49 protein-coding genes and 7 pseudogenes (1 of these 56 only partly in view) are annotated in these 56,610 nt (G+C 67.1%); 37 read left to right on the top strand and 19 right to left on the bottom strand.

Annotated features, from left to right (window positions below; all coding sequences use genetic code 11):
• Positions 1-443: the 5' portion of a haloacid dehalogenase type II gene (locus tag JHL17_RS25080; RefSeq protein ID WP_200197390.1), read on the bottom strand. It extends 226 nt beyond the left edge of the window; the window shows 443 of its 669 coding nt (coding positions 1-443); it begins with the start codon at positions 441-443; its stop codon lies off the left edge, out of view.
• A 358-nt stretch (positions 444-801) separates the two neighbouring features.
• Between JHL17_RS25080 and JHL17_RS25075 the strand changes: the two genes are divergently transcribed.
• From JHL17_RS25075 to JHL17_RS37280, 8 genes and pseudogenes are all read left to right on the top strand, one after another.
• On the top strand, positions 802-1,671 hold the full coding sequence (locus tag JHL17_RS25075) for a GNAT family N-acetyltransferase (RefSeq protein ID WP_200197388.1): 870 nt from the start codon (positions 802-804) through the stop codon (positions 1,669-1,671).
• A 13-nt stretch (positions 1,672-1,684) separates the two neighbouring features.
• A complete protein-coding gene (locus JHL17_RS25070) occupies positions 1,685-3,061 on the top strand; it encodes an aspartate aminotransferase family protein (protein ID WP_200197386.1) in 1,377 nt (458 codons plus the stop codon).
• Positions 3,062-3,312: 251 nt separating this feature from the next.
• Entirely contained in the window at positions 3,313-4,047 is a 735-nt protein-coding gene (locus JHL17_RS25065) for an HAD-IA family hydrolase (protein ID WP_200197384.1), read from the top strand.
• Between the two features lie 66 nt (positions 4,048-4,113).
• Positions 4,114-5,721, top strand: coding sequence for an ABC transporter substrate-binding protein (locus JHL17_RS25060; protein WP_200197382.1), 1,608 nt, complete (start codon positions 4,114-4,116; stop codon positions 5,719-5,721).
• A 106-nt stretch (positions 5,722-5,827) separates the two neighbouring features.
• Positions 5,828-6,778, top strand: a complete 951-nt coding sequence (locus JHL17_RS25055; protein ID WP_200197380.1) for an ABC transporter permease — start codon at positions 5,828-5,830, stop codon at positions 6,776-6,778.
• Positions 6,775-7,665, top strand: coding sequence for an ABC transporter permease (locus JHL17_RS25050; protein WP_200197378.1), 891 nt, complete (start codon positions 6,775-6,777; stop codon positions 7,663-7,665). The genes JHL17_RS25055 and JHL17_RS25050 overlap by 4 nt, the downstream gene beginning before the upstream one ends.
• The gene (locus JHL17_RS25045) at positions 7,665-9,314 is read left to right on the top strand and encodes an ABC transporter ATP-binding protein (RefSeq protein ID WP_200197376.1); all 1,650 of its coding nucleotides are present in this window, start codon (positions 7,665-7,667) and stop codon (positions 9,312-9,314) included. The genes JHL17_RS25050 and JHL17_RS25045 overlap by 1 nt, the downstream gene beginning before the upstream one ends.
• 161 nt (positions 9,315-9,475) lie before the next feature.
• Positions 9,476-9,628, top strand: a pseudogene (locus JHL17_RS37280) (IS110 family transposase); the annotation flags it as partial.
• Here JHL17_RS37280 and JHL17_RS25040 read toward each other — a convergent pair.
• Both JHL17_RS25040 and JHL17_RS25035 read right to left on the bottom strand, forming a co-directional pair.
• Positions 9,561-9,915: pseudogene (locus JHL17_RS25040) on the bottom strand (winged helix-turn-helix domain-containing protein); the annotation flags it as partial. The pseudogenes JHL17_RS37280 and JHL17_RS25040 overlap by 68 nt on opposite strands.
• Positions 9,916-9,959: 44 nt before the next feature.
• On the bottom strand, positions 9,960-10,880 hold the full coding sequence (locus JHL17_RS25035) for a LysR substrate-binding domain-containing protein (protein WP_200197374.1): 921 nt from the start codon (positions 10,878-10,880) through the stop codon (positions 9,960-9,962).
• Between the two features lie 108 nt (positions 10,881-10,988).
• On the opposite strand from JHL17_RS25035, the gene JHL17_RS25030 reads away from it, so the two are divergent.
• The 5 genes from JHL17_RS25030 (at position 10,989) to JHL17_RS25010 (ending at position 18,240) form a co-directional block, all read left to right on the top strand.
• A complete protein-coding gene (locus JHL17_RS25030) occupies positions 10,989-13,052 on the top strand; it encodes an oxidoreductase (RefSeq protein ID WP_200197371.1) in 2,064 nt (687 codons plus the stop codon).
• Between the two features lie 26 nt (positions 13,053-13,078).
• On the top strand, positions 13,079-14,683 hold the full coding sequence (locus JHL17_RS25025; RefSeq protein ID WP_200197369.1) for an ABC transporter substrate-binding protein: 1,605 nt from the start codon (positions 13,079-13,081) through the stop codon (positions 14,681-14,683).
• A gap of 106 nt (positions 14,684-14,789) precedes the next feature.
• Positions 14,790-15,740 (top strand): ABC transporter permease, encoded by a 951-nt coding sequence (locus tag JHL17_RS25020; protein ID WP_200197367.1) that lies wholly within the window; start codon positions 14,790-14,792, stop codon positions 15,738-15,740.
• Positions 15,737-16,591 carry an ABC transporter permease gene (locus tag JHL17_RS25015; RefSeq protein WP_200197365.1) on the top strand — a complete coding sequence of 285 codons (855 nt, stop codon included), beginning with the start codon at positions 15,737-15,739 and terminating at the stop codon, positions 16,589-16,591. Before JHL17_RS25020 ends, JHL17_RS25015 begins: the two co-directional genes overlap by 4 nt.
• Positions 16,591-18,240 (top strand): ABC transporter ATP-binding protein, encoded by a 1,650-nt coding sequence (locus JHL17_RS25010; protein ID WP_200197363.1) that lies wholly within the window; start codon positions 16,591-16,593, stop codon positions 18,238-18,240. Before JHL17_RS25015 ends, JHL17_RS25010 begins: the two co-directional genes overlap by 1 nt.
• Before the next feature lie 58 nt (positions 18,241-18,298).
• On the opposite strand, the gene JHL17_RS25005 is transcribed toward JHL17_RS25010, so the two are convergent.
• Positions 18,299-18,775, bottom strand: coding sequence for an Lrp/AsnC family transcriptional regulator (locus tag JHL17_RS25005; protein WP_200197361.1), 477 nt, complete (start codon positions 18,773-18,775; stop codon positions 18,299-18,301).
• Positions 18,776-19,020: 245 nt separating this feature from the next.
• On the opposite strand from JHL17_RS25005, the gene JHL17_RS25000 reads away from it, so the two are divergent.
• Positions 19,021-20,346 carry an NAD(P)/FAD-dependent oxidoreductase gene (locus JHL17_RS25000; RefSeq protein WP_200197359.1) on the top strand — a complete coding sequence of 442 codons (1,326 nt, stop codon included), beginning with the start codon at positions 19,021-19,023 and terminating at the stop codon, positions 20,344-20,346.
• Between the two features lie 29 nt (positions 20,347-20,375).
• Here the strand turns inward: JHL17_RS25000 and JHL17_RS24995 are convergent, their stop codons facing one another.
• The 4 genes and pseudogenes from JHL17_RS24995 to JHL17_RS24975 form a co-directional block, all read right to left on the bottom strand.
• Positions 20,376-21,272, bottom strand: a complete 897-nt coding sequence (locus tag JHL17_RS24995) for a LysR family transcriptional regulator (protein ID WP_200197357.1) — start codon at positions 21,270-21,272, stop codon at positions 20,376-20,378.
• Positions 21,273-21,698: 426 nt separating this feature from the next.
• Positions 21,699-23,076, bottom strand: a pseudogene (locus JHL17_RS24990) (NAD-dependent succinate-semialdehyde dehydrogenase).
• A gap of 56 nt (positions 23,077-23,132) precedes the next feature.
• Entirely contained in the window at positions 23,133-23,951 is an 819-nt protein-coding gene (locus tag JHL17_RS24980) for an enoyl-CoA hydratase-related protein (protein ID WP_345773874.1), read from the bottom strand.
• Complete coding sequence (locus JHL17_RS24975) at positions 23,948-25,150, bottom strand: CaiB/BaiF CoA transferase family protein (RefSeq protein WP_200197352.1); 1,203 nt, start codon at positions 25,148-25,150, stop codon at positions 23,948-23,950. The genes JHL17_RS24980 and JHL17_RS24975 overlap by 4 nt, the downstream gene beginning before the upstream one ends.
• A 125-nt stretch (positions 25,151-25,275) precedes the next feature.
• Between JHL17_RS24975 and JHL17_RS24970 the strand changes: the two genes are divergently transcribed.
• From JHL17_RS24970 to JHL17_RS24940, 7 genes are all read left to right on the top strand, one after another.
• Positions 25,276-26,154: a LysR substrate-binding domain-containing protein gene (locus tag JHL17_RS24970; RefSeq protein WP_200197350.1), complete on the top strand. Its 879-nt coding sequence runs from the start codon at positions 25,276-25,278 to the stop codon at positions 26,152-26,154.
• A 76-nt stretch (positions 26,155-26,230) separates the two neighbouring features.
• Complete coding sequence (locus JHL17_RS24965) at positions 26,231-27,880, top strand: MFS transporter (protein ID WP_200197348.1); 1,650 nt, start codon at positions 26,231-26,233, stop codon at positions 27,878-27,880.
• A gap of 480 nt (positions 27,881-28,360) precedes the next feature.
• Positions 28,361-29,353 carry a lysozyme inhibitor LprI family protein gene (locus tag JHL17_RS24960; RefSeq protein ID WP_247893810.1) on the top strand — a complete coding sequence of 331 codons (993 nt, stop codon included), beginning with the start codon at positions 28,361-28,363 and terminating at the stop codon, positions 29,351-29,353.
• A 40-nt stretch (positions 29,354-29,393) separates the two neighbouring features.
• Positions 29,394-30,299, top strand: coding sequence for a lysozyme inhibitor LprI family protein (locus tag JHL17_RS24955; protein WP_200197344.1), 906 nt, complete (start codon positions 29,394-29,396; stop codon positions 30,297-30,299).
• A 17-nt stretch (positions 30,300-30,316) separates the two neighbouring features.
• Positions 30,317-30,841 (top strand): hypothetical protein, encoded by a 525-nt coding sequence (locus JHL17_RS24950; RefSeq protein ID WP_200197342.1) that lies wholly within the window; start codon positions 30,317-30,319, stop codon positions 30,839-30,841.
• Positions 30,842-30,897: 56 nt separating this feature from the next.
• Positions 30,898-31,716, top strand: a complete 819-nt coding sequence (locus JHL17_RS24945) for a PASTA domain-containing protein (protein ID WP_200197340.1) — start codon at positions 30,898-30,900, stop codon at positions 31,714-31,716.
• A 49-nt stretch (positions 31,717-31,765) separates the two neighbouring features.
• Positions 31,766-32,467, top strand: coding sequence for a lysozyme inhibitor LprI family protein (locus tag JHL17_RS24940; protein WP_200197338.1), 702 nt, complete (start codon positions 31,766-31,768; stop codon positions 32,465-32,467).
• A 34-nt stretch (positions 32,468-32,501) separates the two neighbouring features.
• Here JHL17_RS24940 and JHL17_RS24935 read toward each other — a convergent pair whose 3' ends face one another.
• Positions 32,502-32,921: a hypothetical protein gene (locus JHL17_RS24935; RefSeq protein ID WP_200197336.1), complete on the bottom strand. Its 420-nt coding sequence runs from the start codon at positions 32,919-32,921 to the stop codon at positions 32,502-32,504.
• 28 nt (positions 32,922-32,949) lie between these two features.
• On the bottom strand, positions 32,950-33,318 hold the full coding sequence (locus JHL17_RS24930; RefSeq protein WP_200197334.1) for a lysozyme inhibitor LprI family protein: 369 nt from the start codon (positions 33,316-33,318) through the stop codon (positions 32,950-32,952).
• Positions 33,319-33,418: 100 nt separating this feature from the next.
• Here JHL17_RS24930 and JHL17_RS24925 point away from each other — a divergent pair, with 100 nt between their 5' ends.
• Positions 33,419-33,790 (top strand): hypothetical protein, encoded by a 372-nt coding sequence (locus JHL17_RS24925; protein WP_200197332.1) that lies wholly within the window; start codon positions 33,419-33,421, stop codon positions 33,788-33,790.
• A 39-nt stretch (positions 33,791-33,829) separates the two neighbouring features.
• Here the strand turns inward: JHL17_RS24925 and JHL17_RS24920 are convergent, their stop codons facing one another.
• The 3 genes and pseudogenes from JHL17_RS24920 to JHL17_RS36820 form a co-directional block, all read right to left on the bottom strand.
• A complete protein-coding gene (locus JHL17_RS24920; protein ID WP_200197330.1) occupies positions 33,830-34,729 on the bottom strand; it encodes an alpha/beta fold hydrolase in 900 nt (299 codons plus the stop codon).
• A gap of 17 nt (positions 34,730-34,746) precedes the next feature.
• Positions 34,747-35,301, bottom strand: a complete 555-nt coding sequence (locus JHL17_RS24915; protein ID WP_247893808.1) for a TetR/AcrR family transcriptional regulator — start codon at positions 35,299-35,301, stop codon at positions 34,747-34,749.
• A 188-nt stretch (positions 35,302-35,489) separates the two neighbouring features.
• A pseudogene (locus JHL17_RS36820) lies at positions 35,490-35,639 on the bottom strand (IS3 family transposase); the annotation flags it as partial.
• A 44-nt stretch (positions 35,640-35,683) separates the two neighbouring features.
• Between JHL17_RS36820 and JHL17_RS24910 the strand changes: the two are divergent.
• The 7 genes and pseudogenes from JHL17_RS24910 to JHL17_RS24885 form a co-directional block, all read left to right on the top strand.
• Positions 35,684-36,058: pseudogene (locus JHL17_RS24910) on the top strand (transposase); the annotation flags it as partial.
• Between the two features lie 267 nt (positions 36,059-36,325).
• Positions 36,326-37,312 carry a sialic acid TRAP transporter substrate-binding protein SiaP gene (locus JHL17_RS24905; RefSeq protein ID WP_247893807.1) on the top strand — a complete coding sequence of 329 codons (987 nt, stop codon included), beginning with the start codon at positions 36,326-36,328 and terminating at the stop codon, positions 37,310-37,312.
• A 44-nt stretch (positions 37,313-37,356) separates the two neighbouring features.
• The gene (locus JHL17_RS24900; RefSeq protein ID WP_200197326.1) at positions 37,357-37,983 is read left to right on the top strand and encodes a TRAP transporter small permease; all 627 of its coding nucleotides are present in this window, start codon (positions 37,357-37,359) and stop codon (positions 37,981-37,983) included.
• A 4-nt stretch (positions 37,984-37,987) separates the two neighbouring features.
• Positions 37,988-39,394 carry a TRAP transporter large permease gene (locus JHL17_RS24895; RefSeq protein WP_200197324.1) on the top strand — a complete coding sequence of 469 codons (1,407 nt, stop codon included), beginning with the start codon at positions 37,988-37,990 and terminating at the stop codon, positions 39,392-39,394.
• Positions 39,395-39,406: 12 nt separating this feature from the next.
• Positions 39,407-39,622: pseudogene (locus tag JHL17_RS37275) on the top strand (IS5/IS1182 family transposase); the annotation flags it as partial.
• A gap of 247 nt (positions 39,623-39,869) precedes the next feature.
• On the top strand, positions 39,870-40,883 hold the full coding sequence (locus tag JHL17_RS24890; protein WP_200197322.1) for an AAA family ATPase: 1,014 nt from the start codon (positions 39,870-39,872) through the stop codon (positions 40,881-40,883).
• Positions 40,873-41,757, top strand: coding sequence for a ParB/RepB/Spo0J family partition protein (locus tag JHL17_RS24885; RefSeq protein ID WP_345773873.1), 885 nt, complete (start codon positions 40,873-40,875; stop codon positions 41,755-41,757). Before JHL17_RS24890 ends, JHL17_RS24885 begins: the two co-directional genes overlap by 11 nt.
• Positions 41,758-41,983: 226 nt before the next feature.
• Here the strand turns inward: JHL17_RS24885 and JHL17_RS24880 are convergent, their stop codons facing one another.
• The 6 genes from JHL17_RS24880 to napE are packed head-to-tail and all read right to left on the bottom strand — an operon-like array spanning position 41,984 to position 46,782.
• Complete coding sequence (locus JHL17_RS24880; RefSeq protein WP_200197320.1) at positions 41,984-42,655, bottom strand: NapC/NirT family cytochrome c; 672 nt, start codon at positions 42,653-42,655, stop codon at positions 41,984-41,986.
• Positions 42,652-43,137: a nitrate reductase cytochrome c-type subunit gene (locus JHL17_RS24875; protein ID WP_200197318.1), complete on the bottom strand. Its 486-nt coding sequence runs from the start codon at positions 43,135-43,137 to the stop codon at positions 42,652-42,654. Before JHL17_RS24875 ends, JHL17_RS24880 begins: the two co-directional genes overlap by 4 nt.
• Positions 43,138-43,152: 15 nt before the next feature.
• The gene (gene napA, locus JHL17_RS24870) at positions 43,153-45,645 is read right to left on the bottom strand and encodes a nitrate reductase catalytic subunit NapA (protein WP_200197317.1); all 2,493 of its coding nucleotides are present in this window, start codon (positions 45,643-45,645) and stop codon (positions 43,153-43,155) included.
• A 59-nt stretch (positions 45,646-45,704) separates the two neighbouring features.
• Positions 45,705-46,007: a chaperone NapD gene (locus tag JHL17_RS24865; RefSeq protein ID WP_200197316.1), complete on the bottom strand. Its 303-nt coding sequence runs from the start codon at positions 46,005-46,007 to the stop codon at positions 45,705-45,707.
• Entirely contained in the window at positions 45,997-46,539 is a 543-nt protein-coding gene (napF, locus tag JHL17_RS24860) for a ferredoxin-type protein NapF (RefSeq protein ID WP_200197315.1), read from the bottom strand. The genes JHL17_RS24865 and napF overlap by 11 nt, the downstream gene beginning before the upstream one ends.
• A 15-nt stretch (positions 46,540-46,554) precedes the next feature.
• Entirely contained in the window at positions 46,555-46,782 is a 228-nt protein-coding gene (gene napE, locus JHL17_RS24855; protein ID WP_247893806.1) for a periplasmic nitrate reductase, NapE protein, read from the bottom strand.
• 267 nt (positions 46,783-47,049) lie between these two features.
• On the opposite strand from napE, the gene JHL17_RS24850 reads away from it, so the two are divergent.
• From JHL17_RS24850 to JHL17_RS24815, 8 genes and pseudogenes are all read left to right on the top strand, one after another.
• Positions 47,050-49,371 carry a NosR/NirI family protein gene (locus JHL17_RS24850; protein ID WP_200197314.1) on the top strand — a complete coding sequence of 774 codons (2,322 nt, stop codon included), beginning with the start codon at positions 47,050-47,052 and terminating at the stop codon, positions 49,369-49,371.
• A gap of 85 nt (positions 49,372-49,456) precedes the next feature.
• Positions 49,457-51,406: a TAT-dependent nitrous-oxide reductase gene (gene nosZ / locus JHL17_RS24845; protein ID WP_200197313.1), complete on the top strand. Its 1,950-nt coding sequence runs from the start codon at positions 49,457-49,459 to the stop codon at positions 51,404-51,406.
• 190 nt (positions 51,407-51,596) lie between these two features.
• On the top strand, positions 51,597-52,955 hold the full coding sequence (locus JHL17_RS24840; protein WP_200197312.1) for a nitrous oxide reductase family maturation protein NosD: 1,359 nt from the start codon (positions 51,597-51,599) through the stop codon (positions 52,953-52,955).
• Positions 52,952-53,878: an ABC transporter ATP-binding protein gene (locus JHL17_RS24835; RefSeq protein WP_200197310.1), complete on the top strand. Its 927-nt coding sequence runs from the start codon at positions 52,952-52,954 to the stop codon at positions 53,876-53,878. The genes JHL17_RS24840 and JHL17_RS24835 overlap by 4 nt, the downstream gene beginning before the upstream one ends.
• Positions 53,875-54,699, top strand: a complete 825-nt coding sequence (locus JHL17_RS24830) for an ABC transporter permease (protein ID WP_200197308.1) — start codon at positions 53,875-53,877, stop codon at positions 54,697-54,699. Before JHL17_RS24835 ends, JHL17_RS24830 begins: the two co-directional genes overlap by 4 nt.
• Positions 54,699-55,241 carry a nitrous oxide reductase accessory protein NosL gene (locus tag JHL17_RS24825; RefSeq protein WP_200197306.1) on the top strand — a complete coding sequence of 181 codons (543 nt, stop codon included), beginning with the start codon at positions 54,699-54,701 and terminating at the stop codon, positions 55,239-55,241. Before JHL17_RS24830 ends, JHL17_RS24825 begins: the two co-directional genes overlap by 1 nt.
• Positions 55,241-56,263, top strand: a complete 1,023-nt coding sequence (locus JHL17_RS24820) for an FAD:protein FMN transferase (RefSeq protein WP_200197304.1) — start codon at positions 55,241-55,243, stop codon at positions 56,261-56,263. The genes JHL17_RS24825 and JHL17_RS24820 overlap by 1 nt, the downstream gene beginning before the upstream one ends.
• A 125-nt stretch (positions 56,264-56,388) precedes the next feature.
• A pseudogene (locus tag JHL17_RS24815) lies at positions 56,389-56,610 on the top strand (IS4-like element ISSysp3 family transposase); the annotation flags it as partial.

Below are 56,610 nucleotides of genomic sequence, written 5' to 3'. Positions count from 1 at the left end.
TAGGCCTGGGCCTGCTCGGCCGTGTAGACGGCGTGGAAAGGCGCGCCGAGCTTCGCCACGTTCGACGGGATCTGGTCGTTCATCGCGTTGGACAGGATGACCAGCGGGATCTCCTTGGCGACCTTGGCCAGCCCGGCCGGCACGTCGGCGTGCGGCCCCCAGGTGGGAACCCGCTCATAGACCATGCGCGCGTCCTCGTCGCGGAAGACGACGTTGTTGCGCTTGCAGCTGCGCTCCAGCGAATTGTGCACGACCTCCGCATAGGGCTTCCAGTCGCCCATGATCTCGTCGAGGCGGTAGGCGGCGAAGTTCTTGATGAACTCCGTCATCCGCGCCTCGTCGAGGATCGACCCGTACAGATCGCGCGCAGCCTCCGCCATCTGAAAGTTGATCAGCGTGCCGTGGCAATCGAAGGTGACGTATTTCGGCCGGAACTGGCTCATGGCTGCTTCCTTGAGATGGAACGACGTGGAGTGGGGCGAATTGGGAATGGGGCGCTGCCGGCCCTGCCCTACGATCCTAGCGTCGCCGCGAAGCCGGGCCTGACCGAAATGCCCGGCGCGAAAGCACAAAGTTCCGTTTCCGTCTCGGCACTCAGCATTTGGTTGGGAGGGAAGCGGCGCCAGGACGCCCGGAACGGGGGCGGAAGCCCCATCCGCGGGTTCGGTCGCCATCGCCGCGGCATAAGATGCGGCGGGCTGCCGGAGCAAAGGTGAAAGATGTCGCGGCGGGTGCCGCCTTCAGACAAACGTCCGGGGGCACTGCGCACACTCTTGGAGGCAGAGGGTGAAAGGACTGCCCATGAATAAGAATACGGTTCCCAAGAGAGCGATCGACTGGGCGGCTTTCGAGCCGAAGCATCTCGACGATGCGCTCGCCCTGTCGCGGCAGGCGCAATGGCCGCACCGGCTGGAAGACTGGTCGCTGATCCTTTCGCTGAGCCGGGGGCTGGTCGCCGTGGATGCCGGATCGGGCCGGCTGGTCGGCACCGTGATGACGACGCCCTATGGCGAGGATGCCGCCACCATCAACATGGTCATCGTCGACGAGGGCTGGCGCGGGCAGGGCCTCGGCCGCCGCCTGATGGACGAGGCGATGGCGCTGGCGGACGGCCGCCCCCTGCGCCTCGTCGCCACCAGCGACGGGCTGCCGCTCTACGAAAAGCTGGGCTTCCGCGAGGTCGGCACCGTCCTGCAGCACCAGGGGGAAGCCGGTCCGGTTCCGCCGGTGGAGGCGGAGGAGGTCGCCGCGGCCGGCACAGGTGAGCTTGCGGCCATCGTCGCGCTGGACCGGGAGGCCTTCGGCGCCGACCGCCGTCTGCTGCTGGAGCGCATCGCCGGGCCGGGGTCCTTCACGCTGCTGCGCCGGAACGGCGCCCCCGTCGGCTTCGCCGCCCTGCGCGACTTCGGTCGCGGGCAGGTCGTCGGCCCGGTGGTCGCCCCCGACGCGGACGGAGCCAAGGCCCTGATCGGCCCGCTCGTCGCCGCGCATCCGGGAAAATTCCTGCGGGTGGACACCACCGCCGACACCGGCCTCGCTCCGTGGCTGGCCGATTGCGGTCTGCGTCCTGTCGGCGGCGGCATCGCCATGCGCCGCTCCGCGCCGGCGGCGGCAGCCGCTTCGCCCGTTCCCGTATCGACTTTCGCGCTCGCCAGCCAGGCACTCGGCTGATCCGGAGAGGACCATGCTCAGCAATTCCCTGATCGAACTCGACCGTGCCCATCTGGTCCATCCCGTCGCGTCATATCGCGGCCATGAGAAGGCCGGGGTGCGGGTGATCGCCTCCGGCGCCGGGGCGACGGTCACCGACGCCGCCGGCCGCCAGCTGGTCGACGGCTTCGCCGGCCTGTGGTGCGTCAACGCCGGCTATGGACAGCAGAGCCTCGTCGACGCCGCCACCCGCCAGATGCAGGAACTGCCCTACGCCACCGGCTATTTCGGGCTTGGCAGCGAACCGGCAATCCGGCTGGCCGCGGCACTCGCCGAACGGGCGCCCGGCGACCTGAACCATGTCTATTTCACGCTGGGCGGGTCGGATGCGGTGGACAGCACCATCCGCTTCATCCGTTACTACTGGCTGGCCAAGGGCCAGCCGCAGCGCGACCAGTTCATCTCCATCGAGCAGGGCTATCACGGCTCCTCCACCGTCGGGTCGGGGCTGACCGCGCTGCCCGCCTTCCATGCCGGCTTCGGTGTGCCCTTCGACTGGCAGCACAAGATTCCGTCGCACTACGCCTACCGCAACCCGGTGGGCGACGATGCCGATGCGATCATCGCCGCCTCGCTCGCCGCCCTCGACGCGAAGATCGCCGAAATCGGCGGACCGGAACGAGTCGCCGCCTTCTATGCCGAACCGATCCAGGGGTCGGGCGGCGTGCTGGTGCCGCCCGACGGCTGGATGAAGGCGATGTGCGACCGCTGCCGCAGCCTGGGCATCCTGTTCGTCGCCGACGAGGTCATCACCGGCTTCGGCCGCACCGGCCCGCTGTTCGCCTGCACCGACGACGGCGTGGTCCCCGACATGATGACCACGGCGAAGGGCCTGACCTCCGGCTATGTGCCGATGGGCGCGGTTTTCCTGTCGGACGCGGTGTACGATACCATCGCGGACGCCGCCGGCAGCAGCGCGGTCGGCCATGGCTATACCTACTCCGCCCACCCCGTCAGCGCCGCGGTGGGGCTGGCTGCCTTGCGCCTGTACGAGGACAGCCTGCTCGCCAACGGCGCCAGGGCCGGGGCGCGGCTGATGGCCGGGCTGCACGCTCTGCGCGACCACCCGCTGGTCGGCGACGTGCGCGGGCGCGGCATGCTGGCCGCCATCGAACTGGTGGTGGCCAAGGAGCGCAAAACCCCCCTGCCCGCCGCCGCCGAACCGTCGCGCCGGATTTTCGACCGGGCCTGGTCCAACGGTCTGGTGATCCGCGCCTTCGCCAACGGCGTGCTTGGCTATGCCCCGCCGCTCTGCTGCACCGACGACGACATCGACGCGATCCTGGAGCGGACGGCACAGACGCTCGACCAGACCCTGGACGATCCCGACGTCCGCCGGGCGATGCGCTAGACGAAAAAGGAGGTGTCCGTGGAAAAAACCGCGGATACCTCCGTATCCAGCATTTTCTGCCGTCCAGCACCGAAGATTCGGAGACCCTCACCCACCCCTTGGACCACACTGGAGGGGAAGAAGACCGAATCTCCAGGCCAGTTCAAGAGGGACCAGCTCCAAAGACATCCCGGCGGAGGTTGCCGCCGGACCTGAAACGCCCCGCCGGACCGGAACGGTTCCCCTGCGGTCCTTGATGAGGAGATGGTGCGTTGACCAAGAGCCTGCTGAACTTCAAGTATCTGACCTTCGACGTCGTCGGCACCCTGATCGACTTCGAATCCGGCATCAAAGACTGCCTCGCCGCAATCGCGGCGGAGGCCGGCACCACGGTGGACGGCGAGGCGGCGCTGACCCTCTACCGCGAGGCGCGCTATGCCGACGATGCCGACCTGTTCCCCGACGATCTGGCGCGCGTCTATTCGGTGATCGCGCCCAGGCTGGGGCTGCCCGCCGGCACGCAGTACGGCGAACGCCTGCGGGATTCCGCGGCGGCCTGGGCCGGCTTCCCCGACAGCCGGGAGGCCATGGCGCGTCTGGCCAAGCGCTACAAGCTGATCGCGATGACCAACGCGCGGCGCTGGGCCTTCACCCATTTCTCCCGCGAGCTGGGCGATCCGTTCTTCGCCGGCTTCACCACCGACGACACCGGCGTCGAAAAGCCCAACCCCGCCTTCTTCCAACAGGTGTTCGAATTCGTCGAGCGCGACGGCGGCAGCAAGGACGACATCCTGCACGTCGCGCAGAGCCAGTATCACGACATCGGCGTGTCCCGCCGCCTCGGCATGACCAACTGCTGGATCCAGCGGCGGCACGCCCAGAAGGGCTATGGCGGCACCATCGAGCCCGCCGAGTTCACCGAACCGGATTTCCATTTCCGCTCGATGGCGGAACTAGCCGATGCCGTCGAAGCAGCGGCCGCAGAGCCGAAGACGGCTTCCGCGTAACCGGGCCAAACCGGAGCGCGCTGAATAAAGAAACGAACGAACAATCCTGAACAGAGTGAGGCAGACATGACCAAGACGCCTGAAAGCTGGACCCGGACTGACGACAGCATGGTCGAAAGCGCCATCCGGCGCGGGGCCACGCGCCGCGACCTGATGAAGATGCTGCTGGCCGGCGGGGTGTCGCTGGCCGCCGCCGACCTCGTTCTGGGCCGCGCCGGCATGGCGCTGGCCGCCACGCCGGTGAAGGGCGGCGCGCTGAAGGCTGCCGGCTGGTCGTCCTCGACCGCCGACACGCTGGATCCCGCCAAGGCGTCGCTGTCCACCGACTATGTCCGGTGCTCTGCCTTCTACAACCGCCTGACCACGCTGGACCAGAACGGCGTTCCGCAGATGGAGCTGGCGGAGAGCGTGGAATCGGGCGATGCCAAGACCTGGACGGTCAAGCTGCGCAAGGGCGTCACCTTCCACGACGGCAAGTCGCTGACCGCCGACGACGTGGTGTATTCGCTGAAGCGCCACCTCGATCCCGCCGTCGGTTCCAAGGTCGCGAAGATCGCCGCGCAGATGACGGAGTTCAAGGCGGTCGACAAGACCACCGTCGAGATCACGCTGGCCAGCGCCAACGCCGATCTGCCGACGATCCTGGCCACCCACCATTTCATGATCGTGGCCGACGGCACCACCGACTTCTCCAAGGGCAACGGCACCGGCGCCTTCACCTGCAAGAGCTTCGAGCCCGGCGTGCGCTCCATCGGCCTGCGCAACCAGAATTACTGGAAGGGCGGGCCGAACGTCGACTCCTTCGAGTTCTTCGCGATCAGCGACGACAATGCCCGCGTCAACGCGCTGCTGTCCGGCGACATCCATCTCGCCGCGTCGATCAACCCGCGCTCCACCCGTCTGGTGGACGGACAGAAGGGCTTCGCCCTGTCGAAGACGACGTCCGGCAATTACACCGACCTGAACATCCGCCTGGATATGGAGCCCGGCAGCCGCAAGGACTTCGTCGATGGGATGAAGTACATCGTCAACCGCGAGCAGATCGTCAAATCGGCCCTGCGCGGCTTCGGCGAGGTGGGCAACGACCAGCCGGTCTCGCCCGTGAACGCCTACCACAACGCCGCCCTGAAGCCGAAGGCGTTCGACCCGGAAAAGGCGAAGGCGCTGTTCAAGAAGGCCGGCGTCCTGGGTCAGTCGATCCCGGTGATCACGTCGGATGCCGCATCGTCGGCCATCGACATGGCGATGGTGATCCAGGCCTCCGCCGCCGAGATCGGCATGAAGCTCGACGTCCAGCGCGTGCCGTCCGACGGCTATTGGAGCAACTACTGGCTGAAGTCGCCGATCCATTTCGGCAACATCAACCCGCGCCCGACGCCGGACATCCTGTTCTCCCTGCTCTACGCCTCCGAAGCGCCGTGGAACGAGAGCAAGTACAAATCCGAGAAATTCGACAAGATGATGATCGAAGCGCGCGGCCTGCTCGACCAGGCCAAACGCAAGGAGATCTACAACGAGATGCAGGTGATGATCGCCGAAGAGGCCGGCACCATCATCCCCGCCTACATCTCCAACATCGACGCCATCAACGACAAGCTGAAGGGCCTCGCCCCCAGCCCGCTGGGCGGCATGATGGGCTACGCTTTCGCCGAGTATGTCTGGCTGGCCGCCTGATACAGTGGGCGGGCGGAACGGGACGGCCGCGGGGCCGGCCGTTCCGGCCCGTCGCGGCCCATTCGGGCAACCCCTCCGGGGGCGCCTCGCCTTGCGGAGGCCAAGCATGACATCACGCGTTCCGTCCCTCATCCTTGGTCGGCTGCTCATCGCACTGGTCACGCTGACGATCGTGTCCTTCGCCGTGTTCTTCGCCACCACCCTGCTGCCCGGCGACACGGCGACCATCCTGCTGGGGCAGGCGGCGACGCCGGAAGCCATCGCCGGGCTGCGCACGGCCATGCATCTGGACGACCCGGCCCTGCTGCGCTTCGTCTACTGGATCGGCGGCCTGTTCCGGGGCGATCTCGGCACCTCCTACGCCAACCATATGCCGGTGGCCACGCTGATCTCCGGCCGGCTCGCCAACACCCTGAAGCTGGCCGGGCTGACCACCCTGGTGTCGGTTCCGCTGGCGCTGACGCTGGGCATCACCGCCGCCATGTGGCGGCGCACGCTCTATGACCGCATCGTCACCATCGCCACCATCGGCGTCATCTCGGTGCCGGAATTCGTGCTGGCGACCCTGGCCGTTCTGGTGTTCGCCGTCTACCTGAAATGGCTGCCGGCCCTGTCCTTCACCTACAATGTCGACAGTTTCTCCGGCCTGCTGCGGGCCTACGCCATGCCGGTCATCACCCTGACCTTCGGGGTGTCGGCGCAGATGATCCGCATGACCAGAGCCGCCGTGATCGAAACGCTGAACACCCCCTATGTCGAGATGGCGCTGCTGAAAGGGGCGTCGCGCCCCCGCATGGTCCTGCGCCACGCCCTGCCCAACGCGCTGGGGCCCATCTCCAACGCGGTGGCGCTGTCGCTCTCCTACCTGCTGGGCGGCGTGATCATCGTCGAGACGATCTTCAACTATCCGGGGATCGCCAAGCTGATGGTCGATGCGGTGTCCACCCGTGATTTGCCGCTGATCCAGTCCTGCGCGATGATCTTCTGCTTCGGGTATCTGATCCTGATCACCACCGCCGACATCGTCGCCATCCTGTCGAACCCGAGGCTCCGATGAAGACACATTCTTCCACTGAACCGAGGGCCTCAACCGGCTCCAGGGCTTCCACCGGCTCGCTGACGGCATGGTCGGGCTACCGGATCAACCTGGTCGGCCTCGCCGCCTTCTCCGTCGTCCTGTTCTGGGCGCTGGTCGCCCTGTTCGCCCCCTACATCACGCCCCATTCGGTGGGCGAGATGATCGACCTCGACTATTTCGGCCCGATGCGGCCCGGCCTGTGGCTGGGGTCGGATTATCTCGGCCGCGACATGCTGTCCCGCATCATCTACGGCGCCCGCTACACCGTCGGCATCTCCCTGGCCGCGGTGTCCATCGCCTGCTTCACCGGCGTGGTGCTGGGCATGACCTCGGCGGTGCTGCGCGGGCCGGTGGACATGGTGGTCAGCCGCATCCTCGACGCCATGAACTCCATCCCCAGCAAGCTGTTCGGCCTGATGGTGGTCGCGGCGGTGGGCTCGTCCATCCCCGTGCTGATCCTGACCCTGTCGGTCATCTATGTCCCCGGCGCCTACCGCTTCAGCCGGGCGCTGGCGATCAACATCGACACGATGGATTTCATCATGGTCGCCCGCATCCGGGGCGAAAGGCTGCCCTACCTGATCGCATCGGAGATCCTGCCCAACATCATCGGCCCGGTGCTGGCCGACCTCGGCCTGCGCTTCGTCTTCATCGTCCTGCTGCTGTCGGGCCTGTCCTTCCTGGGGCTGGGCGTCCAGCCGCCCTATGCCGACTGGGGTGCGCTGGTGCGCGAGAACATCGGCGGCCTGCCCTTCGCGGCACCGGCGGTGATCGTGCCGTCGCTGGCCATCGCCACCCTGACCATCAGCGTCAATCTGCTGATCGACAATCTTCCGCAGAAGATCCGGGACCGGAGTGCTTCCTGATGACGAACCTTGTCGAAATCCGCGCTCTGACGGTCGAAGCCACCACCGATTCGGGCCGCAAAATCCAGATCCTGAAAGGCATCGACCTGGATATCGCCGCCGGCGAGACCGTCGCCTTCATCGGCGAAAGCGGGTCCGGCAAGACCACCGCGGCCATGACCCTGCTGGGCCACGCCCGTCCGGGATGCCGGATTTCCGGCGGCACGGTGAAGGTCGACGGCCATGACATGGCGACGCTGCCGGAGAAGGAGCGGGCCGCCCTGCGCGGCACCACCGTGGCCTATGTGCCGCAGAGCGCGGCCGCCGCCTTCAACCCGGCCTCGACCATCATGGATCAAGTCATCGAGGTGACGCGGATCCACCGCCTGATGCCGCCGGACGAGGCCCGCCGCCGGGCGGTCGCCCTGTTCCGTGCCCTGTCCCTGCCCGATCCCGACGGTATCGGCGACCGCTATCCGCACCAGGTGTCGGGCGGCCAGCTGCAACGGCTGGCGGCGGCGATGGCGCTGATCGGCGATCCCAAGGTGGTGATCTTCGACGAGCCGACGACGGCGCTGGACGTCACCACCCAGGTCGAGGTCCTGCGTGCCTTCAAGGCGGTGACCGCCCAGCACCGGATCGCCTGCGTCTATGTCTCCCACGATCTGGCGGTGGTCGCGCAGATCGCCGACCGCATCATGGTGCTGCGCAACGGCGCGGTGCAGGAAACCGGCAGCGTCCACGACATCCTGACGCGCCCGGCCCACCCCTACACACAGGAATTGCTGCACGCCTTCCACCCCGACACCGGCGGGCGCGAGGCGCTGCCAGTCGCCGACAGCGCCGCTCCCCTGCTGGAGATCAACACGCTGAGCGCCGGCTACGGCCCGCCGCAGTCGAACGGGCAGCCGCTGGTCCTCGCCGTCAAGGGGGTGAGCCTGCAGGTGAAGCGGGGCACCAACCTCGGCATCATCGGGGAGTCCGGCTGCGGGAAATCGACCTTGGCGCGCGCCATCGCCGGGATCCTGCCGGCCTGCAAGGGCGACATCCAGTTCAACGGCAAGGAGCTGTGGCACAGCGCCCGCCAGCGCAGCCACGACCAGCTCCGCGACCTCCAGATCGTCTTCCAGCACGCCGACACCGCGCTCAACCCGGCCAAGTCCATCGAGGACATCCTCGGCCGTCCGCTGACCTTCTATCACGGCCTGCGCGGCAAGGCCCGCGATGCGCGGGTCGATGCGCTGCTGGACATGGTCCGCCTGCCCCGCGCCCTGCGCCACCGCCGCCCGGCCGAATTGTCGGGCGGCCAGAAGCAGCGGGTGAACTTCGCCCGTGCGCTCGCCGCCGAGCCGAAGCTGATCCTGTGCGACGAGATCACCTCGGCCCTCGACACCGTGGTTGCGGCGGCGGTCATCGACCTGCTGAAGGAACTGCAACGCGAACTTGGCCTGTCCTATGTCTTCATCAGCCACGACCTGTCGGTGATCGAGGCGATCTGCGACGAGATCGTCGTGATGTATCGCGGGCAGACTGTGGAGACCATCATCCCCGCCGACCGGCAGCCGCCGCAGCACCCCTATTCGCAGCTGCTGTTCTCATCGGTGCCGAAGCTGGATCCGACCTGGCTCGACACCCTGAACATCGACGCCGACCGGATGCGAGTGGCGTGAACCGTCGGCCCTCCACTCCACCCTCCAGCCTGCCAATGAACTGCCCGAGGTTTCCAGGAGCCTGATTTGGTGGATGGTATGGACGACCGCTACCCACCGGCCTGAACTGGCCAGGAAGTGGTCTGTGTCGAACGCCACGTCGGGGACGGTCGTCCACGAGCATTGTCAGCGTCGGTCTGGATCTTGCCAAGCAGGTCTTTCAGGTTCATGGGGTTGATGAGACCGGTCGAGTGGTTGTCCGCCGTCAACTCCGGCGCGATGCCGTGGACAGCTTTTTCCGAGAGCTACCGCCCTGCCTGATCGGCATTGGCGCGCGACGCCCACAGCCCGGGTCAGGGTCCCCTTCTGGCCGACCCAGGCCTCATCCTGGAACCAGACCTCCAGCCGCTTGCCGGGGTGGCGCTTGGCGATGCCGGCGAGTTGGTCGGGGAAGTTTTTTAAATGCCTCCCGGGCGGCGGGATCGGTCTTGGGGTGGATCGGGCGCGGGGTCCGCCAGGACAGCCCCCTCTGCTGGAGCAGGTTGTTCATGCCGCAGCGGCTGTAGTCGGCACCGAAGTGGCGCCTGGCCAAGTCTTGGATGTGGGACAGCCGATACTCGACGGAGAGAGAGCGGCGGCGGTGCGCATCGTCTCATCACTCGACGGTTACACGGGCCGGACACCGTCGAGGCGCTCCAGATCGTCGCGCATCACCGCGATCAGCCAGTCGCAGATCGCCGGCACAACGGGCTGCAGCGGACGGGCTTTCGGCGAGATGAGCGAATGCCAGCGCCCGGTGCGTATTTCGCCTGCGCCGGCGCGAACCAGATGCCCTTCGCAAAGCGCGCGCGATACGACGCTGACCCAGCCGAGCGCGATCCCTTCGCCATTCTGCGCCGCCTGCAATGCGACCGAATAGTCTGAGAACACATCCCAGGTTCCGATGCCCTCCAGGCGCCCGCTTGGGTTCAGAAGCCGGTTCCAATGCGCCTTGTGCTCGTCGTTCAGGTTCAGGAAGACATGGCGTTGCGGATCGGCATCCAAGGGGCCGCGCTCCGCCAGATAGGCGGGGCTGCAAACCGGCATGATGATCTCCGGCGCAAAGGGCCAGACGTGATAACGCGGGTCGTCGGCCTCGACGACGCGGGTGGCGATGTCCACGTCGGACGGGGGCTGGCCCAGCATTCCCTGCACCAAATCCAGACGCAGTTCGACGGTCGGGAATGCCCCCTTGAAGGCACGTAGCCGAGGCACCAGCCAATGTGTGGCGAAGGAACTGGAGAAGGACAGGATGACCCGTGTTCTTGCCGCGCGTTGACGCACGGTATCGACCGTGCGGTCGATCGCCGCGAGACTGTCGCGCAGGGTGCGGAAAATCTCATCGCCCTCGGCGGTCAGGACAATGCCGGTGGGGGTGCGCTGGAACAGCCGCAAGCCCAGCCGATCCTCGAGCTGCGCGATGCTGCGGCTGACGGACGGTTGGGTGACGTTGAATTCCCGCGCTGCCGCCGAAAAGCTGCCCGTCCGGGCAGCCGCCTCGAAGATGAACAGGGTTCGGGCAAGGGGGGCGATGCTGCGCAGGGCCATACGCTCAGGGTATACCCCTTGCACGTTTTATCAAGCTTCCTGGCCTGCGCTCCACAGGCACATCCTTGACCCATGTCCGCCTGGGCACATCAAGGAGACCTTCCAGCCATGCAGATCGCGGCGCATATCGCAGCCCAGCCCAATTCCCAGACCAGCTCGCAGTCCTCCGATCCGCTGCTTTCACCGTTCCGGCTGGGCGGGCTTCTGCTGCGCAACCGCATCGTCAGCACCAGCCATGCCTCGATGCTGGACGAAGGCGGCATGCCGACCGAGCGTTACCAGCGCTACCATGAAGAAAAAGCGAAGGGCGGCATCGCCCTGACGATGATCGGCGGCTCCGCCATGACCTCGCGCGATTCGAGCTGGGGCGGCGGGCAGCTCAACCTGTCGGGCGACGCCATCCTGCCGCATCTGGAGGCGATGGCACGCCGCATCCACGACCATGGCACCGCCATCATGTGCCAGGTGTCGCATCTGGGGCGGCGGGCGACCGCGCTGGGCAGCGGCTGGCTGCCGGCAATCGCGCCGTCGCGGGTGCGCGAAACGCGGACCCGCAGCTTTCCCAAGGAAATGGACCGCGCCGACATCGACCGTGTCGTCGCCGACTACGCCGCCGCCGCAAGGCGTTGCCGGCAGGCGGGACTCGACGGGGTGGAAACGCTGACCGGCGGGCATCTGCTGGGCCAGTTCCTGTCGCCCCGCACCAACCTGCGCACCGACGGCTTCGGCGGCTCAACCGCGAACCGGGCTCGCTTCGTGCTGATGGTGCATGAGGCGATGCGCGAGGCCGTCGGCCCGGACTTCGTCATCGGCATCCGCTACGTCATCGACGAGGGGGGCGAGGACGGGCTGCATATGGATGAAAGCCTTGAAATCGCCCACATGCTGCAGCGGGAAGGCCATATCGATTTCTTCAACTGCATCTATGGCCGGATGGACAGCGATCTGCTGCTGACGGAACACAACATGCCCGGCATGTTCCAGCGCAGCGCTCCGTTCCTCAGCGAGGTGCGGCGCTTCCGGGCCGAGGTCGGGCTGCCGGTCATGCATGCCACCGGCATCCGGGACGTCGCGACGGCGCGGCATGTCCTGCGCGAAGGCATCGCCGATCTGGTCGGCATGACGCGGGCGCACATCGCCGACCCGCATCTGGTCGCCAAGATCCAACGCGGCGAGGAAGATCGCATCCGCCCCTGCGTCGGGGCGTCCTATTGCCTGTATCGCAAGGCGCATTGCATCCATAACCCTGCCACCACCCGCGAAACCATGCTGAGCCACGAGATCACGCCCGCCGATACGCCGCGCCGCGCGGTGGTGGTCGGCGGCGGTCCTGCCGGGATGGAGGCCGCCCGCGTGCTGGCCGAGCGCGGCCATCGCGTCACCCTGTTCGAGGCGGGAAGCCGGCTGGGCGGGCAGGTTCTCATCGCCGCCGGCGCCGAGGGGCGGCAGGATCTTCTGGGCATCACCGAATGGCGCCGGGGCGAGCTCGAGCGGCTGGCGGTGGACATTCGCCTGAACATGTATGCCGAAGCCGCCGACATCGCCGCCGAAAACCCGGACATCGTCATCGTCGCCACCGGTGGCGTGCCCGACCTCGACTGGCTGGACGGCGGCGAACAGTGCACCAGTGTCTGGGACATGCTGTCCGGCCACGTGCCGGCACAGGATGACGTGCTGGTCTATGACGGTACCGGCCGGCAGGCGGCGCCGTCCTGTGCGCTCAAGCTGGCGGCCGCGGGAAAGACGGTCACCTTCGTCACGCCCGATGCCGCGGCGGCGGTCGAGATGCCGTACCAGGACACCTCCAGCTTCCGCAAAAGGCTGTACCAGCAGGGTGTTACGCCCCTGGTCGATCACCGCCTGATCCGGGTGCGCCGCGAGGGAAACCGCTTGGCCGCCATCCTGCGCAACGAAATGACGGACGAGGAGCGCGTGATCGTCACCGCCCAGGTCGTCGTCGAACACGGGACGCTGCCGATGGACGGGGTGTTCAACGACTTGCGCGCCTTGTCCCTGAACAATGGGATCACCGACATCGACCGGCTTCTGGCCGGCCGGCCCCAGGATTTGCAGCCGGGCCGTTTCGCCCTGCACCGCATCGGCGATGCGGTGGCCAGCCGCGATCTGCATGCCTCGATCTTCGATGCCTACCGCCTGTGCAGCCAGCTTTAACCACGACAGAACAGGGAGCCGTGAGAATGACGACGACCACGAACTGGACCCCTCGCGACGATCGACAGGTCGAAGACGCCATGCGCCGCGGCGCGAACCGTCGCGAGCTGTTGCAGATGGTCATGGCGGGCGGAATCGGACTTGCCGCGGGCGGCGCCATTCTTGGCCGGGCGGCCGCCGCGCTGGCCGATACCCCGGTCAAGGGCGGTCACCTAGTAGCGGCGGGCTGGTCGGCGTCGACCGCCGACACGCTGGACCCGGCCAAAGCGTCGCTTTCGACCGATTACGTCCGCTGCTGTTCGCTCTATAGCCGCCTGACGGTGCTGGACCAGGCGGGTGCCGTGCAGATGGAACTGGCCGACGGCATCGAGACCCCCGACGCCAAGGTCTGGACAATCAAGCTCAAGCGGGGCGTGACCTTCCACAACGGCAAGACGCTGACCGCCAACGATGTGACGTTCTCCCTGCGGCGGCATCTCGATCCGCAGGTGGCCTCGAAGGTCGCGGCAATCGCCAAGCAGATGACGGATATCAGGGCGCTCGATCCCGCGACCGTCCAGATCACGCTGACCGCGCCCAATGCCGATCTGCCGACGATCCTTGCCATGCATCACTTCATGATCGTGGCCGAGGGCACCACCGACTTCTCCAAAGGCGTCGGCACCGGCGCGTTCCGGCTGGACCGCTTCGAGCCGGGCGCCCGGTCGGTCATGTCGCGCAACGAGGATTACTTCAAGACGCCGGCGCCACTGAACAGCTTCGAGTTCTTCGCGGTCGCGGATGACAGCGCCCGCGCCAATGCGCTTCTGAGCGGCGACGTTCATATCGCCGCGAACATGAAGCCCGCGCAGCTCCGCCTGCTGGAGAGCCAGCCGGGTGTGGTCCTGGAACGCAGCATCGCCGGGAACTACACAAACCTGAACATGCGGCTGGATATGGCGCCGGGTGACCGTGCCGACTTCGTCGCCGGCATGCGCCATCTGGTCAATCGCACGCAGATCCAGAAAACCGTCCTGCGGGGCATCTGCGAGCCGGGGAACGATCAGCCCGTTCCACCGTCCAGCCCCTATTTCAACGCGGAACTGGCCGCTCCCGCCTATGATCCCGAAAAGGCCAAGGCGCTGTTCAACAAAGCAGGAATGTTGGGGCAGGCAATCCCAATCGTCGCGTCGGATGCCGCAGTCGGATCGATCGACATGGCGACGATCGTGCAGCAGGCCGGCGCCGGGATCGGCATGAATTTCCAGATCAACCGCGTGCCCTCAGACGGCTATTGGGCAAATTACTGGCTGAAGGCACCAGTGCATTTCGGCAATATCAATCCTCGTCCGACGCCGGACATCCTGTTCTCGCTGCTCTACGCCTCGGACGCGCCCTGGAACGAAAGCCATTACCGGTCGGAGCGCTTCGACCGGCTGCTGGTCGAGGCACGCGGCAGCCTGGACAACGCGCGCCGAAAGCAGATCTATGCCGAGATGCAGGGCATGATCGCAACCGAGGCCGGAACGATCATCCCCGCCTATATCTCCAACGTCGACGCCCTTTCTCAGAAGGTGAAGGGCATGCGGAAAAGTCCACTTGGCAATCTGGAAGGCTATGCATTCGCCGAGCATGTCTGGCTGGCCGCCTGATACGGTGGATGGGCGGGACGGGACGGCCGCGCGGCCGGCCGTTCCGGCCCGCCGCGGCCCATTCGGGCGGCCCCTCCGGGGGCGCCTCACCTTGCGGAGGCCAAGCATGACATCACGCGTTCCGTCCCTCATTCTTGGTCGGCTGCTCATCGCACTGGTCACGCTGACGATCGTGTCCTTCGCCGTGTTCTTCGCCACCACCCTGCTGCCCGGCGACACGGCGACCATCCTGCTGGGGCAGGCGGCGACGCCGGAAGCCGTCGCCGGCCTGCGCACGGCCATGCATCTCGACGACCCGGCCCTGCTGCGCTTCGTCTACTGGATCGGCGGCCTGTTCCGGGGCGATCTCGGCACCTCCTACGCCAACCATGTGCCGGTGGCCACCCTGATCTCCGGCCGGCTCGCCAACACCCTGAAGCTGGCAGGTCTGACCACACTGGTGTCGGTCCCCTTGGCGCTGACGCTGGGCATCACCGCCGCCATGTGGAGGCGCACGCTGTACGACCGCATCGTCACCGTCGCCACCATCGGCATCATCTCCGTTCCGGAATTCGTGGTGGCGACGCTCGCCGTGCTGGTGTTCGCCGTGTACCTGAAATGGCTCCCGGCCCTGTCCTTCACCTATCAGGTCGACAGTTTCGCCGGGCTGCTGCGGGCCTACGCCATGCCGGTCGTCACCCTGACCTTCGTGGTGGCGGCGCAGATGATCCGCATGAGCCGGGCCGCCGTGATCGAGACGCTGAACACCCCCTATGTCGAGATGGCGCTGCTGAAAGGCGCCTCGCGCCCGCGCCTGGTCCTGCGCCACGCCCTGCCCAACGCGCTGAGCCCCATCGCCAACGCGGTGGCGCTGTCGCTCTCCTACCTGCTGGGCGGCGTCATCATCGTCGAGACGATCTTCAACTATCCGGGCATCGCCAAGCTGATGGTCGATGCGGTGTCCACCCGCGACCTGCCGCTGATCCAGTCCTGCGCGATGATCTTCTGCTTCGGGTATCTGATCCTGATCACCACCGCCGACATCGTCGCCATCCTATCGAACCCGAGGCTCCGATGAAGACACATTCCTCCACCGGCACCCTCGCGGCGCGGTCCGGCTACCGCATCAATCCGGTAGGCGTGGCCAGCTTCTCCGTCGTCCTGTTCTGGGCGCTGGTCGCCCTGGTCGCCCCCTACATCACCCCCCATTCGGTGGGGGAGATGATCGACGCCGACTATTTCGGCCCGATGCGGCCCGGCCTGTGGCTGGGGTCGGATTATCTCGGCCGCGACATGCTCTCCCGGCTCATCCTCGGCGCCCGCTACACCGTCGGCATCTCCCTGGCCGCGGTTTTCATCGCCTGCTTCACCGGCGTGGTTCTGGGCATGGCCTCGGCGGTGCTGCGCGGGCCGGTGGACATGGTGCTCAGCCGCCTGCTCGACGCCCTGAACTCCATCCCCAGCAAACTGTTCGGCCTGATGGTGGTGGCGGCGGTCGGGTCGTCCATTCCCGTGCTGATCCTGACCCTCGCGCTCATCTATGTTCCCGGTGCCTACCGCTTCAGCCGGGCGCTGGCGGTCAACATCGAGACGATGGACTTCATCATGGTCGCCCGCATCCGCGGGGAAAAGCTGCCCTACCTGATCGCGTCGGAGATCCTGCCCAACATCATCGGCCCGGTGCTGGCCGACCTCGGCCTGCGCTTCGTCTTCATCGTCCTGCTGCTGTCGGGGCTGTCCTTCCTCGGGTTGGGCGTTCAGCCGCCCTACGCCGACTGGGGCGCGCTGGTGCGCGAGAACATCGGCGGCCTGCCCTTCGCGGCACCGGCGGTGATCATGCCGTCGCTGGCCATCGCCACCTTGACCATCAGCGTCAATCTGCTGATCGACAATCTTCCGCAGAAGATCCGGGACCGGAGTGCCTCCTGATGACGAACCTCGTCGAAATCCGCGGCCTGACGGTCGAGGCCACCACCGATTCCGGCCGCTGGATCCAGATCCTGAAGGGCATCGACCTGGACATCGCCGCCGGCGAGACCGTCGCCTTCATCGGCGAAAGCGGGTCCGGCAAGACCACCGCGGCCATGACCCTGCTGGGCCACGCCCGTCCGGGCTGCCGGATTTCCGGCGGAACGGTGAAGGTCGACGGCCATGACATGGCGACGCTGCCGGAGAAGGAGCGGGCCGCCCTGCGCGGCACCACCGTGGCCTATGTGCCGCAGAGTGCCGCCGCCGCCTTCAACCCGGCCTCGACCATCATGGAGCAGGTCATCGAGGTGACGCGGATCCATCGCCTGATGCCGCCGGACGAGGCCCGCCGCCGGGCGGTCGCCCTGTTCCGCGCCCTGTCCCTGCCCGATCCCGACGGTATCGGCGACCGCTATCCGCACCAGGTGTCGGGCGGGCAATTGCAGCGGCTGGCGGCGGCGATGGCGCTGATCGGCGATCCCAAGGTGGTGATCTTCGACGAGCCGACCACGGCGCTGGACGTCACCACCCAGGTGGAGGTCTTGCGCGCCTTCAAGGCGGTGACCGCCAAGCGCCGGATCGCCTGCGTCTATGTCTCCCACGATCTGGCGGTGGTCGCCCAGATCGCCGACCGCATCATGGTGCTGCGCAACGGCGCGGTGCAGGAGACCGGCAGCGTCCACGACATCCTGACGCGCCCGACCCACCCCTACACCAGGGAGCTGCTGAACGCCTTCCATCCCGACACCGGCGGCCGTCCGACCCTGCCCATCGCCAACAGCACCGCCCCGCTGCTGGAGATCAACATGCTGAGCGCCGGTTACGGCCCGCCGCAGTCGAACGGGCAGCCGCTGGTCCTCGCCGTCAAGGGGGTGAGCCTCCAGGTGAAGCCGGGAACCAACCTCGGCATCATCGGCGAGTCCGGCTGCGGGAAGTCGACGCTGGCGCGTGCCATCGCCGGCATCCTGCCGGCCTGCAAGGGCGACATCCAGTTCAATGGCAAGGAGCTGTGGCACAGCGCCCGCCAGCGCAGCCGCGACCAGCTCCGCGACCTGCAGATCGTCTTCCAGCACGCCGACACCGCGCTCAACCCGGCCAAGTCCATCGAGGACATCCTCGGCCGTCCGCTGACCTTCTATCACGGCCTGCGCGGCAAGGCTCGGGACGCCCGCGTCGATGCCCTGCTGGACATGGTCCGCCTGCCTCGCGCCCTGCGCCACCGCCGCCCGGCCGAATTGTCGGGCGGCCAGAAGCAGCGGGTGAACTTCGCCCGTGCGCTCGCTGCCGAACCGAAACTGATCCTGTGCGACGAGATCACCTCGGCCCTCGACACCATCGTCGCCGCGGCGATCATCGACCTGCTGAAGGAACTGCAGCGCGAACTTGGCCTGTCCTACGTCTTCATCAGCCACGACCTGTCGGTGATCGAGGCGATCTGCGACGAGATCATCGTGATGTATCGCGGGCAGACGGTGGAGACCATCGTCCCCGCCGACCGGCAGCAGCCGCAGCACCCCTATTCGCAGCTGCTGTTCTCGTCGGTGCCGAAGCTGGATCCGACCTGGCTCGACACCCTGAACATCGACGCCGACCGGATGCGGGTGGCGTGAGCGGCGCGCGCCCGCAAGGGCGCAAAGCCGCGCGAGGAAAAAATCCGCCGGTCGGATCTCACATCGGGAAAAGCGTGGTCAGCGGCATGTGGGCGCGCACGATCGGCGATTTCAGCACGACATAGCTGAAATACTTGTCGATGCCGATATCCATGTCGGTCAGCTTCTCCATGATCTCCTGATACTCGCCGATGCCGGACGTGACGAATTTCAGCATGTAGTCGTAGCCGCCTGACACCAGATGGCATTCCAGCATCTGCTCGATCTTCTTGACGGCGGCAAGAAAGCGAGCGAAATCGACCTGCCGGTGATTCTTCAGCGTCACTTCGGTGAAGACTGTCAGGGTCTGGCCGAGTTTGCTGACGTTGATCTGGGCCGTGTACCCTTCGATGTAGCCTTCCACCTGAAGCTTCTTCACCCGCATCAGGCACGGGCTGGGCGACAGATTCACCAGTTCGGCCAACTCCACGTTGGTGATCCGGCCGTTCTTCTGGAGCTGATGCAGAATCTTGATGTCGATGCGGTCCAGCTTCATGGGGAACCTATCCGGTTCGAGGACGGAGAGCGGAAAAGGGCAGTAGAAAATTCTGCCGATTCCGCCACGGCAGCTTAACACGCGCAGCCCGCCTGTCGATGATGGAGTGGCTTTCCTGCGGCAGAACAATGCATCGGGCGGTCATGACCAGACAGAAGATAATGCCGTTGAATTGCCCAAAGCAGCGCCCGTCAATGCGCGTGCCATGGCTAGATGGCTCAACGCCGAACTCGGAGTCCCGCCCAATGCCCGCCCCTCTGCAAAGCATCGCCTCCTCCCAGCACCTTCCCGACCGCGCGGACGTCGTCGTGATCGGCGGCGGCATCGTCGGCGTCTGGGCGGCCTATTTCCTGGCCGGCCGCGGCTTGTCGGTGGCCCTGGTGGAAAAGGGACAGGTCGGGGCGGAGCAGTCCAGCCGCAACTGGGGCTGGTGCCGCCAGCAGAACCGCGATGCGCGGGAGTTGCCGATGGCGACCAAGAGCCTGGATTTGTGGGAGCGCTTCGCGGCCGAAAGCGGCGAGGACACCGGCTTCAGCCGCTGCGGGCTGCTCTATCTCAGCAACGACGACCAGGAATTGGTGGGCTGGGCGCGCTGGCGCGATTTCGCCCGGACGGTCGGCGTCACCACCCACATGCTGACCAGCGCGCAAGCGGCCGAGCGCGGTCAAGCGACCGGCCGGCCCTGGAGGGGCGGCGTCTTCTCGCCGTCGGACGGCATCGCCGATCCCGCCCGTGCGGCCCCCGCCGTGGCACGGGCGATCATGAAACGGGGCGGCACGGTACATCAGGGCTGTGCCGCGCGCGGTCTGGAAACCAGCGGCGGACGGGTCAGCGGCGTCGTCACCGAAAAGGGCACCATCCGCACCAAGCTGGTTGTCCTGGCGGGCGGGGCCTGGGCCTCCTCCTTCTGCCACCAGATCGGCCTGCGTTTCCCGCTCGCCTCCATCCGCTCGTCGATCCTATCCGTCGGCCCCAGCCCCACCGGTCTTCCCGACGCCCTGCACACCGCCGCGGTGTCGATCACCCGGCGCGGCGACGGCGGCCACACGCTGGCGATCAGCGGGCGCGGGCGTGTCGATCCAACCATGCAGCAGATCCGCTTCGCGCCGCAATTCATGCCGATGCTCAGCCGGCGCTGGCGCAGCCTGATGCCCGGCGGGTTGGAAGGGATGCGCTCCGGCCATGAGACGCTGCGGCGCTGGCGGCTTGACCGACCGACCCCGATGGAGCGCGTGCGGGTTCTGGACCCTACCCCGGATCGTAGCACCATCCGCCTGACCCACGAACGGGCCATGGCCCTGCTGCCCGGCCTGAAGGAAACACCGATCACCGCCGCCTGGGCCGGCTATATCGACAGCACGCCCGACGGTGTTCCCGCGATCGGCGAGCCCGGCAGCCTGCCCGGCCTGATCCTGGCCGCAGGCTTCAGCGGTCACGGCTTCGGCATCGGACCGGGCGCCGGCCATCTGATCGCCGACCTCATCACCGATCAGGCGCCCATCGTCGATCCCGAGCCCTATCACCCCGACCGCTTCGCCGGCTTCTCCGCCGGCAAGGTCGCCGATTTCTGACTGGGATGCTCGACCGTCAAAAGCCGCCGTCAGAAGCCGCTCGGCTCCAGGGCGTGGGCGGCGCGGCGCAGACAGTCGCGCATCAGGGCGTGGCTGCCGGACAGCGGGCGCTCCTTGCTGGTCAGGATGGCGATGGGCACCCGGATTTCGGGACGGAAGGGACGCTGGACGATGCCGGAAAACTGGCTCCATGGCAAAAGCCCGTCAACGACCGCCACCCCGATCCCTTCGCGGACGAACGGGAGGGCGGTGATCGACAGGTCGATCTCCACCGCCGGGGCGTAGACTCCCCCCTCGGCCTCGACCGCCCCGGCCAGGAGCCGGCCGGGAAGCGTGTCCACGCGATAGGAAATCAGCGTCTCCTCCGCCAGTTCGGCGAATCCGACCTCGGCATGGTCGGCCAGCCGATGCCCCTCGGGCAGGAGGCAGACCAGTCCGGCATGCCCCACCGTTTCGACGTCGAGGTCATGACGGGGCATGTCGTTCATCGCCACCCCCAGCAGAACATCGCCGCTGCGCAGCATGTCCAGGATGTTCGCGATCGGGGCGACCAGGGACCGCACGATGATGTCCGGATGTGCCTGGCGAAATGCCGTCAGAGCCTTGGGAACGATGGACATGGATGGCGGGGCGGAGGCGGCGAGACGGACAAGGCCGGTGCGGCCATGACGCATGTCGACCGTGCGCCGGCGCAACGCCCCGAGTTCCGAGAAGATCCGCTCAGCCTCCGGATAAAGCTCGCTGGCTTCCTGAGTCGGCACCAAACGACCACGCACCCGATCGAACAGCTTGAATCCGAGCTGATCTTCGGCGTGCAGCAGGATTTGGCTCAAGGCCGGCTGTGAAATGTTCAGCATCGCCGCCGCCCCGGTGACCGTTCCACAGCGCATCAGCATGCAGAAGACTTCCAATTGGCGGGCTTGCATTCACGATCCTGGGCGCTGACGGAAGGAAGGCGGAACCGGCACCGCCGGACTCTGACTTTGGCCGCGCCATTATACCGATCGGCGGGCCCGAGGGTCGAGCAGCAACGGCAGGACGGCAATATCCGGTTACGAAGCCGCGCCGACTTCCCCGATGAAGCCCAGCAATCCAAGACTTTGGGCCGTGTCCCGGCAGGTGGTGTAGGAGCGGCTGTGGATAACCGGCCCGCCTACGCCACGTCAGGGGACACCACCCAGGTCGAGGACGCGACGACGACGCGTGGCGGTTCAGCGGCCGGCAAGGGCAATGCCTGGATGACGCGAAGGCTGGAAAGCAGGTTTTCAAATCAGCAAAACCCTGCTGTCGCACGTCAACTTGACACCGCCCCCGCTTTGCCGGAAAGCCTCCGTCAGCCGCCGCCAAACGGCCTATTTCGCCATGCCGCTCATCAACACGTATTTCACCTGCACATACTCTTCGATCCCATAATGGCTGCCCTCGCGCCCATAGCCCGATTGCTTGACCCCGCCGAACGGCACCGACGCGGTTCCAACAGATCCGGAATTCAGGATGACCATGCCCGCTTCCAACTCCCGCGAGAGGCGGAGAAACCGGCCGGCATCGCGGGTGTAGGCGTAGGCCACCAGCCCATACTCGGTATCGTTGGCCCGCCGGATCACCTCGCCTTCGCCATGGAAGCGGTAAATGGGAAAGACCGGCCCGAAAATTTCCGTTCGGGCCATCCGGAACGTGTCATCGACCCCGGTGAGGATGGTCGGCTCGTAGAACAGGCCGCCCCGTGCGTGCGGCTTGCCACCGCTGCGGACAACCGCTCCCCGCTCGACGGCGTCGGCCACCAAAGCGCCCACCTTGTCGACAGCCGGCTGGTTGATCAGTGGGCCGACGACGAAATCGCTCTGCAGCCCCTGGTCGACACGGATCGATGCCACCCTGTCCGCCAGCCGTTCGACGATGCGGTCGTGAACCCCGTCCTGCACATAGATGCGGTTCGGCGAAATGCAGACCTGCCCGGAGTTGCGCAGCTTGGCGGCCACCAGCCCCTTCACCGCCTCCTCGATGTCGGCGTCGTCGAAGATGATGAAGGGAGCGTTGCCGCCCAATTCCATCGTCATCGTCTTGAGCGTTTCCGCGCTGTTCCTGGCAAGGAGCCGGCCGACGCCCGTCGAGCCGGTGAACGAGATCTTGCGGATCCGCGGATTGCCGGTGAAGGCCTCGCCGATAGCCGCGGGATCGCCGGTCACCATCTCGAACACGCCTTCGGGAATGCCGGCCGACCGTGCGTATTCGAGCAGCTTATAGGCGGTGAGAGGCGTCAGTTCCGATGGCTTGATGATCATCGTGCATCCGGCAGCGAGCGCCGTCGCGACCTTGCGTGATCATCATGAAGGGGAAGTTCCAGGGCGTGATTGCCGCGGTCGGACCGATCGGCTCCTTGGCCACCATCACGGCGGCGTCGTTCGCGTGCGTCGGGATGGTGTCGCCGTAGACGCGCTTGGCTTCCTCTGCATACCATTCGATGAACCCGAGACCATAGTCGATCTCCCCCATCGCTTCGATCAGGCATTTGCCGTTTTCCCGGACGATGGTTTCGGCGAACGCCTGCCTGTCCGCCCGGACGAGGTCGAACCAGCGGCGCAGGATGTCGCCGCGCTCTTTCGCCAGCCTGCGGGACCACGGCTTGAACGCCTCGCAGGTCCGGTCGATGGCGGCCCGCACCTCGTCGATGCCCATCTCCGGCGCCTCGCCGACCAGCGAACCGTCGGCGGGATTGTAGACCTTGATCATGCCTGTTCTTCCCACATTCCAAAATGCTGCGCCCGGAGAGCGCCGATGAACCACGTTCAGGCCGGCAATTGCCGACGCGCCGCCCGGCGGACCACCTGTTCTTCCAGGTAGCGATCGACCGAGAGCGCATGCTCCGGCGACAGATGCGCCAGCGTCTGAAGTGCCGCCGTCGCGTCGAGGCATCCCGCCAGATCGCTGCGGTCCGACATGCGAAGAAGCCGCTTGGTGTAGCGCAAGGCCGGCGCGGAGTTCCGCGCGATCTCCTCCGCCAAAGCGTGGGCGCGATCCATCAGCCCGTCGGCCGGAACGATCTCCGACACCAGCCCGCAGTCGAGCGCCGCGCCGGCGTCGATGATCCGGCCGGTGAAGGCCAGTTCCGCCGCGCGGGCATGCCCGATTGCCCTGGGCAGGAACCACGCGCCGCCGATCCCCGATACCAGCCCCAACCTGACGAAGGTCTCCGCGAAGGTCGCGGCCGGCGACGCGATGCGCAGATCGCACATGCAGGCGAGATCGAGGCCCGCCCCCATCGCCGGACCGTTCACCGCCGCGATGACCGGAACCTCCAGCCCGTAAAGGGCGAGCGCGAGGCGTTGCAGCGTGCGCCGATAGCGTTCCGCGATGTCGATCGGCCCGCCGGCCATCAATCCTTGATGCGACTGCATATCCTTGACGTTGCCGCCCGCGCAGAAGGTCGGCCCGGCGCCGGTCAGGATCGCCACGTGGACGCCGGCATCCGCATTGATGGCCTCGATGGCCGCGATGAAGTCGTCACACTGCTCCGGCCGTGAAAGAGCATTGCGGGTTGCAGGCTCGTCCATGGTCAGGAGGACGAGGCCGCCTTCCCTTTCGATCCGTAGAAATGGGCGTATCACGATGTTGCTCCAGTGAAGACCACGGAATCCGACACGAGCGCGTCCACGTCCGCTTCGGTGAAGCCGAAGCGTCGCAGGACCACGCGCGAATCCTGACCCGTGAGGGGGGGTGGTGCGGTCGGCCGCGCCGCGCCGGGGGTGCCCAGCGCGAAGCCCGGCATGCGGAAGCGGCCTGTCCGCGGGTGATCCAGTTCGATCTCGATGCCACTGGCCGTATACTGCTCGGTGCCGACGACCTCGGCGTAATCGGCGACCGGGGCTGCGACGATGTCGGCCTCCCGCAACAGCGGCAACCACTCGGCGGATGTCCGCCGGCGAAAGATCGGCTGAAGCACGGCAAGCAGCGCCGGCCGTTCGGCGACACGCCCGGCATTCGTCGCGAAGCGGGGATCCGCGACGAGATCGCGGCGCCCGATGAGGTCGCAGAGCGCTTGCCACCGGCGATCCTGGTAGGCGGCGACCATGATCCAGCCGTCGCGGGTCGGCAGCGCCTCGTTCACGGCGGCGTAGGGAGCGGCGCTGCCCGTCGGCTCCGGCACCGTGCCTGAAGTCAGATAGGCGGCAAGGTTCAACTGCTGGAGCATCAGCATGGAATTGTACAGGCTGACGTCGAGATGTCCGCCCTCGCCCGTGGCATCGCGCCGCCGCAGGGCTGCCAGGACCGCCACCGTCGCGAACAGCGCGCCCGTCATGTCGGCAAGCGGCAGCGGTACCTTTCCGGGCCCGCCATCCGGGGCCGGGATCCCCGCCATCAGCCCGGTGACCGCCTGGATGATCCCGTCGACACCGGGGCGGCCGGTCCACGGCCCGGTCTGCCCATAGGCGGAGAGCGAACAGGTGATGAGGTCCGGCTTGACCGCGGACAGGGCCGCGTGGTCGATGCCGAGGCGGGCGGTGACGCCGGGGCGGAAATTCTCCAGAACCACGTCGGTGCGCTCCACCAGTCGGCGGATCACCCCGGCCGCCTCCGGCCGCTTGAGGTCGATGCCGAGGCCCAGCTTGTTGCGGTTCGCCGTCAGAGCGGTCAGGCTTTCGCCGTTCTGCCAGGGCGGGCCGAGCCGCCGCGCGAGTTCGCCGCCGGGAGGCTCGATCTTGATGACGGTCGCGCCCATGTCCGCGAGCCACATCCCGCAGACCGGTCCGGCGATCAACTGGCCGAAATCGAGAACGGTAAGTCCGGTAAGAGACTGTGCGAGCATAAGAATCAATGACTCCATGGACATGGGCGGTGTCGCCCCGTGATGGAGTCCATGTGCCGCCGATTGCGCTTTCGCCACAATCGAGTAATCTTGCGCAACTGTTGAGGAAACCTGCACGGTCGATCATGAGAGACCTGCCGCCGCTGAACGCGCTCCTGGCGTTCGAGATCGTCGCGCGCACCGGCAGCGTCCGGGCGGCCGCGGATGAGCTGCTGGTGACGCCGAGCGCCATCAGCCGGCAGATCCGTCTGTTGGAGGAGCATTTCGGCGTCGCGCTGTTCGCCCGCCAGGGCCGTGGTTTGACCATGACCTCGGTCGGCGCCGCCTATTACGAGCGGGTCACCAGCCACTTCGACGGGCTGCGCAAGGCCAGCGCGCTTCTTCACGCGTCGTCCGGCCGGGCGGTGCTGAAGCTGCGCTCCTACACCACCTTCGCGACGCGCTGGCTGTTGCCCCGCCTGTCGCATTTCCAGCTCGCCCATCCGGAAATCGATGTCCGCCTGACGACGGAATCCCAATGGAGCGACTTGGGCGATTTCGATGCGGCCATCCGGCTCGGCGACGGGCAATGGCCCGAGCATCGCGCCGTCCCGCTGGTGCCGAACATACTGCGCCCGGTTTGCAGCCCGGCTTTGCTGAAGGGATCGGAGACGAAGGACGCCTCCTGGCTGGCCCGGCAAACGCTGCTCTTCGTCCGTGCCCGTCCGGACGATTGGGCGCTCTGGTGCGACGCCGCCGGCATCGACATGGCCGGACTCAAGCGCCGGAGGGAGCTGGAAAGTTCGGCCCTGGCCTATCAGGCGGCGCTCGAAGGACATGGGGTGGCGCTGGCCCAACTCGTGCTCGTCGAAGACGAATTGGCGGCTGGCGACCTGATGGCACCGATGGCGTTCGCGCTCGATCGCCGGAACGTCACCTACTATCTGGTGTCCGACGTCCGGAGCCAGAAACGCACCGTCCTCGATCAACTCCAGCGCTGGTTGACCTCGGTCGACGCCGCCTGACGGATCGGCAGCCCGGCGATCGCGCCCGCGGCCGTCATCGCCACGGAGCCGGCGATCGTTTCCTCCAGGTCAACAGTTGCGCGATTTTACTTGCTGGTCCGTCTGCCCGACTTTCATTACCGTCTGCAAAGACAAAGCCGCCTCGGCGCCGCGGACAAACCCCCGCCGATCCGGAGCGCGCCCGGACACCGGGGCGCGGATATCCAGGCCGGACTTTGATCGCCCAGAAAAATACAGCTCCGAACACCCCCCGGGGATCGGAACGAAAGCCATGCCGCTCGCGGCGGCGGAGCCCTTCGGCCCGCCCCGGCACCATGGGCGGCTATCGTCACGAACAATCCGCATTCGGAAACACCGCATGCGCAGGGGAGGAACCGAAATGGTTCAATCGCAGCCACCGAACATGCTGTCGATCGTTTTCTCATCCAGCCTTGGGACCATGCTGGAGTATTATGATTTCTTCGTCTATGTCGCCCTTACCGCAACCTTCACCAGGCTCTTCTTCCCAACGGAGGATCCGGCGGTGGGCGCTCTCGTCGGCGCCGCGGGCTTCGGCGCGGCGTTCCTTGCGCGACCGATCGGCACGCTCGTCTTCAGTCCGATGGCGGATCGGATCGGACGGAAGAAGACCTTCGTCGTGACCCTGACGCTGATGGGTGCGGCGACCTTCCTGATGGGATGCCTGCCGAGCTATGCCACCGCCGGCGTCGCCGCCCCCGCCGCGCTGCTGGCTCTGCGCATCGTGCAGGGCATCGCACTGGGCGGGGAATATGGGTCGGCGGCGGTATACGTCATGGAGCACGCCCCGGCCCGGCGGGCTGGACTCTACACCAGCGTGCTGCAAGGGACCGCCGGGGTCGGGCTGCTGATCGCGCTCGTCATCGTCGCCGTCCTCAAGAGCGGCCTCAGCGCCGAGATGTTCGACCTGTGGGGCTGGCGGATACCGTTTCTTCTGTCGGCACCGATCGTCATCGTGGCGACCTTCATCCGGTTGAAAATGACCGAGACGCCGGTTTTCCTGGAACTCAAGCGATCCGGAACGCTCTCCGCAACGCCCCTCGCGGACTCCCTGACGAGCCGGACGGCCTGGAAGGGAATCCTGCTGGCGATCTTCGGTGCGCAGGGCGGGACCTCGGTCGCTTTGTACACCTCGGTGGTCTACATGCTGTATTTCCTGCAAGGCGTCCTGAAGGTCGACAGCATGCAGGCCAACATGTGCGTTGCGGTCGCGGTGCTGGTGACCGCGCCGCTGTTCCCGGTCTTCGGCGGGCTTTCGGACCGGTTCGGCCGCGCCAGGACCATGCTGATCGGCATCGTCTCCTGGATGATCATCGCCTATCCGGCCTTTTCCGGCATCGCAGCAGGCGCGGAGACGGGCTCCTGGACCCTCGTCACCCTTCTCATCACGGCGCTGGCCGCGCTGACGGCGATGATCATGGCCCCCCTCCCCGCCTTTATCTCGGAATGCTTCCCGCCGCAGAGCCGCACGACAGGGTTTGGATTGGCCCAGCAGCTCGGCAATGTCATGTTCGGCGGGTTTCTGCCGCTGATCTCGCTGACGCTCGTCAACTGGACGGGCAATCCGCTTGCCGGCGTCGGCTACTCGATCGCATCCCTGATCCCCTGTGCGGTGGTCACCTACAGCTGGGCGATAAAGGCGGAGAAGGGGAGAAACTCGACCAAGGCGGCGCCTCCGATCGAGGCTCAGACCCAATCGATGGGATGAAGTCCACGGCCGGTATTGATCGGAGCGACAGGTCGATGCCGGCGATCCGGAGCCGGCTGCGCTCAGGACGCATGCGTCGGCCTGCGGCACGAAGACGCCGCCGACCGGACCGGCCGTCGCCCGGCCGGCGACGACCGGACGGCGGCCCTGTTCGTCCGGGCCCTGACGCAGCAGGGAGTATTGGCGGCGCAGCGCGGCTTCCTCGATCATCGAACTGAAGCGACCGGCGCAGACCCCGGACGTGAATCCCCGGTCGCATCGGAATGCCAGTCGAAGTGTCTATTTCGATGTAACGCCTTAGTTCCAGGAAATCGTTGAGATTTCGCGTTCGCCTTAAACTCTTCCAGGGGTTGCGCGGCGAGATCGGCTGGATATAGTTACCGCTCGCGCCGGACGGCTGGATCCCATTCAGCGTAATTTTGCCGGCGAGATCGATACTGTGGCTGAATTCCAAGCCTCGGGGCGCTGACAGTGAAGACGATGATGGACGCAACCACGCTTCATGCCTCCCCCTGGCGCCCGTCCCGTCCGAGAGCCGAGGTTTCCAACTCCCGCGCTGGCGGGTCCCGCAAGAGCCGGTCCCCCTCGGCCGTCCTTCTCGTCTTGCCCGCCCTGGGGCTCCTGTTCAGCTCTCCGGCACAGGCGATCGACTGCCGCAAGGCTACGACCGCCATCGACCATGTGATCTGCGGGGACAAGGCGTTGCAAAAGGCGGATGCCGCGCTGGGTTCCGCCTATTCCGCGATCCTGAAGGCCGCCCCCGATGCCGAGATCCGCGCCATGCTCGTCGCCAGCGAGAAGCGGTGGCTCGCCCGCCGCGACGACCGGCTCGGTCCTTCGAGCGAAACCGACGATGCGCCGGATGCGGAAACGCAACGCAAGATCCTGCTCGACGCCATCCAGGCCCGCACGCGGGAGCTCACGCGCCGCGCCAAGGCCGATGCCGGCGAGCCCAATCTGATCGCGGTCGCCCGTGACCAGCGCCGCTTCGCCAGCCGCTTCACCAGCGGCCCGTTCGCCGGTTTCTCGACCTCCTGCGACTTCCTCCCCGGCGGCGACGGTTACACCTACGGCTGCTTCGGCACCCAGAGCTATCAAAACCGGGACCGGGTCTGCGCGCTGACCCGGGATTGGGCGAGCGGCGGCGTCTCCGAGACGCGTATGGTCGGGCAGGTGGTTGACGGCAAGCTCACGACCGTCGCCAGCTGTTCGATCGGGTCCGGCGATGCCGGCGCCGCCTGCCCTGACCCGGAGGTCTCCGCCGGTCAGCGGGGCCATTGGCAAAAGCCCGCTCCCGACGCCACCACGCCCGAGGCCCCGCCGGCCAAGCCGCAGCCCCAGGTCGATGCCGAATTTCAGCGTGACTCCGAAGATGCCTGGATCAACGACTGCCTGACCCAACCGACCTATCCGCCAGCCGATCAGATCGCCGGCGGCAAGGCCGGCACCCGGAAGCCCACGCCGGCGCCGTAACACAAAACAACAGGGGAGCGCCCGCGGGGTGCCCCCTCGGATGAAGGACGACGCCCCCGTGACCGCAGCCATGCCGCCCGACACTGGAACGGGCGATCACGTCCCTCGCCACCGCCGTCGGCGGGTCCTGCTTCCGGCCCTGGCCCTCGGGCTCGGGCTCGGCACCCTCGCGCAAGCGGGCACCGCCCAGGCGGCCGGCAGTTGCGCCGGCAAGCAGACCCGGGTCGAGCAGATGATCTGCGCCGATCCCGAACTGTCGAAGCTCGATGGCACGTTGAAGGCGCTCTTCGACCGGATCGAGGGCGAGACCAGCGGCGTGGACGGTGAGACCGGCCGGATCTCCGATCCCTTCGGCGCGGATCATGCGCGCTGGCGGGAGCAGGTTCGCGACGCCTGCCAGGACACGGCCTGTCTGAAGCGGGTCTATACCGCGCGCATCGCCGAGCTGCGCCGGAGCTGGAGTCAGGCGCTGTCGGACGCGCCGCCCTCGCAACGGTCGGCCTCCTCCCAGCCTCCTGGCTCCCGGCATTATGTGAATGTCCGCTTCGGCTTCTCCGTGGACGTTCCCGGCGATCTCGTGGCGGAGCCGCCCCCGGACAACGGCGACGGGCAAGCCTTCCATTCGGCCGATGGCAGCCTGCATCTGACGGTTTCGGGACTGAACGATGCCGCCGAAGAGGGGCTCAAGTCCTTCGTGGACTCCGATCAGAAAGCCTGCCTGCGCCAGCCGCCCGAATACCTCGTGCGCAAGCCCGACTGGATCGTGTTTTCCTGCACGACGGCAGAGGGCCTTTTGTATCAGAAGACCCTGCTCCAGGGCGGGCGCGGCGGGGCGTTCATCAGTTTGCGCATCCGCTATCCGGCGAGCGAACAGTCGCGCTGGAAAGCGGCCGTCGCCATGGCCTCGAAGTCGCTGCGCCTCACGGGCGCACCCGACCCGAAGTGATCGATCCGGAGCCGTTCATGAAACCCCTCCTTCCCTGGTTCGCCGGCCTCTTCGTCATGGCCTCCGGCCTCGTGGGCGCCCATGCCGCCGAATCGAGCCCATCCAAGGTGCCGCCGCTCCCCTGCAACGGCAAATCCTCCTGCCAGATGGACGGATTCTCGGTGCAGGTCGGCGATTGTGGCGACAGTTCCTCTTTCGGCGCGATCTCCGCCCCGCAGGGCTCCGACGGCGTGGACCTCAACGACCGCATCGACGGCAAGGGACTTGCGGTCGCCCGTCTCAAGGACAGCCAGTTCGTCTGCATCGCCGCGATCGCGCGACGGGGGGACGTCCAGCGCCACTATGTCATCGCCGTTCCGACCGCGAGCGTGCCGGCCTGCAAGGGCAAGGACTTGTGCCGAAACGCGGACCATCCGGTCACATGGCACACGGCCAAGACGGGCAGGTCCTGCCATCGCGTCGGCGAAGGCCGCTATGCCGGCGACTGTGCCGCCGGCTGGGTCGACGAAGGCGACCTCGATCAATACGCCAATGGTTTCTGATCGTCTCCGGCCTTCGCCATCCGCCTCCGCATCAAGGAGACATTCCGTTGAGACTCATGCGACCTTCCTCCCTCGCGGCGATCGCCTTGGCACTCTGCCCGGCCTCGATCGGATCGGCGGCGGCCGAGCCGGTGCCCCATGTCGTCTCCAGGATCAAGGACCTGCGCTTCGTGGCGCTCAGCGAACTGCCTGCGGCCCCCGCTCGCGCCAATCAGGGCGACAGCTGTTTCGGCGCTCCCCCGCAGCCGCCATCCGAGGCGGCGCGCGCGGTTGCCGCCCGGGGCTGGCAGGTGATCGGCGACGTTCCGCTCGGCCGTTACCGGGCGGTCAGCTTCGCGTCCGACATGGAGAACGGGACCAGCGGCACCTGCGTCGTTCATGACGGCAATGTCGGCGTCTTCGACGGCGGCCGCCTCATCGCCCTCGTCTACGGCAAGGCCGGGAATGATGCGCTCGGCACGATCAGCGCCGGCGAGAATGGCAGCGTGCGTATCGCGGATGGCGACATCGACGAGTCCGAGATCGGCATTCTGAGCGTGCAAGCAGACGGGACCCTGCTGCTGGGTCCTCTTCCCAAGGAAGAATCCGTATGCGGCGGGCGCGGGACGGTGCCGAACGTCAAGGGCATGCCGATCGACAAGGCGCGCGCCGCCCTCATCGCCAAGGGCTGGACTCCCGTCCGGCAACCGCCGAGCACGGATCCGCGCGAACAGGCCCTGGTCCGGCAGGGGGTCATCGAGGTGAGCGGTTGTTCCGGGACCGGCCTCGGCTATTGCAGCTTCGATTACAAGGGTCCCGCGGGCACCCTGGCGGTCACGACCATCGGCGAAGCGGACATGCCCGAGGTCATCCGGGATAGCGTGCACTGCCGATGACGGCCTTCGCCAGCGTATGATTCCGACCCCCGACACGGAAGGCAAGCAGATGAGGTTCCCTGTCACTTTCGGCGGCACCGCCCTGGCGCTTGCCCTCGCTTTCGCCCTTCCCTCGACAGCGATGGCGGCGGCGGCGGCACAGCCCTCCTTCGACTGCGCGAAGGCCGCCACGCAGGTGGAGAAGACCATCTGCGCCAGTGACGCGCTCGCCAAGGCCGATACCGACATCGCCCGGATCTATCAGGAGCGCCTGCGCGCGTTCGATCCGGCGACCGCCCGCTTGCTCGTGCGGGACCAGACCCGGTTCCTGGCATCGCGCGAGCACGTCTTCGGTCCCGGCTTCGGCGATGCCAAGCCGGCGAAACTCCTGTTGGACCTGCTCAAGGACCGGGCGAAGTTCCTGCGCGGCCTGCGCCTGCCGGCCGGCGACGGCCTTGTCGGGCATTGGGCCAACGTCACCGGGCTGCTGGCCATCAGGCCCGGCGCCAATGGCCATATCGACATCGGCATGGATACCAACGAGCCGGTGACGGCCCGGTGGGTCTGCAGCCTCGCCGGCACCGGCCGGGTGGTCGATGGCGTCCTGGAGGTCCAGGTCGAGGACGGCTCCGCCCTGCGGCTGAAGCGCGAGGGCCAGGCCGTCACGGTGAAGGCGGTGCCGCCGACGGGCAAGACCGACTGGATGCCCGACTACTGCGGCATGAACGGATCGGTGGAGGGGACCTACTTTCCCACCGCACCGTCCAAATAGAAGTCCGGCCCCGCCGTCTCGCGGCGGCCGGCTTTCACAGGCAGCCGTCCTCGCGATAAAGGCCCTGGATCCGTGTCAGTCGCGCCGCCGCATCGGCCTGCCAGAGGACGTGCGCCGAAACCCTGCAAACGGGTCCGTCCCGGCGTAGCACGCGCTCGCCCCATCCGGGCAGCTCGGAGACGGTCGGAACGAAGCCCTCCCCTTGAAGCCCCTCGGCCATGTCGCCGAGCGGCGTTCCAATGGGAAAGCGCCGCCGGACGCGGGCATCGAACTCGGTCGACGCCTGCTTCCAGCCACGCCCGCCGAGCCCCTCGGCCAGAGCGCCTGCCTGCCGCCCGTGGATCTGCGCCCATACGCGCTGCCCGGCGCCGCTCACTGCGAGGAACGCCGCCAACGCCATGAAAGCGAGGGCCACGAAAGCGAGGACGGGCTTCAGGCGGCGCAGCGCCATCATTCCGGTCTCCTTGCACGCAACCGCCGGATCATTGGCCGTCGGTCCCGCCCCCCGCCGCATGGGCTCCAAGCATCCGCTCTAGCTCGGCCGTGCGGTCGACGCGGCAGGCATTGCCGTCGAGCCTCGCGGCCGTGCCGACATCCTTCGCCGGCGCGCAGGCGGCGTCGCGCGAGGCGATCCATTTCAGCTCCTCGCGGCGCAGGGCCGACTTCTGCGCCGGGTCGAGCGCCGCGCGGAGCGCGCCATAAACCTTGTTCAATCGCGCGTCCTGATAGTCGAATTCGGTGCCGATACCGTCGTTCATCGCAGCGGTGACGCCGTCGCTCGCGCCGAGGCAAGCCTGATAGGACGGACGGCGGGGGCCGTTGCAGCTTGCAGACGGCAGGGCATCGGGCATTATGAACCGCTCGATCGGGCATATTGCCTGATCGCATCTCCAAAGCGGCCGTCGCCAATCCGGGAGCCCGGCGGGACCGGCCCATCGAATTCGAGGATCCATGTCGATACGCATCATGACGGCCACGGCCACGCTGCTTGCGATCCTGCCGCTCCCGATCCTGCCGATCCAGGCCCTGGCGGCCGGCACCGCTCCGAGCGACATCACCGTGCGGACCGAGCGCTTCCCGAGGCCGCCCTATTCCGGTGCGACTTATTACATCTACGAACGGGACGCGCAGGTCATCTGCACCAAGCTCGAAGTCTGCAACAAATACGACCAGTGCTCGTCGAAATATGTCACCGGCTCGTACAAAGACCCCCTCGACGTCGAGACCGGGGCACCCTACGGCACGACGCCCCCGGTCGCGATCCGGCAAACCTCGCTGGCCAAGCATGTCTGCCTGACCCGATTTCATCTCGACAAGCCATAACGGCCGCGCAACGGAATTGGCGACATGCCGAACCTTGCATCAGCGCTGCACGAAGAAATTCTCGAACAGCCGGGCGAGCGCTTCTGGCTGTTCCTCGGGGATGAAGTGGCCGCTCCTGGTGATGGTTTCGCCGCGCAGGTCGTCGGCGAAGGGCCGCAACGGTCCGGCCATGTCGGGAATCGAGCCTTGGTCCGCGCTCACGGCCAGGATCGGCATGGTGAGCTTGGCATCGCGGATCAGCGCACGGTTCTGCTCCGCGGACAAGCCGACGGACCGATAGAAGGCGAGCCCTGCCCGCAGCGCGCCCGGCAGGCTGAAGATGCGGACGTATTCGTCGAGATCGGCTTCGGTGAAGCTCCAAGGGCTGGCGGCCTTGCGGCGCAGGAACCAGTCCAGATACACGCGCTCGCGGCCGGCGATCAGCGCCTCGGGAAGATCGGGGACGGCATGGAAGGCGAAATGCCACGTCCGCCATGCCCGATCGGGCGCCGCCGGCAGCATGTCCGGCAGCGTAACGCCTGGAATGCCGGCATCGAGCAGGGCGAGGCGGTCGACCTCCTGCGGGAACATCAGGGCATAGGGCAGGCCGACCCAGGCGCCGATGTCATGCGCGGCCAGACCGTAGCGAGACAGCCCGATCCGTTCGAGCAGGCCGTGGACACGGCGCGCGACCGTCCCGGTGTCGTAGCCGTCGAGGGGCTTGTCGGAATCCCCCTGTCCGGGAAGATCCACGGCGACGAGCCGGAAGCGCCTCGCGAGGAGCGGCATCACCTTGCGCCATGCGAACCAGCTTTCGGGATAGCCGGCGAGCAGCACAAGCGGATCCGCATCGTCCGGCCCGGCCGTCACGTAGTGCAGACGCACCCCGTCGATCGTCTCGAAGGCATGGCGGAAGGGGGTGTCGTCCGGCGGCGACGCGGCGTGAGCATGTTCGACCATGGTTGACCTCGCAAAATTCAGTCGAGCATCTTGAGAGCCGTCGCGACCAAAGCGGCGTGGTCGGCCGGGTCATGCAGCTTTCCGACAGCGCGCAGACCCTGAAGAAGGCTGAGCAGCAGATCCGCGCAGGGCTCGACCGCAAGGTCGCCGCGGATCGATCCATCCCGCTGCCCGTCACGAAGCGAGGTGAGTATGGCGGTTCGGTTGCCGTCCAAGGCTTCCCGGAGCGCGTCCCGGAGCGGATCGTCCAGCGTCGTGGCTTCGATCAAGCTCGCCAGAACGAGGCACCCCTGTCGCCCTTCGGTGCCTGACGCGGACTCGAGATAGAAGCGCAGGGTCTCGGCGATGCGCTCCCGCCCGGTGAGCGCCCCTCCAAGCCGTTGGGCAAGCTGTTGCCGCCGATCCTTCACATAGTGCGAGAACGCGGCCGAGAAGACGTGCCTCTTGTCCTTGAACGCCTTGTAGAGACTTCCCGATGTCAGGCCCGTGGCCTCCCTGAGGTGGTCGATCGACGCCCCGTCATAGCCATGCTCGCGGAATACGGGCACGGCACGGGCGAGAACCGCTTCCATGTCGAAGCTGCGGGGTCTGCCCATGGGCCGACTGCGGTTTGGCGATGCAGGATTGCTCATGCCCCAATATAGGAAACGACCGTTTCCTATGTCAAGACCGGGATGTATCGTCCGGCGACCGGCTTTGGCCGCCGCGCCATGCCGACAACAGGTCTTCGCGGGCCCCGCGCTCAGATCGCCGGTGAGCCCCGCAGCGTCTCCGGAGTGCGGCCGATCTTCGCCGCGATCGGACCGATCGCCGCCCACTGCGAGGCAGGCTCGCCGTCGTGCTCGAACACCGTCCGAACCGCACGCTCGCGGACTTCAAGGACCTATCTGGGTGATGCCTGTTTGGTCATGAGGACCCCGGTCTCAGGAAAGGGGCATCCGGGAATCCCGGCGGGGTTCAGTTCTCGCCTCGGCGTTGACGGGCAACGAGGCGGGAGACGCATGGCTGGTCGGCCCGTTGCTCGACCAGATCACGCGCCCAATCGGCGTGGTCCTGGCCGACGGCGCGTATGTGAGCGACACGCCCCCTACCCGCCGTGACCGCCACATCCGGATGATCAAGGGACGTAGTCGGCTGACTTGGCAGTGGGCCGTTCGATTTGGCAGGAGATCGTCGGTCGAGGTGGCGATGCTTCGTTACAAGGTTCTGATTGGACGCGGCCGGCGCGGCCGGGCTCAGCCCGTACAAAAAGCCGAGGCCAACGCCGCCTGCGCCGTTAACAATCGGATGACCAGCCTCCGCATCCCGACCTCCCGCAGGGCCGCCTGATCTTCCTCGCTTCCTGGCAAAGCCCGCCTTCCGGCCGAGTTCTGCACCAAAGTCGGAAACCTGCGGCCGGCGACAGGCACCGATGCTCGGGCCATCTTTCAAGATGATCCACAGCCAGTCGGAGAATGACCCAGGGACCGCCACAAAATGGCTTGCGTGACGAACAATCGGCTGTTGATATATTAGATGGGATGGACGGCCGCGAAGCGGCATGCCTCCCGGGCTCCCCGGTCAACCGGGGATGTACAACAATCGGGAGGAGCGCCAATGGTAACTCGCACTCGTCGCGCCGTTTTGGGCTTGGCCGTGCTGATGGCCTTACCCTTCACCGTTCTGTCTACGGCCCAGGCCCAGACCAAGCTGAAATGGGCCCATGTCTACGAGACGTCGGAACCCTTCCACACCCAATCAGTCTGGGCGGCGCAGGAGATCGCCAAGCGGACCGGCGGCCGGTACCAGATCGACGTGTTCCCCGCCTCGCAGCTCGGCAAGGAAGCGGACATCAACCAGGGCCTGTCCCTCGGCACCGTCGACATGATCATTTCGGGCTCCAGCTTCGCGGCGCGCAGCTATCCGCCCATCGGCGTCACCTACTACCCCTACATTTTCCGCGATCCGCAGCATCTGCTGACCTATGCGAAGAGCGACGTCTTCAAGACCCTCGCCAAGGGGTATGAGGACAAGACCGGCAACCACATCGTCGCCCTGACCTATTACGGCACGCGGCACACCACCTCCAACAAGCCGATTCAGACCTGCGCGGACATGAAGGGGTTGAAGATCCGCGTGCCCGACGCGCCGGCCTATCTGGCGATGCCCAAGGCCTGCGGCGCCAACCCGACGCCGATCGCCTTCGCCGAGGTCTATCTCGCCCTACAGAACGGCACGGTGGATGCCCAGGAGAACCCGCTGACCACCATCGAGGCCAAGAAGTTCTTCGAGGTGCAGAAGCAGGTCGTCCTCACCGGCCACATCATCGACAGCCTGAACACCATCATCTCGAAAAGCCTGTGGGCCAAGCTGTCGCCGGAGGATCGCCAGACCTTCACCGAGGTGACGCAGGAGGCGGCGGCCCGTTCCACCACCGAGATCCAGGCGAAGGAAAAGGAGCTGGTCGACTCCTTCCGCCAGAAGGGCCTGACCGTCACGGAAATCGACAAGGCCGGCTTCAGGGAGGCGGTGATGAAGGCAGTGACGCCCGAGAGCGCCGGCTACCGCAAGGCTGACTGGGAGGCGATCCAGGCGCTGCAGTGACGCCCTGCCTGCCGCCGGCCATCTCACAAGCCAAAGGGGTCCGCATGACGAGCTACGCCAAAGGTTCGGTTCCGCCTGGGGCCGGCGTCCGACAATCTCATGCTGAGGAACGCCACATCCAGATCACGCCGGAGGAACTCGCCCATTCCTTCGTGGACGACGCTCCCCCGGCCGACCTGTCGCACTATGCGGTGGAGGACTGGGTCACCGTCGCCCTGTTCTGGTTGATGGCGGCGGCGGTCTTCCTTCAGTTCTTCACCCGCTATGTCCTGAACGATTCGCTGAATTGGACGGAGGAGATCGCCTCCTATTGCCTGGTGGCGCTGGTGTTCGTCGGGTCAGCGATGTGCGTGCGCTTGTCGCGCCATATCCAGGTCGACATCCTCTACCGGTTCCTGCCGGCCGGGCCGGCGCGGTTGCTGTCTACCCTGGTGGACGTGCTCCGCACCGCCTTCTTCGTCTATCTGACGCAGCTGATGTGGCGGCTGATCGAGATCGTCGGCGACGAGACGATGGTCACCGTCCAGCTGCCCAAGGGCATCCTCTATTATTCGGTGTTGGGCGGCTGCGCCCTGATGGCCTTGCGGTCGCTGCAGGTGACCGTCGTGAATTGGCGCCGCGGCTATTCGGTGCTGGAAAAGCCGGAATCCTTCGACGGAACGGGAGTGTAAGCGGATGTGGATCCTCATCGGTTCCTTCCTCGGCCTGATGCTCCTGGGGTTGCCGGTGGCGGTGGCCATGGCGGCGGCCTCGCTCGTCTACATCCTGGTCAGCGGCTCGGTGCCCGACCTCGTGCTCGCCCAACGGATGATCGCGGGCGCCGAGAGTTTCCCGCTGCTGGCTGTTCCCTTCTTCATCCTCGCCGGCAACCTGATGAACATCGCCGGAGTGACGGGCCGCATCTACAACTTCGCCATCGCGCTCGTCGGCTGGATGCGCGGCGGCCTGGGGCAGGTGAACATCATCGGTTCGGTCGTCTTCTCCGGCATGTCCGGCACCGCCATCGCCGATGCCGCCGGCCTCGGCACCATCGAGATCAAGGCGATGAAGGACCATGGCTATTCGACGGAATTCTCGGTCGGGGTGACGGCCGCCTCGGCCACGCTGGGGCCGATCATTCCACCGTCCCTTCCCTTCGTGATCTATGGGATGATGGCGAACGTCTCGATCGGCGCGCTGTTCCTGGCGGGCGTCATCCCCGGCGTGCTGATGACGATCTTCATGATGGCGACCGTCGCCATCCATGCGCGGCGCCACAATTGGGGGGGCGACATGGCCTTCGACTGGCGCCGGCTGGGCGCCGCGTCGGTCGAGATCGTCGTGGTGCTGTGCTTCCCGCTGGCCGCGTGGCTGATGACGCAGGCCGGCGTTTCGGTCAACTGGGCGATTGCCATCGCCCTCCTCGCGCTGCTGGCGGCGGACTGGTACTTCGATTTCTCCGCCGTCATGGCGCTGATGACGCCGATGATCCTGATCGGTGGCATGACGCTCGGCTGGTTCACCCCGACCGAGGCGGCGGTCGCGGCGGTGCTGTGGTCGCTGTTCCTCGGGCTTGTCCGCTACCGCTCCATGACGCTGCGGTCGCTCGCCAAGGCGACGCTGGACACCGTGGAGACGACGGCTTCGGTGCTGTTCATCGTCACAGCGGCGTCCATCTTCGCCTGGCTGCTGACGGCCAGCCAGGCGGCGCAGATCATGTCGGATGCCATCCTCGGCTTCACCGACAACAAGTGGGTGTTCCTGCTGCTGGCCAATCTGCTGATCCTGTTCGTCGGCTGCTTCATCGACACCATCGCGGCGATCACCATTCTGGTGCCGATCCTGCTGCCCATCGTGTTGAAGCTGGGGATCGATCCCCTGCATTTCGGTCTGGTCATGGTGCTGAACCTGATGATCGGGCTCTTGCACCCGCCGCTGGGAATGGTGCTGTTCGTGCTGGCGCGCGTGGCGAAGCTGTCGGTCGAGCGGACCACCATGGCAATCCTGCCCTGGCTGGTGCCCCTTTTCGCCGCCCTGATTGCGGTCACCTATGTGCCGGAAATCACGCTCTGGCTGCCGAGAGCGATGGGCCTCGGCCGCTAGTGCTACAGCCGGGTCGTCGACTCTACGGGGCTGAAGGTGTTCGGGGCTGGCGAGTGGCTCCTGGAGAAGCGCGCCGGACTTGGCGCCATCCTCATTACCCGTCAGCCCCGACACCGGGAGACTCCTGGCCTCGAAGCTGATGGGTAATGAGGATGGCGACTCCTCACCGGGCGGGCCATTATCAACCGTCCGATCGATGCGATCCTGGCTGACGGCGCGCGGTCCGGTACGGTCGCAGATCGCTGGTTGAGGTGGCGATCCTGAGGACAAGGGGTCATATCCCACAAAACCGCATCCGTGCCGCAGGCCATTTTCAGATACGGCTGTAGCGAACCATTTTATGGTTCCGGCGAGTGCGGTTCATGGGTGCTCCCGCAAGGTTTCATGGTTGCATCCTGGGCCGTCGCCACGGCTTCCTTGACCATTGTAGCGTCTACCCCTACCCTCCCGCCCGGTTCATGCTGGGGAGGGGACGGTGAAGGGCGACGAGTTGCGGACCCATCGGGAAGCGAAAGGGCTGTCGCAGTCCGAGTTCGCCGTCTGGCTGAACGAGCGGCTGCAGCGGCGCTACGACAAGCAGAAGATCAGCCGCTGGGAAAATGATGCGGAACGCATCCCGGCCGCCGTCGACGCGCTGATGACGCGTGAAATCAATGGGCCGGAGCCGGAAAAGCTGGGCGGCCCGGCGCTGGTCGTCGTCGTGGCCAACCAGAAGGGCGGCTGCGCCAAGACGGTGTCGGCGGTGAACATCGCCTCCGCCCTCGCCTTGCGCGGCTATTCCACCATGCTGATCGACTGCGATCCGCAGGCCAACGCCACCCAGCATCTCGGCATCGACTCCTACACCATGGAGACCGAGGGCAAGACCCTCTACTACGTCATGCATGGCGATCTGGAGCTGGACGACATCCTGGTCACCGTGCCGGAAAGCGGCCTGCGCGTCGCCCCCTCCTCCATCCGCCTCGCCGAGACCGAAGTGGAGCTGGGCAAGGAGGCCGGCGGCGACTTCATCATGAAGGAGAAGATCGCCGCGGCGAAGCGCAGCTTCGACTTCATCGTCATCGACACGCCGCCCAACATCGGCGAGCTGACCAAGAACGCCATGGTCGCCGCCCATACCGCGGTCATCCCCTGCCAGACCGAGAAGTTCAGCCTGCTCGGCATGGCCTTCCTGCTGGAAAACGTCACCAAGATCCGCCGCCGGATGAACACCGGCCTGTCGGTGCTCGGCATCGTTCCGACCATCTTCAAGCAGCGGGAACGCAACGACCGCGAGGTTCTGGAACAGATCCACGAGGAATACGGCCCGCATCTGCGGGTGTTCGATCCGGTGCCGAAGGCGTCGGTCTATGCCCAGGCGACCTCGGTCGGCCGCGCGGCGGTGGAGGCGATGCCGGACGTGGCCGGTGCCGCCGTCTACCGCGACGTGGCATCCGCCCTGGCCGAGGAACGCACTGCCCGCATCAAGGAGGTCGACCGTGTCGCGTAGTCTTCTCGGCAAGGCAACCAAGCCGGCGCAGAGCGCCACCGCAACCGCCAGGATGAAGGACGCCCTGTTCGGCCTCAGCCGCCACGCGCCGCATCTGGTGGAGGTGCCGGTCGACCGCATCGCCCCCAACCCGAACCAGCCGCGCCGCGAGTTCGACGAGGAGGAGCTGCGCGGGCTGGCATCCTCCATCGAGCGGCACGGGCTGCAGCAGCCGATCGGCGTGCGCCAGACCGCCGACGACCGGTGGCAGCTCGTCTATGGCGAACGCCGCCTGCGGGCGATGCGGCTCCTGGGGCGGGAGACCATCTTCGGCATCCTGTTCACCGGCGACGACGACGAGGAGATCGCCATCGTCGAGAACCTCCAGCGCAGCGACCTGAACCCGCTGGAGGAATCCGACGCGTTGGCCCGGCTGGCCGAGCGGCACGGCTACTCGCACCGCCAGCTGGCCGAGGCGCTGGGCCGCAAGAAGACCTACGTCACCATGATGCTGTCCTTCCAGCGTCTGGCCCCGGCGATCCGCGAGGACTATCCCCTCCTCCGCCCGACCAAGGCGAAGCTGGAGGCGCTCGCCGTCATCGACGACCAGGACGAGCAGCTCCGCGCCTGGGAGAAGCTGAAGCGTGCCGAGGCCGGTACCCTGCCATCCCCGACGGCCCCCGCCGCCGGTCCGTCCAGACGCGAGCCGGTCAGCGCGCCCGCCGGCATCGCCTCCAGCGCCCTGCCCGCTCGGACCGCCAAGCCGGTGTTCCAGGCCCGCGACGTGTTGCGGGAACTCCAGGCCAAGCCGCAGTCGCTGTCCGACACCGACCGTCAGGCGCTGGCGGACATGCGCAGCGCCATCGACGCGATCCTGGCCGCGGCCGGACAGTAAGACCGGTCGGAATCCGACCACCCGTCTCGCAGTGGTCGGATTCCGACCGGGTTCCTAAACTCTCCCACCTTAACCTCCCTCTCCCCCCCGGGGAGAGGGTCGGGGTGAGGGGGAACCACAGGGTGGATTACCGGGAAACATCGCAACGTCCCGATCCTTGAAGATCCTCCCCGCGCATCCTCCTCACCCTAACCCTCTCCCCAGGGGGGAGAGGGGATCCCGACAGTCACCGCCCCTCCCCTCTCCCATCCGCCAGCCAATGCCCCAGCGGCTTCTGCGGATCGTCGGACGCCTCGCTCCACCCCGGCGGCACGCCGTGCATGTCGGGCAGGCGGTGGGCGATGCCCTTGTGGCAGTCGATGCAGGTGCGCTCTCCGGTGAACAGGTACTGTTCGTGGATGCGCGCCGCCCTCGCCCCCTGCTTGGTGATGTCCATCGAATCGGCGCTGTGACAGTTGCGGCATTCCAGCGAGTTGTTGGCTTTCAGCCGGGCCCATTCATGCTCGGCCAGTTCGCGGCGCATGGCGACGAACTTGTCGCGGGTGTCGATGGTCCCGAAGATCTTGCCCCACACCTCCTTCGATGCCTGCATCTTGCGGGCGATCTTGTCGGTCCACTGGTGCGGGACATGGCAGTCGGGGCAGGTCGCCCGCACTCCGGACCGATTGGTGAAGTGGATGGTCTGCTTCATCTCCTCATAGGGATTCGCCTGCATCTCATGGCAGCCGATGCAGAAGGCTTCCCGGTTGGTCGCCTCCAGCGCGGTGTTGAAGCCGCCCCAGAACACCACGCCGGCGATGAAGCCGCCAAGCGTCAGGAAGCCCAGGCTGAAGGTCCGGCTGGGGCGGGAGAAGGTCTGCCACGCCGTCCGCAGCGATACCGGGATGCGCAGCTTCATCGACGATCTCCCCGATCGGTCGGCCGGCCGACCAGGGTATCCAAATCCTTGAACGTGTTCGGCACGATGGGCTGCGCCGTCGTCTGCGGCACATGGCACTGCATGCAGAAATACCGCCGCGGCGACACCGCGCCCAGCGTCTGGCCGTCGCGGTCGACGTAATGGGTGATGCTGACCATCGGCGCCTGCACCGCCTCGGTGAAGCGGCGGCTGTGGCAGGTCAGGCACTGGTTGTTGTTCAGCGTGATCTGGTAGTCGCGGACATTGTGCGGGATGACCGGCGGCTGTTCGGGGTAGTTGCGGGCGACCCGGCGATCGTCGGTGACGTCCGGCGGGATCGATGGGGCCGGGTTCTGCTCGACGAAATTCAGCGGTGGGCGGAAGGGCGAGTCCAGCCGCAGCGGTGGCGCGCCTTCAGCCGACAGCATGGCCGGCACAAGGAAGGGCAGGGCCGCCAGCGCGGCGAGGTGATGGGGACGCATGGCACGGCTCCTCCCTCACACAGCCACGATCTTGGCGGCGCATTTCTTGAAGTCGGTCTGCTTGCTGATCGGGTCGGTGGCGTCCAGCGTGCACTTGTTGATCAACCGGGCGGAATCGAACCACGGCACGAAGACCACCCCGCGCGGCGGCTTGTTGCGCCCGCGCGTCTCCACCCGCGTGATCATCTCGCCGCGGCGGGAGACCACCTTCACCTCCGATCCGCGGCGCAGGCCGCGCGCCTTGGCGTCGTCGGGGTGCATGAAGACCAGCGCCATCGGCATCGCCTTGTACAGCTCCGGCACCCGCATGGTCATCGACCCGCTGTGCCAATGCTCCAGCACCCGGCCGGTGACCAGCCACAGATCGAACTCCTGGTCGGGCACCTCGGCCGGCGGCTCGTAGGGAAAGGCGAAGATGTTGGCCTTGCCGTCCGGATTGCCGTAGAAGCGCACCCCCTCCCCCGTCTTCACGAACGGGTCGTGACCCTCGCGATAGCGCCAGCGCGTCTCCTTGCCGTCCACCACCGGCCAGCGCAGGCCGCGCACCTGATGATAGCGGTCGAAGGGCGCCAGATCGTGACCGTGCCCACGGCCGAAATCGGCATATTCCTCGAACAATCCCTTCTGGACGTAGAAGCCGAAATGCTTGGCTTCGTCGTTGGCATAGTCGGAATCGATCTCCGACAGCGGAAACCGGTCCACCGTCCCGTTGCGGTACAGCACGTCGAACAGCGTCTTGCCGCGATAGGACGGGTTGGCCTCCAGCACCGCCGCCGGCCACACCTCGTCGGTGGTGAAGCGCTTGGAGAACTCCATCAGCTGCCACAAATCCGACCGCGCCTCCCCCGGCGCGGTGACCAACTGGTGCCAGAAATGGGTGCGGCGCTCGGCATTGCCGTAGGCGCCTTCCTTCTCCACCCACATCGCCGCCGGCAGGATCAGGTCGGCGGCCGACGCGGTGACGGTGGGATAGGCGTCCGACACCACGATGAAATTGTCCGGATTGCGATAGCCGGGATAGGTCTCGTTGGCGCTGTTGGGTGCGGCCTGGAGGTTGTTGTTCACCATGATCCAGAAGGCATTCAGCTTGCCGTCCTTCAGCATGCGGTCCATCTGCACGGCGTGATAGCCGAGCTTGGCCGGCAGCAGGTCTTTGGGCAGCTTCCACGCCTCCTCGGTGTGGGCGCGGTGGGTCGGGTTGGTCACCTGCATGTCGGCGGGCAGCCGGTGGGCGAAGGTGCCGACCTCGCGCGCCGTGCCGCAGGCCGACGGCTGGCCGGTCAGCGAGAAGGGCCCGTTGCCCGGCTCGGAGATTTTTCCGGTCAGCAGGTGGATGTTGTAGGCCATGTGGTTGGCCCAGACGCCGCGGACATGCTGGTTGAACCCCATGGTCCACAGCGACATCACCTTCACCTTCGGGTCGGCATACAGCTCCGCCAGGGCGGACAGCCGTTCCTTCGGCACGCCGGTCAGTTCCGCCGTGTAATCCAGCGTGTAGGTGCTGACGAATTTGGCGAAGGCGCCGAAATCGATGGGCTTGGAATCGGTGGGATCCTTGGCGTTGGCCGCTCGCACCTCCAGCACGCTTTCCGGCCGCAGCCCATAGCCGATGTCCGTCTGGCCGAGCCGGAAGTTGCAGTGGCTTTCGACGAACTCCCGGTTCACCCGGCCGGTCTGGATGATGTGGTTGGCGATGTAGTTCAGGATCGCCAGATCGGTGCCCGGCGTGAAGATCATCGGGATGTCGGCCAGTTCGAAGCTGCGATGCTCGAAGGTGGACAGCACCGCCACCTTCACCTGGTTGTGGGCCAGCCGGCGGTCGGTGATGCGGGTCCACAGGATGGGGTGCATCTCCGCCATGTTGGAGCCCCACAGCACGAAGGCGTCGGCATTCTCGAAATCGTCGTAGCAGCCCATCGGCTCGTCCATGCCGAAGGTGCGGATGAAGGCGACGGCGGCCGACGCCATGCAGTGGCGGGCATTGGGGTCGAGGTTGTTGGTGCAGAAGCCGCCGCGCATCAGCTTGGACGCGGCATAGCCCTCCCAGATCGTCCATTGGCCGGAGCCGAACATGCCGACGGCGTCCGGCCCCTTTTCCTTGATGACCCGCTTCCACTGACGCGCCATCTCGTCGAAGGCACGGTCCCAGGACACCGGCTGGAACTCGCCCTCCTTATGGTACTGCCCGTCGCGCATCCGCAGCAGCGGCTGGGTCAGCCGGTCCTGCCCATAGAGGATCTTGGACAGGAAATAGCCCTTCACGCAGTTCAGCCCGCGGTTCACCTCGGCCTGCATGTCGCCGTGGGTGGCGACGACGCGGTTGTCCTTGGTCGCCACCATCACGCCGCAGCCGGTGCCGCAAAAGCGGCAGGGTGCCTTCGACCATTTCAGCGTGGTGTCCTCGCCAGCCACCAGGGAGCTTTGCGCTGCGGCCGGCAGACCGATGCCACCGGCAGCGGCGGCAGCGGCCACCGCCTGTGCCTTGATGAAGTCGCGACGGTCCAACATGGGCGTCCCCCTCTTCTTGTGGATTGCGGATCTGGCCGGCGGGGCAGGGCGGGGCGAGGCTAGGTCCCGCCGGCGGACTCCACCGCCGCCCGGTCGCTTTGCTCCTGGTCGGTGTGGTGCCTGTCGATGTGATGGAAGACCATGACGGCGGAGAACACGCCGTCCAGCAGGTGCAGCGCGGTCATGCGGTCGGCGATCCAGCCCTCATGCGGTCCCTCGACAGTGACCACCATCTTGCCGGGCTGTTCGATGTGAAGCTCGGTACCGGGCATGGCCGCGATGGCGGCGCGCACAATCACCTGCCGGTCCGGCCGCACATGCAGCAGCAGCGAGGCGAGATGGCGTTCGGCGTCAGTCGGCATGGGCGGGACTCCCGGTCTGGCGGGTGCCGGTCCGGTGGGTAAGGGTGACGGCGCCGGCCGGGCAGGCGGCAACGCAGGCGCCGCAGCCGGTGCAGGCCGCCTCGTCGATCCGGGGCTGGGCGGCCCCGCCCGATGCCGGCTGGAAGCGGATCGCCCCTTCCGGGCAGGCATCCTGGCAGCTCCGGCACACCACCCGCTGCACCGCGAGGCAGGACGGTGCGACGGTGGGGCGCAGCGCCCAGGGCGGCGCCGTCCGGTCGAAGATCGGCTCGCTGCAGGCGTCGGCGCAGGCGCCGCAGAAGCTGCACTCCCCGCGCCCGAAATCGACCTCCGGATAGCCGCCGTCACCGGGCCGCAGGATGGCTTCCGGACAAGCCGCGGCGCAGGCACCGCAGCGGGTGCAGAGCGCGGCGAAATAGTCGGGGTGGGACCAGGGGGGATGGATGGGGGCGGGGACCGCCGTCGGGCGTCCGCGCAGCAGGCTGCGCCGTCCCTGGTCCACAGGGCCCCGGTCCAAGCCATCGCCGGCCATGGCACGGGGCCTCCGTCAGACCGGCGGCGGACCGGGCGGCCCCAGGATCATCTGCGACATCCACACCACGAAACCGTAGCCGCCGACCACTGCGACCGACAGCACCGGCCAGATGAACACCGCCAGCAGCAGGAACATGGCAAGCTCGCGCCGCCGGGTCACGCCATCGGCCGGCGGGCGCGGACCGACAGGCATGGAAGCATCGACGCTGCGGGCCGGGGTGGGTTGCCGGGCTGCGCTCATGGGATGCGGCCTTCTGCTGTAACACGGGCTGACCATTCCAACCGTAAATTGCTGGAAACGTCTCGCCCGGGCCGATTGCCCCGGCGAGATATGTCTTTGGATGGGCGCTTCACCCCCGTCCCCGTCAAAAGCTTTTGATCTGGCTCAATTCGCAGCGCAAGTCGCTCCGCGCTTGACCTCGGTCAAGACCTCGCGCTCCCCCACGCGCTTTCATGCCTTCCGAAACACCCGTGCAAGACACCAATGCCAAAGGGCGAAAGCCGGAGGATGGCCGTCGTGAGGTTCGTGCGTTTACACCGTCGGGTGGGATCGGCGCTGGTCGCCATCCTGCTGCTGCTGACCGGCATCGCCGCGGCGCATGCCGCCGACAGCGGCCGGTTGCTGCCCTATCTGGCGAAGCTGCAGCCCGCCGACCTCGTCCCCGGCGCCGACCGCTTCGGCCAGCCTGTGACCGGCACCCCGACCGCCAACGGCCCCACCGTCCCCGTCTACAAGGGCGATGCCGTGGTGGGCCATGCCTATCTGACCTCCGACTTCGTCAACACCACCGGCTATTCCGGCCGTCCCATCGACGTGGTCGTCGGCCTCACCGCCGACGGCACGGTGACCGGCGCCCGGCTGATGGACCATCACGAGCCCATCGTGCTGATCGGCATCCCGCCGGCCCGCATCAACGGCTTCATCAACGGCTATGTCGGCAAGAACGTGCTGACGCTCGCCACCCAGAGCGCCGCCAGCCCACCGGTCGACATCGTGTCCGGCGCGACGGTGACGGTGATGGTCATCGGCGATTCCATCATCCGCTCCGGCAAGAAGGTGATGCAGAGCCTCGGCAAGAGCGGGGTGGACAGCGCACCGACGGTGACCAAGACCATCGACCTGACCAAGACCGGGGTGGAAGACTGGGCGACCCTGATCGGCGACGGCTCGGTCCGTCGCCTGACCCTGTCGGTGGGGGAGGTCAACGCCGCCTTCGAGAAGACCGGCCGGGCCGAAGCCATCGCCCGTGCCGAGGCCGGCAGCCCCGACGAGACCTTCATCGACCTCTACGCCGCCTTGGTTTCCATCCCCACCATCGGCCGCTCGCTGCTGGGCGACGCGGAGTACGAGACGCTGACCCAGCGGCTGAAACCCGGCCAGCAGGCGGTATGGGTGGCCGGGCAGGGGCGTTATTCCTTCAAGGGCTCGGGCTATGTCCGCGGCGGCATCTTCGACCGCGTCGAGATGGTCCAGCATGAAGGATCCATCCGTTTCCGCGACAAGATGCACAAGCGGCTGGGCAGCGTCGCCGCCGCCGGTGCTCCCGACTTCCCGGAAATCGGCCTGTTCGTCCTGCCGGAAGGCACCGAGTTCAACCCGGCCGACCCCTGGCGCCTCCAGCTTCTGGTCCAGCGCGCCGTCGCCGCGCTGGACAAGGTGTTCGTCACCTTCGACCTCGGCTACCAGCCGCCCGACAAGTTCCTGAAGACCGAACAGCCGGCCCCGACCTCCTCCGCCGCCGCCCCCATTCCGGACCAGTCCGCCAGCCACAGCGCCGCCATCCAGGCCGCCGGCGCGGCGGAGGCCGAGGAGGCCGCCGAAATCCCGCTGTGGCAGCGCATCTGGCAGAACCGGCAGCTCGACGTCGCCGTGCTGACCTCCGCCATCCTGCTGCTGACCGGCATCTTCTTCTTCCAGGACCAGCTGACCAAACGCCCGAAGCTGTACGAGCGGGTCCGCACCGCCTATCTGGTCTTCACCCTGGTCTGGCTCGGCTGGTACGCCACGGCCCAGCTGTCGGTGGTCAATGTCCTGACCTTCGCCAACGCGCTGCGCACCGACTTCCGCTGGGACTATTTCATGATGGACCCGCTGGTGTTCATCCTGTGGTTCTCGGTGGCGGCGTCGCTGCTGTTCTGGGGCCGGGGCGCCTTCTGCGGCTGGCTCTGCCCGTTCGGCGCGCTCCAGGAACTGGCGTCGAAGGCAGCCAAAAGGATCGGCATCCGCCAGATCACCGTGCCGTTCGCCCTGCACCAGCGCCTGTGGCCGATCAAGTACATCATCTTCCTGCTGCTGTTCGGCGTGTCGCTGCAATCGCTGGGCACGGCGGAGAAGGCGGCGGAGATCGAGCCGTTCAAGACCGCGATCATCCTGCATTTCATCCGCGACTGGTGGTTCGTCGCCTTCGCCGTGGCGCTGCTGGCGGCCGGGCTGGTGATCGAACGCTTCTTCTGCCGCTATCTCTGCCCGCTGGGCGCGGCGCTGGCGATCCCCGGCCGGCTGCGGATGTTCGACTGGCTGCGCCGCTACAAGGAATGCGGCAGCCCGTGCCAGCGCTGCGGCAACGAATGCCCGGTGCAGGCCATCCACCCCGACGGCTCGATCAACCCCAACGAATGCATCCAGTGCCTGCACTGCCAGATGCTCTACCACCACGACCACAAATGCCCGGTCATGATCCAGAAGCGGCAGAAACGCGAGAAGTGGCAGGCCGCCGAGGCCAAGCTGGCGGCCGAAAAGGAAGCGGCCCAGCAGGCGAATGCCCGCAGCACGGTCGCCACCGCCGACCCGGCCACCGGCCGGCTGACGATCCGGCCGCACGGAACCTGACCGCCATCCCCTCATCCCGATAACGGGACCCGGTCGCAACGGGCCCCATGACACCCCGCAAGGCGGGGCAGCGAAGGAGCAGACCATGTCGAGCGAGACCAACAACAGCGCAGGCGTCAACCGCCGCGCTCTTCTGGGCGGAACGGCGAAGGCGGCGGCCCTTGCCGGCCTGACCGGTGCCGTGGGCGGGGCGACCGCCGGCGGCATCGCGGGCAGCGCCCTGTTCGGGGCCGGGGAAGCCCTGGCGGCGAACGCCCAGGCCGGCCACCTGAACGCCGAAGTGAAGCCGGGCGACCTCGACGAGTATTACGCCTTCCATTCCGGCGGGCATTCCGGCGAAGTCCGCATCCTCGGCCTGCCGTCGATGCGCGAGCTGATGCGGATTCCGGTCTTCAACCGCTGCTCCGCCACCGGCTGGGGCATGACCAACGAGAGCCGGAAGATCCTGACCGAGCACATGCTGCCGGAAACCAAGAAGTTCCTGGAGACGCGCGGCGGCATCTACCTGAACGGCGACGCCCACCACCCGCACATGTCCTTCACCGACGGCACCTATGACGGCCGTTACATCTTCATCAACGACAAGGCCAACACCCGTGTCGCGCGCATCCGCTGCGACATCATGAAGACCGACACCATCATCGAGATCCCCAACGCCGCCGCCATCCACGGTCTGCGCCCGCAGCGCTACCCACGTACCGGCTATGTCTTCGCCAACGGCGAACAGCGCGTGCCGACCCCGAACGACGGCCGCGAACTGACCGCCACCAAGGCCTACAAGTCGCACTTCACCGCCATCGACGGCGACACGATGAAGATCGCCTGGCAGGTCTGGGTCGACGGCAACCTCGACAACACCGACGCCGACTATCAGGGCAAATACGCCTTCTCCACCTGCTACGATTCCGAGGAGGGCGTCACCGCGGCGGAGATGACCAGCGGCGAGCAGGACTGGGTCGTCGTCTTCAACCTGAAGCGCATCGACGAGGCGGTGAAGGCCGGCAAGATCCAGGCGGTGAACGGCGTGCCGGTGGTCGACGGCCGCCACGGCAGCCCCTACACCCGCTACATCCCGGTGCCGGCCAACCCGCACGGCATCAACGCCGCCCCCGACGGCATCCACGTCACCGTCAACGGCAAGCTGTCGCCGACCGTCACCGTGTTCGACGTGCGGCTGCTGGACGATTTGTTCGACGACAAGATCAAGCCGCGCGACGTCGTCGTCGCCGAGCCGCAGCTCGGCCTCGGCCCGCTCCACACCGCCTATGACGGCCGCGGCAACGCCTACACCACCCTGTTCCTCGACAGCCAGGTGGTGAAGTGGAACATCGACAAGGCCCGTCGCGCCTTCAAGGGCGAGAAGGTCGATCCCATCGTCCAGAAGCTCGACGTTCAGTACCAGCCCGGCCACAACCACACCTCGATGGGCGAGACCAAGGAGGCCGACGGCAAGTGGCTGGTGTCGCTGAACAAGTTCTCCAAGGACCGCTTCCTCAACGTCGGCCCGCTGAAGCCGGAGAACGACCAGCTGATCGACATCTCCGGCGACGAGATGAAGCTGGTGCATGACGGCCCCACCTTCGCCGAGCCGCACGACACCCTGATCGTCCACCGGTCCAAGGTGAACCCGCGCTCGGTCTACGACCGCAACGACCCGATGTGGGAAGAGGCGCGCCAGCAGGCCAAGAAGGACGGCGTGGTGCTGGAGGACGACACCAAGGTCATCCGCGACGGCAAGAAGGTCCGCGTCTACATGTGGCAGCGCGCCCCGGCCTTCGGGCTGGAGGACTTCACGGTGAAGCAGGGCGACGAGGTCACCGTCTATGTCACCAACATGGACGACATCGACGACCTGACCCACGGCTTCAGCATCACCAACTACGGCGTCTGCATGGAGGTCGGCCCACAGGCGACCGCCTCGGTCACCTTCACCGCCGACCGTGCGGGCGTCTACTGGTACTACTGCCAGTGGTTCTGCCACGCCCTGCACATGGAGATGGCCGGCCGCATGATCGTCGAGCCGTCCTCGACCTGATCGACCGCTCTCCCCCCGTGAAAATCCCCCTCTCCCCCCCGGGGAGAGGGTCGGGGTGAGGGGGATGCAAAACGTGGCGTCGCTTGACGTGCAGTAGTTTCCGATCCTCGTCAATCCATGCCACGCGCCCCCCTCACCCTAACCCTCTCCCCGGGGGGGAGAGGGGATCTTCCTCACCAACGGACGCCCCATGTTCCTCCGCACGGCGATAATCCTCGGCACGGCTTTGGCAACCGCCCCGGCGCTCGCCGCCACGGCGACGGTCGCCCCCGGCGGCCTGGAGGCGGCGCTGGCGTCCGCGGCGCCCGGAGACACGCTGGTGCTGTCCGCCGGCGTCCATCCCGGGCCGCTGACCGTCCGCACCCCGGTCACCCTGACCGGAGAGCCGGGCGCCGTCATCGACGGGCAGGGCAGCGGCAGCACGCTGACGATCCTCGCGCCGAACGTCACGCTGCGGCACCTGGAGATCCGCAATTCCGGCCTCAGCCTGATCGACCAGAATGCCGGCGTCTTCCTGGGCAAGGAGGCCCGCGGCGCGGTGGTCGAGGACAACCGCCTGCGCGACAATTTGATCGGCATCTACATCTGGGGCGCCGCCGACAGCCTGGTCCGCCGCAACGACATCGTCGGCCGCACCGACCTGCGGGTGTCGGAACGCGGCAACGGCATCCAGCTGTGGAACGCACCGGGCACCCGCGTGCTCGACAACAGCGTGCGCGAGGGGCGCGACGGGCTGTTCACCACCTCGTCCCGCAAGAACGTCTTCTCCGGCAACCGGTTCGAGCATGTCCGGTTCGCCGTCCACTACATGTACACCAACGATTCCGAGCTGACCGACAACGTCTCCGTCGCCAACAATGTCGGCTATGCGGTGATGTTCTCCAACAACCTGCTGATCCGCAACAACCGCTCCAGGGCGGACCGCGAACACGGGCTGATGCTGAACAACGCCAACAGCTCGCGCATCGAAGGCAACGTGATCGAGGGCCGCTTCGCCGGTGCGCTGTCCGACGCCGGCGAGGCGCTGCCCGACAGCGACATCCCGCGCGACAGCGAGGCGATGAGCGACCGGCTGCGCAGCGGCACCTGGAAATGCGTCTTCATCTACAACGCCAACAAGAACCGCTTCACCGGCAACCGGTTCGACGGCTGCGAGATCGGCGTCCATTTCACCGCCGGGTCGGAACGCAACAGCCTGACCGGCAACGCCTTCATCGGCAACCGCACCCAGGTCAAGTATGTCGGCACCCGCTATCTCGACTGGTCGGAGAACGGGCGCGGCAACTACTGGTCCGACAACGCCGCCTTCGACCTGAACGGCGACGGCATCTCCGACGAGCCCTATCGCCCCAACGATGTGGTCGACCGGGTGATGTGGGAATATCCGGCGGCCAAGCTGCTGATGAACAGCCCCGGCGTCCAGGTGATCCGCTGGGCGCAGAAGCAGTTCCCGGCTCTGCACCCCGGCGGCGTGATCGACAGCGCCCCCCTGATGACGCCGCCCCCCATGCCGGGTACGACCCGGACTGCCGAAAGGAATCAGCCATGACCGACTTCACCGCGGAGGTGCAGGGCGTCACCAAGCGCTACGGCGAGACCGAGGCGGTGCGCGGCGTGGACCTGACGCTGGCGCCCGGCGAATGCGTGGCGATGGTCGGTCACAACGGCGCCGGCAAGAGCTCGCTGATCAAGCTGATGCTCGGCCTGACCACCCCGACGGAGGGCCGCATCCGCGTGCTGGGCGGCGACCCGGCCAGCGCCGCCTGCTCCCCCATCCGCCGCCGGATCGGCTTCCTGCCGGAGAATGTCGCCTTCCACCCCAGCATGACCGGGCGGGAGACGCTGGACTTCTACGCCCGGCTGAAAGGCGCGCCCTGTCGCGACAACGACGCGCTGTTCGAGAAGGTCGGGCTGGAGCCCGCCGCCATCAGGCGCCGCGTCTCCACCTACTCCAAGGGCATGCGCCAGCGCTTGGCCCTGGCCCAGGCCCTGCTCGGCGGCCCGAAGCTGCTGTTCCTCGACGAGCCGACCACCGGCCTCGACCCGGCCCTGCGCCAGAGCTTCTACGCCATCGTCGCCGAGCTGCGCGACCGCGGCACCACCATCCTGCTGTGCAGCCATGCCCTGACCGAGCTGGAAGGGCAGGCCGACCGCGTCGTGGTGATGAACCGCGGCCGCAAGGTCGCCGACGGCTCGCTCGCCACCCTGCGCAGCCTCGCCCAGCTGCCGGTGCGCATCCGCCTGACCCTGCCGACCGGCGACATCGACGCCCTGGCGGCCCGGGTGGGGGAGGGCGCCGCCCTGACCCGGCTGGCCGGCGGTGTGGTCGAACTGGCCTGCGCCAACGACGACAAGGTCGGTCTGGTCCGCCGCATCGCCTGCGACGGCCCCACCGTTCAGGACATCGAGATCGTCCAGCCCAGCCTGGACGAGATGTACGCCCATTTCCTGCGCCGGGAGGCCGCCGAATGAACACGCTGCTCATCATCGCCGGCAAGGAACTGCGCGAGGCGACCCGCAACCGCTGGGTCGTCGCCACCACCCTGCTGATGGCGGCGCTGGCCCTGACGCTCAGCTTCCTCGGATCCGTCCCCACCGGCACGGTCGGCGTCGGCCCGGTGGAGGTCACCATCGTCAGCCTGTCGAGCCTGACCATCTTCCTGCTGCCGCTGATCGCCTTGCTGCTGTCCTTCGACGCGGTGGTGGGGGAGATCGACCGCGGCACCATGACGCTGCTGCTGTCCTACCCGGTGGCACGCTGGCAGCTTCTGCTCGGCAAGTTCCTCGGCCATGCCGCGGTGATCGCGCTGGCGACGGTGGTCGGCTACGGCGCCGCCGGGGTGGCGCTGGCGATGGGCGGCACCGCCATCGGGGCCGACAGCTGGCGCGCCTTCGCCGCGATGATCGGCTCCAGCGTGATGCTGGGCGCCGCCTTCACCGCGCTCGGCTATCTCGCCTCCACCATCGTCCGCGACCGCGGCACGGCGGCCGGCATCGCGGTGGCGGTGTGGCTGGGATTCGTCCTGCTCTACGACATGGCCCTGCTCGGCATCCTCGCCAGCGGCAGCGGCCTGGGGGTGGAGACGCTGAACTGGCTGCTGCTCGCCAACCCAGCCGACGCCTACCGCCTGTTCAACCTGACCGGCTTCAAGGGCGTCAGCGCCTTCGCCGGCACCGCCGGCCTCGCCGCCCATGTCCAGCTCTCGGTCCCGCTGCTGCTGGCGGTGATGGCCGGCTGGATCGCCGCCCCGCTGGCGCTGGCCGCCGCCCTCTTTTCGAGGAAGCAGATCTGATGCGCACCCTTCCCATCCTGCGTACCGCACTTCTCGCCGCCGCCCTCCTGGCACCGCTCTCCGCCTGCAAGCAGGAAAAGGCGGAGGTCGCCCCGCCGCCGCCCGCCACCCTGACCGCCGACGCCATCGGCCATTATTGCGGCATGAACCTCGCCGACCATTCCGGCCCCAAGGGCCAGATCCTGGTGAAGGGGCAGGAGCGGCCGATCTGGCTGTCCTCCGTCCGCGACACCTTCGCCTTCACCATGCTGCCGGAGGAGCCGAAGGAGATCGGCGCCATCTACGTCACCGACGTCGCCAAGGCCAAGGACCCCGCCGCCCCCGACATGACGGCCTGGGTGGAGGCACGCAAGGCGTGGTACGTGCTGGGCAGCAAGCTGCGCGGCGGCATGGGCGAGGCGGAACCCTATCCCTTCTCCGACAAGGCGGCGGCAGAGCGTTTCGCCGCGGCCAACGGCGGCACGGTCCTGCGCTTCGCCGACGTGCATGAGGACCAGATCCTCACCCCGTCCGCCGCGACCATGGCCGAGGGGGAGCAGTGATGGAAACCGCCCTTCCGCGTCCCTTCACCCGCCCCCTGGCCAGACGCCGCTTCCTCGCCATCGGCGCCGTCGCCGCCGGTCTGTCGCTTCTGCCGCACCGCCTGCTGCGGGCGGAAGGGGTTCCCGTCCGGGTCTGGCGCGGCGTCGCGCTCGGCGCCGACGCCAGCCTGACCATCGCCCACCCCGATCCGGTCGAGGCCGACCGCCTGATCGCGCTCAGCCTGGAGGAGGTGGAACGGCTGGAACGGGTCTTCAGCCTCTACCGCCCCGACTCCGCGCTGCGCCACCTGAATCGCGATGGCCGGCTGGACTCCCCGCCCGCCGACCTCGTCCGCCTGCTGTCGGAGGCCGCCGCCTTCGGCCGTGCCACCGGCGGCGCCTTCGATCCCACGGTGCAGCCCTTGTGGCAGCTCTATGCCGGCCATTTCGAACGCGCGAACGCCGACCCCGCCGGCCCGCCGGAGACCGCCGTCCGCGCCGCCCGCGCGCTGGTCGATGTCCGCGCCCTGCGGGTGGAGCCGGACCGCATCGCCTTCGCCGCCGGGGGCATGGCGGTGACGCTGAACGGCATCGCCCAGGGCTACGTCACCGACCGCGTCAGCGAACGGCTGAAGGCCGAGGGCATGGACAACGTCCTGGTCGATATGGGCGAGCTGCGGGCGCTCGGCCACCACCCCTCCGGCCGTCCCTGGACCGTCGGCCTCGCCGACCCCAAGAATGCGGAGCGCAGCACGGAGACCGTCGACCTCGCCGACGGCGCGATGGCGACCTCGGGCGGCTACGGCACCCGCTTCGACGCCGCCGGCCGCTTCACCCACCTGTTCGACCCGGCGAGCGGCGCCTGCGCCGCCCAATGGCTGGCGGTCACCGTGCAGGCGCCGGACGCCACGACGGCCGACGCCCTGTCGACCGCCCTGTCGGTGGTGCCGGCGGACCGGGCTCCGGCCATCCTGGCGGCCTATCCCGGCGTCGCCGCCCGCTTCACCCACCCCGACGGCCGCATCCTGCGGCTGCCGGCCTGAAGGACGGGGACGAGGTCGGAGCAGCCATAATCCCCTCTCCCCCCNGCGAGGACGTCACGAATGGACAGTCTGTTGCAGACGGTGGGCCGCTTTTCCGACAAGCGGCTCGAAAAAGGGGGCAGCGTTTGCTGCAACGGATGGTTGAGTGCTCGACCGTCTGTCTCCGCCGTTTGGCTGAGAACCGCGTCGAGGAGATGCGCTTCGGGCGCTGGCTGGCCAATCCCAAGGTGAGGCTGGCCGCGATGGAACGCGCGCTTAACGAGCAGATCGGCCCGCGTGTCGCCGGCCTGCACGTTCTGGCCATCCAGGACACCAGCGAAATCAACTATCAAGCCCATGCCCGCCGG

The organism is Azospirillum endophyticum (genome assembly GCF_016595245.1).
GTDB classification, from domain to species: Bacteria; Pseudomonadota; Alphaproteobacteria; order Azospirillales; family Azospirillaceae; genus Azospirillum; species Azospirillum endophyticum.
The sequence above is the reverse complement of the archived record's forward strand: the minus strand, read 5'-3'. Positions and strand labels throughout refer to the sequence as shown.

What these genes read in the sequence shown, in the direction of transcription:
- JHL17_RS25075 (WP_200197388.1), top strand. Translation starts at nt 802, where the DNA reads ATGAATAAGAATACGGTTCCCAAGAGAGCGATCGACTGGGCGGCTTTC.
- JHL17_RS25070 (WP_200197386.1), top strand. Translation starts at nt 1,685, where the DNA reads ATGCTCAGCAATTCCCTGATCGAACTCGACCGTGCCCATCTGGTCCAT.
- JHL17_RS25060 (WP_200197382.1), top strand. Translation starts at nt 4,114, where the DNA reads ATGACCAAGACGCCTGAAAGCTGGACCCGGACTGACGACAGCATGGTC.
- JHL17_RS25055 (WP_200197380.1), top strand. Translation starts at nt 5,828, where the DNA reads ATGACATCACGCGTTCCGTCCCTCATCCTTGGTCGGCTGCTCATCGCA.
- JHL17_RS25050 (WP_200197378.1), top strand. Translation starts at nt 6,775, where the DNA reads ATGAAGACACATTCTTCCACTGAACCGAGGGCCTCAACCGGCTCCAGG.
- JHL17_RS25045 (WP_200197376.1), top strand. Translation starts at nt 7,665, where the DNA reads ATGACGAACCTTGTCGAAATCCGCGCTCTGACGGTCGAAGCCACCACC.
- JHL17_RS25035 (WP_200197374.1), bottom strand. Translation starts at nt 10,880, where the DNA reads ATGGCCCTGCGCAGCATCGCCCCCCTTGCCCGAACCCTGTTCATCTTC.
- JHL17_RS25030 (WP_200197371.1), top strand. Translation starts at nt 10,989, where the DNA reads ATGCAGATCGCGGCGCATATCGCAGCCCAGCCCAATTCCCAGACCAGC.
- JHL17_RS25025 (WP_200197369.1), top strand. Translation starts at nt 13,079, where the DNA reads ATGACGACGACCACGAACTGGACCCCTCGCGACGATCGACAGGTCGAA.
- JHL17_RS25020 (WP_200197367.1), top strand. Translation starts at nt 14,790, where the DNA reads ATGACATCACGCGTTCCGTCCCTCATTCTTGGTCGGCTGCTCATCGCA.
- JHL17_RS25015 (WP_200197365.1), top strand. Translation starts at nt 15,737, where the DNA reads ATGAAGACACATTCCTCCACCGGCACCCTCGCGGCGCGGTCCGGCTAC.
- JHL17_RS25010 (WP_200197363.1), top strand. Translation starts at nt 16,591, where the DNA reads ATGACGAACCTCGTCGAAATCCGCGGCCTGACGGTCGAGGCCACCACC.
- JHL17_RS25005 (WP_200197361.1), bottom strand. Translation starts at nt 18,775, where the DNA reads ATGAAGCTGGACCGCATCGACATCAAGATTCTGCATCAGCTCCAGAAG.
- JHL17_RS25000 (WP_200197359.1), top strand. Translation starts at nt 19,021, where the DNA reads ATGCCCGCCCCTCTGCAAAGCATCGCCTCCTCCCAGCACCTTCCCGAC.
- JHL17_RS24995 (WP_200197357.1), bottom strand. Translation starts at nt 21,272, where the DNA reads ATGCAAGCCCGCCAATTGGAAGTCTTCTGCATGCTGATGCGCTGTGGA.
- JHL17_RS24975 (WP_200197352.1), bottom strand. Translation starts at nt 25,150, where the DNA reads ATGCTCGCACAGTCTCTTACCGGACTTACCGTTCTCGATTTCGGCCAG.
- JHL17_RS24970 (WP_200197350.1), top strand. Translation starts at nt 25,276, where the DNA reads ATGAGAGACCTGCCGCCGCTGAACGCGCTCCTGGCGTTCGAGATCGTC.
- JHL17_RS24960 (WP_247893810.1), top strand. Translation starts at nt 28,361, where the DNA reads ATGATGGACGCAACCACGCTTCATGCCTCCCCCTGGCGCCCGTCCCGT.
- JHL17_RS24955 (WP_200197344.1), top strand. Translation starts at nt 29,394, where the DNA reads ATGAAGGACGACGCCCCCGTGACCGCAGCCATGCCGCCCGACACTGGA.
- JHL17_RS24950 (WP_200197342.1), top strand. Translation starts at nt 30,317, where the DNA reads ATGAAACCCCTCCTTCCCTGGTTCGCCGGCCTCTTCGTCATGGCCTCC.
- JHL17_RS24945 (WP_200197340.1), top strand. Translation starts at nt 30,898, where the DNA reads ATGCGACCTTCCTCCCTCGCGGCGATCGCCTTGGCACTCTGCCCGGCC.
- JHL17_RS24940 (WP_200197338.1), top strand. Translation starts at nt 31,766, where the DNA reads ATGAGGTTCCCTGTCACTTTCGGCGGCACCGCCCTGGCGCTTGCCCTC.
- JHL17_RS24935 (WP_200197336.1), bottom strand. Translation starts at nt 32,921, where the DNA reads ATGATGGCGCTGCGCCGCCTGAAGCCCGTCCTCGCTTTCGTGGCCCTC.
- JHL17_RS24930 (WP_200197334.1), bottom strand. Translation starts at nt 33,318, where the DNA reads ATGCCCGATGCCCTGCCGTCTGCAAGCTGCAACGGCCCCCGCCGTCCG.
- JHL17_RS24925 (WP_200197332.1), top strand. Translation starts at nt 33,419, where the DNA reads ATGTCGATACGCATCATGACGGCCACGGCCACGCTGCTTGCGATCCTG.
- JHL17_RS24920 (WP_200197330.1), bottom strand. Translation starts at nt 34,729, where the DNA reads ATGGTCGAACATGCTCACGCCGCGTCGCCGCCGGACGACACCCCCTTC.
- JHL17_RS24915 (WP_247893808.1), bottom strand. Translation starts at nt 35,301, where the DNA reads ATGGAAGCGGTTCTCGCCCGTGCCGTGCCCGTATTCCGCGAGCATGGC.
- JHL17_RS24905 (WP_247893807.1), top strand. Translation starts at nt 36,326, where the DNA reads ATGGTAACTCGCACTCGTCGCGCCGTTTTGGGCTTGGCCGTGCTGATG.
- JHL17_RS24900 (WP_200197326.1), top strand. Translation starts at nt 37,357, where the DNA reads ATGACGAGCTACGCCAAAGGTTCGGTTCCGCCTGGGGCCGGCGTCCGA.
- JHL17_RS24895 (WP_200197324.1), top strand. Translation starts at nt 37,988, where the DNA reads ATGTGGATCCTCATCGGTTCCTTCCTCGGCCTGATGCTCCTGGGGTTG.
- JHL17_RS24880 (WP_200197320.1), bottom strand. Translation starts at nt 42,655, where the DNA reads ATGAAGCTGCGCATCCCGGTATCGCTGCGGACGGCGTGGCAGACCTTC.
- JHL17_RS24875 (WP_200197318.1), bottom strand. Translation starts at nt 43,137, where the DNA reads ATGCGTCCCCATCACCTCGCCGCGCTGGCGGCCCTGCCCTTCCTTGTG.
- napA (WP_200197317.1), bottom strand. Translation starts at nt 45,645, where the DNA reads ATGTTGGACCGTCGCGACTTCATCAAGGCACAGGCGGTGGCCGCTGCC.
- JHL17_RS24865 (WP_200197316.1), bottom strand. Translation starts at nt 46,007, where the DNA reads ATGCCGACTGACGCCGAACGCCATCTCGCCTCGCTGCTGCTGCATGTG.
- napF (WP_200197315.1), bottom strand. Translation starts at nt 46,539, where the DNA reads ATGGCCGGCGATGGCTTGGACCGGGGCCCTGTGGACCAGGGACGGCGC.
- napE (WP_247893806.1), bottom strand. Translation starts at nt 46,782, where the DNA reads ATGAGCGCAGCCCGGCAACCCACCCCGGCCCGCAGCGTCGATGCTTCC.
- JHL17_RS24850 (WP_200197314.1), top strand. Translation starts at nt 47,050, where the DNA reads ATGGCCGTCGTGAGGTTCGTGCGTTTACACCGTCGGGTGGGATCGGCG.
- nosZ (WP_200197313.1), top strand. Translation starts at nt 49,457, where the DNA reads ATGTCGAGCGAGACCAACAACAGCGCAGGCGTCAACCGCCGCGCTCTT.
- JHL17_RS24840 (WP_200197312.1), top strand. Translation starts at nt 51,597, where the DNA reads ATGTTCCTCCGCACGGCGATAATCCTCGGCACGGCTTTGGCAACCGCC.
- JHL17_RS24835 (WP_200197310.1), top strand. Translation starts at nt 52,952, where the DNA reads ATGACCGACTTCACCGCGGAGGTGCAGGGCGTCACCAAGCGCTACGGC.
- JHL17_RS24830 (WP_200197308.1), top strand. Translation starts at nt 53,875, where the DNA reads ATGAACACGCTGCTCATCATCGCCGGCAAGGAACTGCGCGAGGCGACC.
- JHL17_RS24825 (WP_200197306.1), top strand. Translation starts at nt 54,699, where the DNA reads ATGCGCACCCTTCCCATCCTGCGTACCGCACTTCTCGCCGCCGCCCTC.
- JHL17_RS24820 (WP_200197304.1), top strand. Translation starts at nt 55,241, where the DNA reads ATGGAAACCGCCCTTCCGCGTCCCTTCACCCGCCCCCTGGCCAGACGC.